Origin of the sequence: Mesorhizobium sp. B2-4-3, from assembly GCF_006442815.1 — a bacterium.
Taxonomy (GTDB): Bacteria; Pseudomonadota; Alphaproteobacteria; order Rhizobiales; family Rhizobiaceae; genus Mesorhizobium.
This window is the reverse complement of record NZ_VFVL01000001.1, coordinates 281,935-337,617: the sequence shown is the minus strand read 5'-3', so window position 1 is coordinate 337,617 and position 55,683 is coordinate 281,935. Positions and strand designations below refer to the sequence as shown.

The 55,683-nt window shown below is 64.1% G+C and carries 54 protein-coding genes (1 of these 54 only partly in view); 20 read left to right on the top strand and 34 right to left on the bottom strand.

What is annotated here, in order from left to right:
• The 3 genes in view from FJ956_RS01605 to FJ956_RS01595 are tightly spaced (at most 52 nt apart) and all read right to left on the bottom strand, a layout consistent with a single transcriptional unit that may run on beyond the window.
• Positions 1-1,100: the 5' portion of an ATP-binding protein gene (locus tag FJ956_RS01605; protein WP_140676150.1), read on the bottom strand. 316 nt of this gene lie to the left of the window's left edge; the window shows 1,100 of its 1,416 coding nt (coding positions 1-1,100); its start codon is at positions 1,098-1,100; the stop codon falls past the left edge of the window.
• A 52-nt stretch (positions 1,101-1,152) separates the two neighbouring features.
• Positions 1,153-1,872: a response regulator transcription factor gene (locus tag FJ956_RS01600; RefSeq protein ID WP_095766537.1), complete on the bottom strand. Its 720-nt coding sequence runs from the start codon at positions 1,870-1,872 to the stop codon at positions 1,153-1,155.
• Complete coding sequence (locus FJ956_RS01595; RefSeq protein ID WP_042647466.1) at positions 1,859-2,386, bottom strand: MarR family transcriptional regulator; 528 nt, start codon at positions 2,384-2,386, stop codon at positions 1,859-1,861. The genes FJ956_RS01600 and FJ956_RS01595 overlap by 14 nt, the downstream gene beginning before the upstream one ends.
• 259 nt (positions 2,387-2,645) lie before the next feature.
• On the opposite strand from FJ956_RS01595, the gene FJ956_RS01590 reads away from it, so the two are divergent.
• From FJ956_RS01590 to FJ956_RS01580, 3 genes are all read left to right on the top strand, one after another.
• Positions 2,646-3,539, top strand: a complete 894-nt coding sequence (locus FJ956_RS01590; protein ID WP_140676146.1) for a branched-chain amino acid aminotransferase — start codon at positions 2,646-2,648, stop codon at positions 3,537-3,539.
• Positions 3,540-3,686: 147 nt separating this feature from the next.
• Positions 3,687-4,004, top strand: coding sequence for a hypothetical protein (locus tag FJ956_RS01585; protein ID WP_140676143.1), 318 nt, complete (start codon positions 3,687-3,689; stop codon positions 4,002-4,004).
• Positions 4,005-4,315: 311 nt separating this feature from the next.
• Positions 4,316-4,957, top strand: a complete 642-nt coding sequence (locus tag FJ956_RS01580; protein ID WP_140676140.1) for an MBL fold metallo-hydrolase — start codon at positions 4,316-4,318, stop codon at positions 4,955-4,957.
• A 77-nt stretch (positions 4,958-5,034) separates the two neighbouring features.
• On the opposite strand, the gene FJ956_RS01575 is transcribed toward FJ956_RS01580, so the two are convergent.
• From FJ956_RS01575 to FJ956_RS01565, 3 genes are all read right to left on the bottom strand, one after another.
• Positions 5,035-5,448 (bottom strand): BA14K family protein, encoded by a 414-nt coding sequence (locus tag FJ956_RS01575; protein WP_140676137.1) that lies wholly within the window; start codon positions 5,446-5,448, stop codon positions 5,035-5,037.
• A 271-nt stretch (positions 5,449-5,719) separates the two neighbouring features.
• Positions 5,720-5,932 (bottom strand): cold-shock protein, encoded by a 213-nt coding sequence (locus tag FJ956_RS01570; RefSeq protein ID WP_006202521.1) that lies wholly within the window; start codon positions 5,930-5,932, stop codon positions 5,720-5,722.
• Between the two features lie 237 nt (positions 5,933-6,169).
• Complete coding sequence (locus FJ956_RS01565) at positions 6,170-6,382, bottom strand: cold-shock protein (RefSeq protein ID WP_006202520.1); 213 nt, start codon at positions 6,380-6,382, stop codon at positions 6,170-6,172.
• A gap of 449 nt (positions 6,383-6,831) precedes the next feature.
• Between FJ956_RS01565 and FJ956_RS01560 the strand changes: the two genes are divergently transcribed.
• Together FJ956_RS01560 and FJ956_RS01555 are read left to right on the top strand one after the other, a co-directional pair.
• Positions 6,832-7,224, top strand: a complete 393-nt coding sequence (locus FJ956_RS01560; protein ID WP_140676134.1) for a Kazal-type serine protease inhibitor domain-containing protein — start codon at positions 6,832-6,834, stop codon at positions 7,222-7,224.
• 192 nt (positions 7,225-7,416) lie between these two features.
• Complete coding sequence (locus FJ956_RS01555; protein ID WP_140676131.1) at positions 7,417-9,051, top strand: tetratricopeptide repeat-containing sulfotransferase family protein; 1,635 nt, start codon at positions 7,417-7,419, stop codon at positions 9,049-9,051.
• A gap of 246 nt (positions 9,052-9,297) precedes the next feature.
• On the opposite strand, the gene FJ956_RS01550 is transcribed toward FJ956_RS01555, so the two are convergent.
• From FJ956_RS01550 to FJ956_RS01520, 7 genes are all read right to left on the bottom strand, one after another.
• The gene (locus FJ956_RS01550; protein WP_140676128.1) at positions 9,298-9,651 is read right to left on the bottom strand and encodes a DUF1428 family protein; all 354 of its coding nucleotides are present in this window, start codon (positions 9,649-9,651) and stop codon (positions 9,298-9,300) included.
• A gap of 99 nt (positions 9,652-9,750) precedes the next feature.
• Positions 9,751-10,167, bottom strand: coding sequence for a glyoxalase/bleomycin resistance/extradiol dioxygenase family protein (locus tag FJ956_RS01545; RefSeq protein ID WP_140676125.1), 417 nt, complete (start codon positions 10,165-10,167; stop codon positions 9,751-9,753).
• Positions 10,168-10,312: 145 nt separating this feature from the next.
• Complete coding sequence (locus tag FJ956_RS01540) at positions 10,313-10,495, bottom strand: hypothetical protein (RefSeq protein ID WP_140676123.1); 183 nt, start codon at positions 10,493-10,495, stop codon at positions 10,313-10,315.
• Positions 10,496-10,587: 92 nt separating this feature from the next.
• A complete protein-coding gene (locus tag FJ956_RS01535) occupies positions 10,588-10,977 on the bottom strand; it encodes a nuclear transport factor 2 family protein (RefSeq protein ID WP_140676120.1) in 390 nt (129 codons plus the stop codon).
• Between the two features lie 111 nt (positions 10,978-11,088).
• Positions 11,089-12,615, bottom strand: a complete 1,527-nt coding sequence (locus FJ956_RS01530; protein ID WP_140676117.1) for an ABC-F family ATP-binding cassette domain-containing protein — start codon at positions 12,613-12,615, stop codon at positions 11,089-11,091.
• 332 nt (positions 12,616-12,947) lie between these two features.
• Positions 12,948-16,082 (bottom strand): excinuclease ABC subunit UvrB, encoded by a 3,135-nt coding sequence (gene uvrB, locus FJ956_RS01525; RefSeq protein WP_140676115.1) that lies wholly within the window; start codon positions 16,080-16,082, stop codon positions 12,948-12,950.
• 510 nt (positions 16,083-16,592) lie between these two features.
• Positions 16,593-17,849 (bottom strand): hypothetical protein, encoded by a 1,257-nt coding sequence (locus tag FJ956_RS01520; protein ID WP_140676112.1) that lies wholly within the window; start codon positions 17,847-17,849, stop codon positions 16,593-16,595.
• Positions 17,850-17,994: 145 nt separating this feature from the next.
• On the opposite strand from FJ956_RS01520, the gene FJ956_RS01515 reads away from it, so the two are divergent.
• Positions 17,995-19,041, top strand: coding sequence for a CapA family protein (locus tag FJ956_RS01515; protein WP_140676110.1), 1,047 nt, complete (start codon positions 17,995-17,997; stop codon positions 19,039-19,041).
• Between the two features lie 465 nt (positions 19,042-19,506).
• Positions 19,507-20,478, top strand: coding sequence for a DUF3137 domain-containing protein (locus tag FJ956_RS01510; RefSeq protein WP_140676107.1), 972 nt, complete (start codon positions 19,507-19,509; stop codon positions 20,476-20,478).
• Between the two features lie 3 nt (positions 20,479-20,481).
• Here the strand turns inward: FJ956_RS01510 and FJ956_RS01505 are convergent, their stop codons facing one another.
• The 3 genes from FJ956_RS01505 to FJ956_RS01495 all read right to left on the bottom strand — a co-directional run bounded on the left by FJ956_RS01505 (position 20,482) and on the right by FJ956_RS01495 (position 22,973).
• Positions 20,482-20,964 (bottom strand): DUF2314 domain-containing protein, encoded by a 483-nt coding sequence (locus tag FJ956_RS01505; protein ID WP_140676104.1) that lies wholly within the window; start codon positions 20,962-20,964, stop codon positions 20,482-20,484.
• A 219-nt stretch (positions 20,965-21,183) separates the two neighbouring features.
• Positions 21,184-21,699, bottom strand: coding sequence for a hypothetical protein (locus FJ956_RS01500; protein ID WP_140647535.1), 516 nt, complete (start codon positions 21,697-21,699; stop codon positions 21,184-21,186).
• 140 nt (positions 21,700-21,839) lie between these two features.
• Positions 21,840-22,973, bottom strand: a complete 1,134-nt coding sequence (locus tag FJ956_RS01495; protein WP_140676102.1) for a hypothetical protein — start codon at positions 22,971-22,973, stop codon at positions 21,840-21,842.
• Positions 22,974-24,025: 1,052 nt separating this feature from the next.
• On the opposite strand from FJ956_RS01495, the gene FJ956_RS01490 reads away from it, so the two are divergent.
• On the top strand, positions 24,026-24,964 hold the full coding sequence (locus FJ956_RS01490) for a diacylglycerol kinase family protein (RefSeq protein ID WP_140676099.1): 939 nt from the start codon (positions 24,026-24,028) through the stop codon (positions 24,962-24,964).
• Between the two features lie 337 nt (positions 24,965-25,301).
• Here FJ956_RS01490 and FJ956_RS01485 read toward each other — a convergent pair whose 3' ends face one another.
• From FJ956_RS01485 to FJ956_RS01475, 3 genes are read right to left on the bottom strand one after another with little or no spacing between them, the layout of a single operon-like run.
• Positions 25,302-26,219 (bottom strand): NAD(P)-dependent oxidoreductase, encoded by a 918-nt coding sequence (locus FJ956_RS01485; RefSeq protein ID WP_140676096.1) that lies wholly within the window; start codon positions 26,217-26,219, stop codon positions 25,302-25,304.
• Complete coding sequence (locus FJ956_RS01480; RefSeq protein WP_140676093.1) at positions 26,216-27,427, bottom strand: mandelate racemase/muconate lactonizing enzyme family protein; 1,212 nt, start codon at positions 27,425-27,427, stop codon at positions 26,216-26,218. The genes FJ956_RS01485 and FJ956_RS01480 overlap by 4 nt, the downstream gene beginning before the upstream one ends.
• Complete coding sequence (locus FJ956_RS01475; RefSeq protein WP_140676090.1) at positions 27,424-29,040, bottom strand: GMC family oxidoreductase N-terminal domain-containing protein; 1,617 nt, start codon at positions 29,038-29,040, stop codon at positions 27,424-27,426. Before FJ956_RS01475 ends, FJ956_RS01480 begins: the two co-directional genes overlap by 4 nt.
• 188 nt (positions 29,041-29,228) lie before the next feature.
• Here FJ956_RS01475 and FJ956_RS01470 point away from each other — a divergent pair, with 188 nt between their 5' ends.
• Positions 29,229-29,624, top strand: coding sequence for an acyl-CoA thioesterase (locus tag FJ956_RS01470; RefSeq protein ID WP_126092416.1), 396 nt, complete (start codon positions 29,229-29,231; stop codon positions 29,622-29,624).
• 480 nt (positions 29,625-30,104) lie between these two features.
• On the opposite strand, the gene FJ956_RS01460 is transcribed toward FJ956_RS01470, so the two are convergent.
• Positions 30,105-30,473: a helix-turn-helix domain-containing protein gene (locus FJ956_RS01460; protein ID WP_140676084.1), complete on the bottom strand. Its 369-nt coding sequence runs from the start codon at positions 30,471-30,473 to the stop codon at positions 30,105-30,107.
• Between the two features lie 90 nt (positions 30,474-30,563).
• On the opposite strand from FJ956_RS01460, the gene FJ956_RS01455 reads away from it, so the two are divergent.
• Both FJ956_RS01455 and FJ956_RS01450 read left to right on the top strand, forming a co-directional pair.
• Entirely contained in the window at positions 30,564-31,169 is a 606-nt protein-coding gene (locus FJ956_RS01455) for an NADPH-dependent FMN reductase (RefSeq protein WP_140676081.1), read from the top strand.
• Positions 31,170-31,366: 197 nt separating this feature from the next.
• Positions 31,367-31,732, top strand: a complete 366-nt coding sequence (locus FJ956_RS01450; RefSeq protein ID WP_140676078.1) for an avidin/streptavidin family protein — start codon at positions 31,367-31,369, stop codon at positions 31,730-31,732.
• Positions 31,733-31,775: 43 nt separating this feature from the next.
• Here FJ956_RS01450 and FJ956_RS01445 read toward each other — a convergent pair whose 3' ends face one another.
• Together FJ956_RS01445 and FJ956_RS01440 are read right to left on the bottom strand one after the other, a co-directional pair.
• Positions 31,776-32,249, bottom strand: a complete 474-nt coding sequence (locus FJ956_RS01445) for an SRPBCC family protein (protein ID WP_140676075.1) — start codon at positions 32,247-32,249, stop codon at positions 31,776-31,778.
• A 47-nt stretch (positions 32,250-32,296) separates the two neighbouring features.
• Positions 32,297-33,166, bottom strand: a complete 870-nt coding sequence (locus FJ956_RS01440; RefSeq protein ID WP_140676072.1) for an NmrA/HSCARG family protein — start codon at positions 33,164-33,166, stop codon at positions 32,297-32,299.
• Between the two features lie 104 nt (positions 33,167-33,270).
• Here FJ956_RS01440 and FJ956_RS01435 point away from each other — a divergent pair, with 104 nt between their 5' ends.
• On the top strand, positions 33,271-34,164 hold the full coding sequence (locus tag FJ956_RS01435) for a LysR family transcriptional regulator (protein WP_140676069.1): 894 nt from the start codon (positions 33,271-33,273) through the stop codon (positions 34,162-34,164).
• A gap of 150 nt (positions 34,165-34,314) precedes the next feature.
• On the opposite strand, the gene FJ956_RS01430 is transcribed toward FJ956_RS01435, so the two are convergent.
• The 5 genes from FJ956_RS01430 to FJ956_RS01410 all read right to left on the bottom strand — a co-directional run bounded on the left by FJ956_RS01430 (position 34,315) and on the right by FJ956_RS01410 (position 39,088).
• A complete protein-coding gene (locus FJ956_RS01430; protein ID WP_140676066.1) occupies positions 34,315-35,625 on the bottom strand; it encodes a hemolysin family protein in 1,311 nt (436 codons plus the stop codon).
• A gap of 172 nt (positions 35,626-35,797) precedes the next feature.
• Positions 35,798-36,505: an LssY C-terminal domain-containing protein gene (locus tag FJ956_RS01425; RefSeq protein WP_140676062.1), complete on the bottom strand. Its 708-nt coding sequence runs from the start codon at positions 36,503-36,505 to the stop codon at positions 35,798-35,800.
• A 68-nt stretch (positions 36,506-36,573) separates the two neighbouring features.
• Entirely contained in the window at positions 36,574-37,404 is an 831-nt protein-coding gene (locus tag FJ956_RS01420; RefSeq protein WP_140676059.1) for an extensin family protein, read from the bottom strand.
• Positions 37,405-37,540: 136 nt separating this feature from the next.
• The gene (locus tag FJ956_RS01415) at positions 37,541-38,542 is read right to left on the bottom strand and encodes an extensin family protein (RefSeq protein WP_348641045.1); all 1,002 of its coding nucleotides are present in this window, start codon (positions 38,540-38,542) and stop codon (positions 37,541-37,543) included.
• Between the two features lie 120 nt (positions 38,543-38,662).
• Positions 38,663-39,088, bottom strand: coding sequence for a DUF3775 domain-containing protein (locus FJ956_RS01410; protein WP_140676053.1), 426 nt, complete (start codon positions 39,086-39,088; stop codon positions 38,663-38,665).
• A 178-nt stretch (positions 39,089-39,266) separates the two neighbouring features.
• Between FJ956_RS01410 and FJ956_RS01405 the strand changes: the two genes are divergently transcribed.
• On the top strand, positions 39,267-39,794 hold the full coding sequence (locus FJ956_RS01405; RefSeq protein WP_140676051.1) for a tetratricopeptide repeat protein: 528 nt from the start codon (positions 39,267-39,269) through the stop codon (positions 39,792-39,794).
• Positions 39,795-40,055: 261 nt separating this feature from the next.
• Entirely contained in the window at positions 40,056-40,529 is a 474-nt protein-coding gene (greA, locus tag FJ956_RS01400; RefSeq protein ID WP_140676048.1) for a transcription elongation factor GreA, read from the top strand.
• 140 nt (positions 40,530-40,669) lie between these two features.
• On the opposite strand, the gene waaC is transcribed toward greA, so the two are convergent.
• From waaC to rfaD, 3 genes are read right to left on the bottom strand one after another with little or no spacing between them, the layout of a single operon-like run.
• Complete coding sequence (waaC, locus tag FJ956_RS01395; RefSeq protein ID WP_140676044.1) at positions 40,670-41,644, bottom strand: lipopolysaccharide heptosyltransferase I; 975 nt, start codon at positions 41,642-41,644, stop codon at positions 40,670-40,672.
• Positions 41,641-42,648, bottom strand: a complete 1,008-nt coding sequence (waaF, locus tag FJ956_RS01390; RefSeq protein ID WP_140676041.1) for a lipopolysaccharide heptosyltransferase II — start codon at positions 42,646-42,648, stop codon at positions 41,641-41,643. Before waaF ends, waaC begins: the two co-directional genes overlap by 4 nt.
• On the bottom strand, positions 42,621-43,571 hold the full coding sequence (gene rfaD / locus FJ956_RS01385; protein WP_140676038.1) for an ADP-glyceromanno-heptose 6-epimerase: 951 nt from the start codon (positions 43,569-43,571) through the stop codon (positions 42,621-42,623). Before rfaD ends, waaF begins: the two co-directional genes overlap by 28 nt.
• Positions 43,572-43,725: 154 nt before the next feature.
• On the opposite strand from rfaD, the gene FJ956_RS01380 reads away from it, so the two are divergent.
• From FJ956_RS01380 to FJ956_RS01365, 4 genes are all read left to right on the top strand, one after another.
• Complete coding sequence (locus FJ956_RS01380) at positions 43,726-44,358, top strand: LysE family translocator (RefSeq protein ID WP_140676035.1); 633 nt, start codon at positions 43,726-43,728, stop codon at positions 44,356-44,358.
• 153 nt (positions 44,359-44,511) lie between these two features.
• On the top strand, positions 44,512-45,996 hold the full coding sequence (gene rfaE1, locus FJ956_RS01375) for a D-glycero-beta-D-manno-heptose-7-phosphate kinase (RefSeq protein WP_140676032.1): 1,485 nt from the start codon (positions 44,512-44,514) through the stop codon (positions 45,994-45,996).
• A 7-nt stretch (positions 45,997-46,003) separates the two neighbouring features.
• Positions 46,004-46,576, top strand: coding sequence for an SIS domain-containing protein (locus FJ956_RS01370; RefSeq protein WP_140676029.1), 573 nt, complete (start codon positions 46,004-46,006; stop codon positions 46,574-46,576).
• Positions 46,569-47,198 (top strand): HAD family hydrolase, encoded by a 630-nt coding sequence (locus tag FJ956_RS01365; RefSeq protein WP_140676026.1) that lies wholly within the window; start codon positions 46,569-46,571, stop codon positions 47,196-47,198. Before FJ956_RS01370 ends, FJ956_RS01365 begins: the two co-directional genes overlap by 8 nt.
• Before the next feature lie 171 nt (positions 47,199-47,369).
• Here FJ956_RS01365 and FJ956_RS01360 read toward each other — a convergent pair whose 3' ends face one another.
• Entirely contained in the window at positions 47,370-47,846 is a 477-nt protein-coding gene (locus FJ956_RS01360) for an Lrp/AsnC family transcriptional regulator (RefSeq protein ID WP_040989590.1), read from the bottom strand.
• A gap of 276 nt (positions 47,847-48,122) precedes the next feature.
• On the opposite strand from FJ956_RS01360, the gene trxB reads away from it, so the two are divergent.
• The gene (trxB, locus tag FJ956_RS01355; protein ID WP_140676023.1) at positions 48,123-49,097 is read left to right on the top strand and encodes a thioredoxin-disulfide reductase; all 975 of its coding nucleotides are present in this window, start codon (positions 48,123-48,125) and stop codon (positions 49,095-49,097) included.
• A 72-nt stretch (positions 49,098-49,169) separates the two neighbouring features.
• A complete protein-coding gene (locus FJ956_RS01350) occupies positions 49,170-50,066 on the top strand; it encodes a LysR family transcriptional regulator (protein WP_027168144.1) in 897 nt (298 codons plus the stop codon).
• Positions 50,067-50,084: 18 nt separating this feature from the next.
• Here FJ956_RS01350 and FJ956_RS01345 read toward each other — a convergent pair whose 3' ends face one another.
• The 3 genes from FJ956_RS01345 to FJ956_RS01335 all read right to left on the bottom strand — a co-directional run bounded on the left by FJ956_RS01345 (position 50,085) and on the right by FJ956_RS01335 (position 55,287).
• Positions 50,085-50,585 carry an isoprenylcysteine carboxylmethyltransferase family protein gene (locus FJ956_RS01345; RefSeq protein ID WP_140676020.1) on the bottom strand — a complete coding sequence of 167 codons (501 nt, stop codon included), beginning with the start codon at positions 50,583-50,585 and terminating at the stop codon, positions 50,085-50,087.
• 900 nt (positions 50,586-51,485) lie between these two features.
• Positions 51,486-53,534 carry an elongation factor G gene (locus FJ956_RS01340; protein ID WP_140676017.1) on the bottom strand — a complete coding sequence of 683 codons (2,049 nt, stop codon included), beginning with the start codon at positions 53,532-53,534 and terminating at the stop codon, positions 51,486-51,488.
• Positions 53,535-53,757: 223 nt separating this feature from the next.
• Positions 53,758-55,287 (bottom strand): EAL domain-containing protein, encoded by a 1,530-nt coding sequence (locus FJ956_RS01335; RefSeq protein ID WP_140676014.1) that lies wholly within the window; start codon positions 55,285-55,287, stop codon positions 53,758-53,760.
• Between the last annotated feature and the right edge of the window lie 396 nt (positions 55,288-55,683).

Genomic DNA, 55,683 nt, shown 5'->3' with positions numbered 1-55,683 from the left:
TTCGGCCGCACATGCACGGTCGGATCGCCGGTCAGCGTCGTCGTGAGCCTGCAGCCGCGCAATTGCGCTTCCTCGCCGAGTTTCTGGAAATAGGTTTCGAGATCGAAACGGCCGGTGTCCTCCGCCCCCTCGCCGCGGGCAAAGGAAAGATAGCCCTCCAGCATCGACTGCATGTCGTCGATGTCCTGGTTCAGCGCCGCCTTGGTCTCGGATTTGCCGCCGGCCAGCGCCAGCTGCAGCTTGAAGCGGGTGAGGATGGTCCTGAGGTCATGGCTGACACCGGTCAGCATGGCGGTGCGCTGCTCGATCTGGCGCTCGATGCGCTCACGCATCTGGATGAAGGCGAAGCCGGCACGACGCACTTCCTCGGCGCCGCGCGGGCGGAAGTCGCGCGGCATCGGCCGCCCCTTGCCGAAACTCTCGGCGGCCTCGGCCAGCGTCAGGATCGGCCTTATCTGGTTGCGCAGGAACGGCACCGCGATCATCAGCAGAACCAGCGAGGTGCCGACCATCCAGATCAGGAAGATGTGGGTGTTCGAGGCATAGGCCTGGCTGCGCCGCACGAAAACGCGCAGCACCTTGCCTTCCAGCTGGACGCGGACCTCGACGATGTTGGAATTGCCGACCGTGTCGATCCAGAAGGGCCGGTTGATCTGCCTGGTGATCTCCGACGACAGCGCCTCGTCGAGGATGGAAAAGAACGGCTTCGGGCCGGGCGGCGGCAGCGGGTCGGGCGGCAGAAGGTCGACCTTCAGCTGCATGCGGTCCTGGGCGACGCGGATGATATTGGCGTAGTCGGCGTCGTGCGGATAGGTCTCCATCATGTCGATGATGGCGGCGATGTCGCGCACAGTCGCTTGCGACAGGCGCTGGGTGACCGTCTGCCAGTGACGCTCCATGAAGACGAAGGCGACCACCGACTGCAGCAGGATCATCGGCGCGATCACGATGATCAGCGAGCGGGCATAGAGCCGCTTCGGCATGTAGAGCGCGACAAGGCGCCAGAACCGGTTCCAGGCGCGCGGCATCGCCCTCAGCGTTCGCAGCGCGAGATCGCCGGGGCCGCCCCCTTCAGGCTGTTCCAGTTGCGTGGTCGCCATTCGCCCTTCCGCTCGTCGATGGCCTGTTCAGCAAAGGGCCTTCGACGGTAACTTATTCGACGCTGAGCCGATACCCAATACCGCGCACCGTCTGCAGCCAGACCGGATTGGACGGATCGCGCTCGATCTTGCGGCGCAGCCGGTTGATCTGCACATCGATGGTCCGCTCGCCGACATCCGATTCATCGCCCACCAGCTCATGGCGCGGTATGGTCTCGCCCGCCCGCGCGGCGAAGATCGCGAGGATCTCCTGCTCGCGGTCGGTCAGCTTAAGCGCCTCGCCGCCGCGCTTCAATTCGCGCTTGGCGATCTGGAACGTGTAGGGCCCGAACACCAGCTGCTCCACCTTCGGCGTCGCCGCCGGTCCGCCACGGCGCAGGATGTTGTTGATGCGCAGGATCAGCTCGCGCGGATCGAACGGTTTCGGCAGGTAATCATCGGCGCCGGCTTCCAGCCCGGTGATGCGGCTGTCGGTCTCGGACAGCGCCGTCAGCATCAGGATCGGCACGTTCTTTTCGGCGCGCAGCGCCTTGGTGAGGTCGACACCGGTCTCGCCCGGCATCATGACATCGAGCACCAGAAGGTCGAAGTCGAGGCCGGCGAGCTTGCGCCTGGCCTCGCCGGAATTGCCGGCCACGGTGACGCGAAAGCCGTTCTCGGACAGATACTGCTTGAGCAGGTTGCGGATACGCGTGTCGTCGTCGACGACCAGAAGATGCGGCGCGTCATCGTCGGGTGCTGACGGATGATCGACCTTCTCAATGGTCTCCATGGTTCTTCCCCGATGTTTGCGCAGGCACAATGTCGATCTGCGCTCTTAGTTCCGGATTGACCATCGCTTCCAGGAAGCGCTCGATCGTGGCGCGTTCGGTGGCTCCGGAGTCCTCCAATGCCGCACGGATGCGGCGCGACTGTGGCCGCGCCAACGCCAAGGCCAGCGCGCGACCCTTGGCGGTCGGGTAGAGTTCGCGCTGCCGCCGGTCGCGCGGACCCTGCACCTGGACGATATGGTCGGTGTCGATCAACTGCTTCAAGACCCGCGCGAGGCTCTGCTTGGTGATCTTGAGCACATCGAGCAGTTCGGCGACGGTGAGGCCCGGCCTGCGGTTGACGAAGTGCAGCACGCGATGATGGGCGCGGCCGAAGCCGTAATCGGCCAGGATCTGGTCCGGATCGGAGGTGAAATCGCGATAGGCGAAGAAAAACAGTTCGATGATGGCGAAATCGATGCCGTCCTCATCGGCGATCGCCGTCCTGATCGGTTTACCGGCTGCGGGGCTCGTCATCATTCCTCCATGCGAGGCGGGAATTATGTCAGTACTATTGACGTAATTTCCGGGCAATGATAATTTTTGACAAGCTTTTCGGCGGATTGCGAACAAAAAGGCAAGAGGAAGCCGTTTTTCCGGAACTTCCTGAGTTTGCCACGGATTGAATATCCGCCTACGTTTCAAGCATTGGCCAGTGTTTCGGATCCTGTGGCGGGGTCGGTTCGAAAGGCCATAAACACAACGATTTGCGGGCACCCGCCCGCGGGAGGTTTCCATGGCATCCGTTCCCTTCGATCAATTGGACGGCTTCATCTGGATGAACGGCGAGTTCGTCAAATGGGCCGACGCCAAGATCCATGTTCTGACCCATGGCCTGCACTATGCCAGCGCCGTCTTCGAGGGCGAGCGCGCCTATGGCGGCCAGATCTTCAAGCTGACCGAGCACAATGAGCGCCTGCATGAATCGGCGCGCCTGCTCGGCTTCAAGATTCCCTATCCGGTCGCCGAGATCGACGAGGCCTGCCGCACGCTGTTGAAGAAACAGGGTTTCCAGGACGCCTATGTGCGCCCGATCGCCTGGCGCGGCAGCGAGCAGATGGGCGTTTCGGCGCAGAACAACCGTATCAACTGCGCCATCGCCATCTGGCAGTGGCCGAGCTATTTCGACCCCGCGCAGAAGCTCAAGGGCATCCGCCTCGATGTCGCCGAATGGCGCCGGCCGGATCCGCGCACCGCGCCGTCCAAGTCGAAGGCCGCGGGCCTCTACATGATCTGCACGCTGTCCAAGCACGCCGCCGAGGCCAAGGGCTACGCCGACGCCATGATGCTCGATTGGCGCGGCCAGGTGGCGGAAGCCACCGGCGCCAACATCTTCTTCGTCAAGGACGGCAAGATCCATACGCCCACGCCCGACTGCTTCCTCGACGGCATAACCCGTCGCACGGTGATCGGCCTGGCGAAGGATCGCGGTTTCGAATTGATCGAGCGCGCCATCATGCCTGAGGACCTCGAAGGTTTCGAGCAGTGCTTCCTCACCGGGACGGCGGCCGAGGTCACGCCGGTTTCGGAGATCGGTCCGTACCGATTCGAGGTTGGCGAGATCGCCAAGACGTTGATGAACGACTATTCCGCCGCGGTGCAGCCAAAGCATGCGATTGCCGCAGAATAGCGTTTAGTCACAGCTTTTTTGTGCAATAGGGGTGGTTTTCGGGCCGCCCCTTTTATTTAAGCACCCGCGCATTTGACTTTCGAACAATTCGGCGTCTCATGATGGCGTCGGCCCGAGGAGGCTGGCGGCTATGGAGGGACTAGATACATGGATACGAACACGCTCGTTGCGATCGTTATTCAGGTGATTACAGGTGTTATCGGCGGTCAGGCAGTCGGCGCGGCGCTGAAGCAGGCGGCGCTGGGTCAGCTTCCTAAAATCCTCGGCGGCGCGATTGGTGGCGTCGGCGGCGCGGCCATCCTGGGCAGCCTGCTCGGTGGCGGTGCGGTCGATCCGGCGGCGGCCGCGGCAACGGCCGGTGGACTGGGTAGCGCGCTGAACATTCAAAACATCGTTGGCGGCGCCGGCGGCGGCGCCATCCTGACCGCCATCATCGGCGCGGTCATGGGTGCCATGAAGAAATAAGGCCCAGGTTTACCCTCGGGCCTCAGCATGGGCGGCTCCGGCCGCCCATTTCTTTTCTGGATCAGGATGACCTTTCGTTGGATCACCATCCTGATCTAACTCTTTGCTGGAGCCGTCGCTTCGCTCGACGGTGGACGCGGCCCGCCATGGCCTCTACATCAGGGCGACACTGGGAGCGGTTCACCGTTTCACGGAAACGGCAAACCGCCCTCTCTCTTTGTCCTTGTCGCAATTCCGGACTGGAGCTACGGCGAAGGCGCCGAGCCTAACCGTGTCGCACTTTTCCTGGACTTGCTCGAGAAAGGAAAGCCATGGGTCAGCTCAATGCCGGCATCGTGCCGGTCACGCCCTTCCAGCAGAACTGCACCATCCTGTTCGACATGGACGACAAGAGCGGCGTCGTCGTCGATCCCGGCGGCGATGTCGACAAGATACTGTCGGTGCTGAAGGACAATGCCATCACCGCCGGCGCGATCTGGATCACGCACGGCCATATCGACCACGCCGGCGGCGCGATGGACCTGAAGGATGCGCTGGGCATCGACATCATCGGCCCGCATGAGGCCGACAAACCACTGCTTGCCAATCTCGAGAACCAGGCCAAGCGCTTCGGCCTCACCGATCCGGTGCGCAATTGCGTGCCGGACCGTTTTCTGACCGAAGGCGAGGTCGTGTCCTTCGGCGGCCATCAGTTCGAGGTGCTGCATTGCCCGGGGCATGCGCCTGGCCATGTCGTCTACTACAACCGGGCGGCCAAGTTCGCGCATGTCGGCGACGTGCTGTTCCGGGGCTCGATCGGGCGCACCGATCTGCCCGGCGGCGACCATGCCGCGCTGATCGCCTCGATCAAGGACAAGCTTCTGCCGCTTGGCGACGACATCGGTTTCATCTGCGGCCATGGCCCGGGCAGCCGCTTTGGCGACGAGCGGCGGACCAATCCGTTTCTGACCTGACCTTCAAAAAGAAAAGCGCCGCTGTGGGCGGCGCTTTTCTTGGGCAGGGAACCCAGGCGATGTTCGACCGAATCCGGTCAGTTGGCGACGCAGAAATGCTGGTCGCCGTCATTGCCGGTGAAGGTGCCGGTCCGGGAATTGAAGCTGCGGTAGCGGTCCGAGCAATACTCGTACCAGGCCCGGGTCCACGGCTCGGCATAGCGGTCGGCATAGACGACGCGCGGTTGCTGCACGTAGTAGCGACGCACCGGCCGGTCGACATAATAGTCGTCACCATACGCCGGTTCGTAATATCTCGGTCCGGGATTGGCGAGCGCGCTGCCGATCAGGGCGCCTGCCGCGAGGCCGACGACACCGGCAGCGAGGGCGTCACCGCCGTGACTACGATGATGGTGCCAGCGCCAGTCGTCGGCATTGGCCGCCGAGAAGGTGGCCAAGGTGGTCGCGGCAATGCCTGCGGTCAGGATGGCGGTCTTGAGAAAGCGGTTCATTTTCGGTCTCCTTCGCGCCGGCCCGGGCATTTTTTCGGGGGATACGGACCGGCTTTAGCAAAGGTTAATAGAAGACCGTGGCTGAACGGAGGCTGAACGGAAGTCGGCGCAAACGATTTTTCGTGGCTTGCCGATTTTCAAGCCCGGGCGACTTTTGGAGCCTGGGCGATTTTTTTGAAGCCGGGGCGACTTTTCCGGACCTGGGCACAATCCACTCAGGGCGGGAGCGGTCCCGCCTGAAAGGCCTCCGTCGGATCCGTCGTGAGCTGGCTTAGCCGATCGACAGATTGACGGCCTTCGGACCCTTGCCGCGCTTGTCCGGCTCGGTGTCGAATGTCACTTTCTGCCCATCCTCAAGACCGGGAAGGCCCGACGCCTGCACAGCCGAGATATGGACGAAGACATCCTTCGCGCCATCATCGGGCGTGATGAAGCCGAAGCCCTTGGCATGGTTGAAGAATTTGACGGTGCCGGTCTGCGGCATGGGAAACTCCTTTGATCCCATCAAGTCAAGTCTCGGGCCGGCAAACTGCCCGAGAGGAAATTTGTCCTTTATTTTAGCGCTATCGGCAAGAGAAAGTTTTCGCCTGCCGATCCAAGCATTTGCGCGCAAAAAAGGCGCGACCGTTTCGGTCGCGCCTTCGCAATTTCAGGCCTGTCCAGAAGCCGGTTCATGATCCTGCCGCACCATTGCGTCCGCAAGGGCAGGCTGTTCCGGCGATCAGGCGGCGCGCAGGTTGACCGCCTTCGGGCCTTTGCCCATGCGGTCCGGCTCGACGTCGAAGGTGACCTTCTGGCCGTCGACCAGCGTGCGCAGGCCAGAGGCCTCGATCGCGGAAATGTGGACGAACACGTCCTTGGCGCCACCATCCGGCGTGATGAAGCCGAAGCCTTTGGTGGCATTGAAGAACTTTACGGTACCGGTCTGGGCCATTGGGGAAACTCCTTCACCCGTGTCAGTCTTGTGGTTCGCCCGCTGCCTCGCGCCTCGGGCAAATCCCGGTGGTTGCTTCGGCGGTCATGCATTCGCGCATGGTCAAACCCCCCGCCGAAAAACGGGGTTGTCAGAGATTCACACTTATCGGGGAAAGGTCGTCCAAAACGTTCCGCTCTCCGGGTCGCAAATGCCCGAACATGATTTTTATTACACGGAAACGTGATGCTTGCAAGACGACGCTCGCGGGCGGCCAGCGGCGCGTCCAACGCTGGGGCCTCGATAGCCCCGGCCTCATCACCGGTCATCGGCCAGGGACGGGCCAAGCATGGGCCAGAATGAGGGTAGCGACCATGGGTCGTGCGCTCCACAAACGATGGTTGCGTTTACCGCGCAGGATGCGAGGATATCGCGAGCCGGCATCACGCGCCGGGATGGAGGAGGGACATATGCGGCTTCTTGCGGTCTCGCGGCAGGGCGTCGTCATTTTCATGCTGTCCGCGCTGCTGGCAGCCTGCACCGTCGTCGTCGACGATGGGCCGCGCCCGCGGCCGCCCCGGCCACATCCGCAGCTCTGCACCATGCAATACGAACCGGTCTGCGCGCGGCGCGGCGGCGACCGCCAGACCTTCGCCAATGCCTGCCTGGCCGAAAGGGAAGGCTACCGCATCGTGCGCGACGGTCCTTGCCGCGACGGCGGCGGCGGTGGCGGGGAGCAGACGTTCTGCACGCGCGAATACGCGCCGGTCTGCGCCAGGCGACATGGGCAAGTGCGCACCTTCCCGAACGCATGCGAGGCCCGCGCGGCGGACTATCGCATCGTCGGCGACGGGCCGTGCTGAGAAGACCGCGGTGTCCATCCGCGCAAATGGACACCGCGACGCGCGCAGACGCTTTGTCTTGAATCTCTTGCCCGCATGGCTTAGGTCCGGCGGACCAACAAATACGGCAGGTTTCCCATTAGCAAAGATCACAGAAGAGCGGCAAACGCCGGCGGCAGGCCAGGTGGCTCGGCCAGCCCGCTCGACCCGTATGTGCAAAAGGCGCTGCAACTGCATCAGGCGGGGCGCCGCCAGGAGGCCGAGGCGTTCTACCGGCAGGTGCTGGGGCAGCAGCCGAACCATGCCGCCGCGCTGCATTTCCTCGGATTGCTTCTGCACCAGACCGGCAGGAGCGAGGAAGGGCTCGATCTCATCGAGCAGTCGGTGACGCTGCAACCCGAGAATGCCGACTTCCTCAACAATATGGGCACGGTCATGCGCGACCTCGGGCGCGTCGCCGCCGCGGTCGATTTCTTCCGCGGCGCGGTCGATATCCGGCCCGACCAACTGGCCGCGCGCGACAATCTCGGTTCGTCGCTGACGCAGCTCGGGCAGTTGGACGCCGCCGAGGAGATCTATCGCGGCACGATCGGCCGCAACCCGTTCCATGTCCGCGCGCGTGTCGGTCTCGCCGAAACGCTGCAGGAAGCCGGGCGGCTGGACGAGGCGATCAAGCTGTTCCGCGAGGCGCTGTCGATCCGGCCGAAGGACGCCGAGCTGCTCTACGGGCTGAGCGTCGCGATGATGGAGAAGGGCAAGCTCGACGAGGCAACCGATCTGGCCCGCCAGGCGCTGGCGATCGCCCCGAACATGGCGAAGGCCTGGCTGCTGCTCACGCAGGTCAAACACCAGACCGAGCGCGACAAGGAGCTTTCCGGCATGGAGGCCGAGCACGCCAAGGCGCCGCAGGGCAGCCTCGCGCGCATGCAACTCTCCTTCGGCCTGGGCAAGGTCAATGACGACCTCAAGGACTATGGCCGCGCTTTCGACTATTTCGCCGAGGGCAATGCCATCCGCCGCAAGGCGATCAACTACGATCCCGCGCGCACACGCGGCGAATTCGAGGCGATGAAGGCGGCCTTCGACACAGCCTTCTTCGAAAAGCACAAGCCAAGCGGCATTTCCGACGACACGCCGATCTTCGTCGTCGGCATGCCGCGTTCCGGCACCACGCTGGTCGAGCAGATCATCGCCAGCCACAGCCAGGTCTTTGGCGCCGGCGAGTTGAACATCCTGAAGACGGCCGTCGGCAAGCAGTTTCCGATGAGCATGCCGGGCGGCTTTCCCGCCGGCATCGCCGACATGCCCGACAAGGCCTTCGCCGAGGCCGGCCAGGCCTATCTCGAGATGCTGCATAGCCGCTATCCGGGCTGCCGTCACGTCACCGACAAGATGCCGGGCAACTTCCTTCTGGTCGGCTTCCTGCACATGATGCTGCCGAAGGCCAAGATCGTCCATTGCGCGCGCGACGCAGCGGCGACGTGCCTGTCGATCTTCAAGGTGCATTTCCGCGGCGACAGCCATCGTTATGGCTATGATCTCGGCGAGCTCGCCGACTTCCATAACCTCTACACCGACATCATGGCGCATTGGCACAAGGTGCTGCCAGGAGTCGTGCACGATGTGCGCTACGAGGATTTCGTCGCCGACCAGGAAGGGCAGACACGGGCGCTGATGGCGCATCTCGGCCTGCCCTGGGACGACAAGGTGCTGTCGTTCCACGAGACGGACCGGCCGGTGCGTACCGCATCGGCGGCGCAGGTGCGCCAGCCGATGTATCAGGGCTCGGTCGATCTGTGGAAGCGTTATGGGGACCGGCTGAAGCCGCTGCTGGATAAGCTGGGCTGATATTGAGGTGAGGCCGGCCTGCGAACGGCCTCTCGGCTTCGTCATCCACGGGCGGAGCGGAAGCGAAGCGGACGCGCAGACCCGAGGATCCATGCCGTGACCTCACGCGAAGGGTAAGGCGGCGCAGAACAGAGATCGTTCTGCGCCGCGGTGACGCTCATAGGTAACGGAATGGATCCTATGGTCTGCGCTGCGTCGCTTCGCTCCTTGCTTCGCCATAGGATGACGAAGCGATAGGCTGTACCCTTACAGCTCCAAGAACGGCTGGAAGCCGCCGAAGATCATGCGCTTGCCGTCGAAGGGCATGGCGGACCAGTCCATCTTGAGACGCTCGTCGGCCATCACCTTGGCCATGACCGCGTCGCGGCTCTGCCTGGACTCGTAGACGACCCAGGCGAAGATGACGACCTCGTCGTCCTTGGCTTGAACGGCGCGCGGGAACGAGGTCAGCTCGCCATAGGGCACGTCATCGCCGACGCATTCGACATAGGAGAGCGCGCCGTGCTCCATCCATATCGGGCCTGCGGTATTGGCCAGCTTCTTGTAGTCATCGAGATTTGCCCTCGGCACGGCAAGCACGAAACCATCGACATAGGACATGATGAGACTCCTTGGTGAAAAACAAGCGCCGGGTCGGCGGGGAACGACCCGGCGCGAGTGAGCGCGTCACCTTCGGGGCGACGCCTGCTCGCTAGGAAATCACTTCACCGGCGCATTCATCGCCCAGGCGATGCCGAAGGGGTCCTTCACCTGGCCCCAGCGGTCGCCCCAGAACATCACCTGCAGCGGGGTGACGACCTCGCAGCCGGCATCGACCGCTCGTTTCCACCAGGCATCGATATCGTCGCTGCCGAGATGGAGCTGCAACGTATAGCCCTGCGCCGCCTGGTGCGGGTGGCCGTGCTCGGGATAGGCATCGCCCAGCATCAGCGTCGAGCCGTTGACATAGAGATGGATGTGCATGGTGCGGCCCTTGTCGTCCGGCGGATAGGCGAAAACTTCCTCCGCGCCGAAAGCCTGCTTGTAGAATTCGGCGGCCTTGATGGCGCCGTCGACCTGCAGGTAGGGGGTCAATCCGCCAAGGACCTTGGCACGGGGCGGGGTCTGGTCGTTCATTCTCGTGTTCCTCTTCACGGGGTTGATCTGGCCACCCAAGGACGGACGAACCGGCGGCGGTCCTACATGCCTCCCGAAAATTTCTTAAAGGGCCGGTTCCCGGCAGTCCGGGCGACCGGAGAACAATCGCATTGGATATGCCACTTTATAGGACCTTCGCCGAGAAGGTAGCGGCACGGCGGCTTTCCCGCGTTTCGAAAATCTCCGGAAAGCCGATGTCCTTGCGCAGCTCGGCGGGCAGCGAAAGCAGGATGCGCTCGCTGCGATGACGGGCGCGCGCCTGGGCATAGCGGTTGGCAAGACGGCCGATGGATGACAGTACCGACATGATGTCTCTCCCTGGTTGATGCCGGCATCATCGTGTCGGCATCCCAAGGACGAGGCGGCAATCGGCGATCCGACAGATCGCCTCGATTTTTTTCAGAACACCGACGCCGCGAGCGCGGTGTCGTAATATTCCACCATCTCGATGATCTCGCCGTCGCGCACCGTCCAGAAATTGGCGGTGCGCATGATGAGCTCCTCGCCGGTGGCGCGGCGCGTCATGTGGATCTCGACTTGTGCCGCGACCTTGTCGCCGCCGTCGATGATCTCGACCGGGACGAAGTGCCGGTATTCGAAGTCATCGTCGAGCGCCAGGAGCCTGGCGAGGAATTCCTGCTTGCCATGCGCGGTGCCGGCATGACGCGATTGCCGGGGATCGGCAATCCAGCGGAACACGACATCCTCGGCGCACCGCGACAAGGCGCCCTCGATGTCGCGGTCCGCATAGGCCTTGTAGAGATTGCTGACGATTTCCACTGCACGCATGGCCCGTTCCCTCCATGGCTGAGCAATTCAAGATGCTCCTTTTTTAGCAGATGGAAAAGTATTGCCGGGCCGGCATTGCTTCGAATGCCGGCCCGGCAGATGTATCGTCTCTCAGTTCGGCGTTTCGGCGACGGAGCGGAAGAACGCTTCCGGGTCGTCGACTTCGGTCAGCCGCCACCTGTCGATCAGCCAGAAGCGGTTGCCGACGGCGCGGATGAAGGAGCGGTCATGCGAGGCAAGCAGGCAGCTCGCCTGATGCTTCAGCAATTCGTCCTCCAACGCTTCCTGACCGTCGATGTCGAGGTGGTTGGTCGGCTCGTCGAGCAGATAGAAATTGGGATGGATGAGCCGCAGTACCAGCATCATCAGTCTCGACTTCTGTCCGCCGGACAGAAGGCCGATCTTGCGCTCCTGCATTTCGATGGCGACGCCGGCCCCAGCGAGCAGCGAACGGGCGCGCTGCTCGCCGACATCGAAGCGGCGCGAGAGCATCGCCAGCGGCGTGTCGTCGCCATCGATGCCCGACAACGCCTGATCGCTGTAGCCGAGCGCGGTCGAGGGCGTCACCTTGACGTTCGCGACCGAACCCAGCTCGGCGACGGCGTCGCGGATCATCGCGATGAAGCGGGTCTTGCCGACGCCGTTGCGGCCAAGCAGCACGATGCGGTCGTCTTGGCAGATATGGCACTGGCCGGTCCTGAACAGCAACGTGCCGTCGGGCGTTTCGACCGCCGCGTCCTCCAGCGTGATCAGCACCTTGGCGTGAGTGCCGCGGTTGGCGAGCCGGATCGCGCCGGCCGAGCGCTCGCGATGCGCTGCTACGGCTGCATCTTCCAGCTTCTCCGCCCGCTCCTTGAGCTGCCTGGTCTTCACCGTCAAAAGGTCGCTGCCGGAGTTGATGCCGATATTGTTCAGCTTAGCGGCCTGCTTGCGCAGCTGCTGGGCGATTTTCATGTCGCGCTCGAACTTCCGTGCCGTTGCCGCATCGACCTCGTCGAGGGCCTGCCTGGCGCGCGAATACGGCAAGGCGAACACCGGTGAGTCCTCCGGACGCAGGAACAGCGTGCGGTTGGTGGCGGCGTCGAGGAAGGCGCGGTCGTGGCTGGCGATGATCACCGGCACCTCGCGGGGCAACGCGTTGAGCCATGTCTCGAGTTGGCTGATCCTGGCAAGGTCGAGATGATTGGTCGGCTCGTCGAGCAGAAGCACGTCGGGATCGGTGACCCAGACACGCGCGATCAGCGCCAGACGCTGCCAGCCGCCGCTCAGAGCGCGCATCGGCCGGCCGCGCATGTCTTCCGGCATCTCGAACGAGTCGAGAACCACGCCGACGCGCCAGAGCTCGCTGTCGCGCTGTTCGGGCGGCAAGGCATCGGCAACGACGTCATGGAAGCTGCGGTCGAGCAGCGCGTCGGGGACGGATTGCTCGACATGGCCGACGCGCAGGCCGCGCGAGCGGGTGATGTCGCCGGTGGTGGCCTCGAATTCGCCGGCCAGGCATTTGAGCAAGGTGGATTTGCCACGGCCATTGGCCGCGACGATGCCGAGCCGGTCGCCGGCGCCGATGATGAGGTCGAGATTGGAAAAAAGCGGCGCATTCATGGTGACGCCGAGGGATTTGAGGCTGATCAGGGCCATGTCGATTTCTCTGGTCTGCCCGTAGGAACTCGGGCTGTGATGCACTTTGACGGTGCGCCGACAGGCCATCAGGCCAAGTTCAGCGGCACCACGAAGGGCAGACCAAAAATCGAAGCGGGAAAACCCGGACCGTCCTGGTCAGCCCTGCAAGCAAGCTCGCAGGGCACAGACAGGGCCGCGCTGACGGTGGTGACAGTAGTTCACGCAGCCCTCCTTTCCAGATGTTCGAGTTGGCATGAGGTACACCGGGGGAGGGGCGGAGGCAAGTGGTCCGCTTCAAGCGGCGACGGTGGAGCGCTTGTCTTCTCCCCTTGTGGGAGAAGGAAAAGGCGCTACTGCCCCGGCCGACCAGTCTTGCCCGGCCGGCGTTTCTGGCGGCGCTCGTCGGCTGGATCCTCGTAGGAACCGATGCCGGCGCGCTGGCGGACGATGGGCTTGTCGTCGCGTTCCTTCGCACCTCCCTCTGTCCTGCCGGATATCTCCCCCACAAGGGGGGAGATCGGCTGCGGCTTCGCCGGCTTCTTGCCTTCGACGGGCTTCTCGGTGCGGCGCACGGTCATCTCGTCAAGCGAGTTCTTGCGGAACAGGGGCTTGGTGCGGTCGCCGGGAATGCCGAAATCGGAACCGTGCGCTTCCTGCGCTGACTGCTTCTTGAACAGCGAACGCGACACCGCGCCGGCCGGGGTCGGCATGTCGGTGCCGGGACCCATGTCGTCGATCGACGGCTTGGCGAAGAGCGGCTTCTTCACCGGCACGGCGCCGTCGGCGCCCATCTCGTCCAGATGCGGCTTGCGGAACAGGTTGGGCCGGGCAGCCTTCGCCGCTTCCTCGGCGGCACGCGCTTCATCGAGCTTGCGGAAACGCTCCTGTTCCTCGGCCGTGCGATGCTTGGCGACGCCCTTGTTGTGCTTGCCCTTCTCGCGGCCCGATGCAGGACTTTGCCCTTCCACCTCGCGCGCCAGCGGATCGTCGGAGATGGCAAGCTCCATCTCGCGCAGCCGCTTGATCTCGTCGCGGACGCGCGCCGCCTTCTCGAAGTCGAGATTGGCGGCGGCGTCGCGCATCTGCTTGTCGAGCGCCTCGAGATGGGTTTTCAGGTTGTTGCCAATCATCGCCCCGGCATTGTCGGTGAACTGCGAGATGTCGGCGCGGACATGGTCCTTCTCGTAGACCGAGTCGAGAATGTCGGCGATGCGCGACTTGACCGATTCCGGCGTGATGCCGTTGGCGGCATTCCACTCCATCTGCTTCTCGCGGCGACGGTTGGTCTCCGCCATCGCCCGCTCCATCGAGCCGGTGATCTGGTCGGCGTAGAGGATGACCTTGCCGTCGACGTTACGGGCAGCGCGGCCGATGGTCTGGATCAGCGAGGTTTCCGAGCGCAGGAAACCTTCCTTGTCGGCATCGAGGATGGCGACGAAGCCGCATTCGGGAATGTCGAGGCCTTCGCGCAACAGGTTGATGCCGACCAGCACGTCGAAGGCGCCGAGGCGCAGGTCGCGCAGGATCTCGATGCGCTCCAGCGTGTCGATGTCGGAATGCATGTAGCGGACGCGGATGCCGTTCTCATGCAGGTATTCGGTGAGGTCCTCGGCCATGCGCTTCGTCAGCACGGTGACCAGCGTGCGGTAGCCGGCCCTCGTCGTGTCGCGGATCTCGCCGACGACGTCATCGACCTGGCTCTTGGCGGGACGCACCTCGACCGGCGGGTCGATCAGGCCGGTCGGGCGGATGACCTGCTCGGCGAACACGCCGCCAGACTGCTCCATTTCCCAGCCGCCCGGCGTCGCCGAAACCGCAACGGAGAGCGGGCGCATGGCGTCCCATTCCTCGAAGCGAAGCGGCCGGTTGTCCATGCAGGAAGGCAGGCGGAAACCGTATTCGGCCAGCGTCGCCTTGCGGCGGAAGTCGCCGCGATACATGCCGCCGATCTGCGGCACGGTGACATGGCTCTCGTCGATGAAGACCAGCGCGTTGTCGGGAATGTATTCGAACAAGGTTGGCGGCGGATCGCCCGGCTGGCGTCCGGTGAGATAGCGCGAGTAATTCTCGATGCCGGCGCAGGAACCGGTCGCCTCAAGCATCTCCAGGTCGAAGCGGGTGCGCTGCTCCAGCCGCTGCGCTTCCAGCAGGCGGCCAGCCTTTTCAAGCTCTTGCAAGCGAAGCTTGAGTTCTTCCTTGATCGACTTGATGGCTTGATTCAAGGTCGGGCGCGGTGTCACATAATGCGAGTTGGCGTAGATCTTGACGCTTTTCAGCTCGCCGGTCTTCTGGCCGGTCAGCGGGTCGAACTCGGTGATGGACTCGATCTCGTCGCCGAACATCGAGATGCGCCAGGCGCGGTCTTCCAGGTGGGCCGGGAAGATCTCGATGGTATCGCCGCGCACGCGGAAGGAGCCACGGACGAAATTGATGTCCTGGCGCTTGTATTGCTGGGCGACGAGGTCGGCGAGCAGCGCGCGCTGGTCGAGCCGGTCGCCGACCTGCATCTGGAAGGTCATCGCCGTATAGGTCTCGACCGAGCCGATACCGTAGATGCAGGACACCGAGGCGACGATGATGACGTCGTCGCGCTCGAGCAGCGAACGCGTCGCCGAATGGCGCATGCGGTCGATCTGCTCGTTGATCGAGGATTCCTTCTCGATGAAGGTGTCGGTCCGGGGCACATAGGCCTCCGGCTGGTAATAGTCGTAGTAGGAGACGAAATACTCGACCGCGTTTTCGGGGAAGAATTTCTTGAACTCGGCATAGAGCTGCGCGGCAAGCGTCTTGTTGGGCGCCAGGATCAGGGCAGGACGCTGCGTTTCCTCGATCACCTTGGCCATGGTGAAGGTCTTGCCGGAGCCGGTGACCCCGAGAAGCACCTGGGTGCGGTCGTTGCTGCCGACGCCTTCGACGAGATCCTTGATTGCGGTCGGCTGGTCGCCGGCCGGCTCGAAATCCGACACCATCTTGATGGCGATGCCGCCTTCGGACTTTTCCGGGCGCTCGGGGCGGTGCGGCGTCCAAAGCACGCCGTCCTTGTGCAGGGGATTGCCGGATTCGATCAGTGCCGACAGTGCTGCCACCGTGGCGGTCACGCCGCTGGACGTCATCGTCTCGGCTTCTTCCAGCGAGACGTCGAGGCCGGCGATCGGATTGAGGCCGGCCGCGGTGCGCTCGCGCGCCGAGGCGGCGCCACCCATCGAGGTGCCGCGCGCCGTGCGGCCGGGGGCCGCGGAACGCTCGGGTATCTTCTTTGCCGATTTTGCCTTCGGCTGCTTTTCCGCCTCGCGCTCGATCTGCCCGGCCCAATCGGAGATCGAGCCGGTCAGCGGCGCGCCGGAAAAGTCGGCTTGCGGCGCCTCGCCAAAACCACCGGGCTTCAGCGGCTCGGCGGCATCGAGGAATTCCGTCAGCGGACTGCGCCGCTTCGGCGCGTCATCTTGCGCCGGCGGAGGCGTCTTCTTGTCGGGATGTCTGGCCATGACCCGAATATGGGAGGACTCGGCCAAAATGGAAAGAGCCGAGTGAAGCGGCGCCGGCCGCGCGCGGACGCTGCTGACAGAAGGCTGTCAGGAGAGGCGTCATGACGTAGTGAGCCGGAGATCGCCGGCGTCCGCTGTCGCGGTCGAGGCAAGCGCCGCGGCGATGGCGGCGGCACGGCGGGCCTTCGGTCCATCCACCGGCCAGACCAGACGGCGCCCGCACCTTGGCGCGGCGCTTCGCGCCAGAGGAGGCGGAAGCGGTGCTTTATCAGGGTGCTATTTTCTGACGATAGCTAGGGGGATGATGTCGACCTCGAAGGTTCGGTTCCTCGCCCCCGCCAGAGGCGGGGAGAGGTGTCCGCGAAGCGGACGGAGAGGGGGTTTCGTAAGGCGTAAGCCCTTCTCTTCGAGGCGCTTTCGCCGCCGGAACCGGCGCCCCCTCTCCGTCTCGGCGTCGCCGAGCCAGCTCTCCCCCATTTCATGGGGGCGAGGAACCCAAGACTGCGTTCCTCAATTGAACCACAGCGCGAAAGTCAAAAAGCCGGCGCCGCCGAACTCGCGCTGGATCTGGTCGAAATCGTCGCTGGTGAGGATCTTTCCGCTTTCGAGATAGGGCGCGATGCCGGGGCCGGTGATCGAAAGGACCAGGTCGAAAGGTTTCGGCTCGTCGAAGAAGCGCTTCATGTTGATGCCCTTGCCGGTGATGCGGAAATGCGGCAGCAGCGCGCGGCCTTCGAGAAGATCCTCGGCCACGGTCAACGTGGCGAGCCAGGCCTGCACCTGTTCCTCGCCGACCTCGAGGCCGGTCAGCGGATTGACGCCTTTCTGCTGCGGTCCCGGCAGCCATTCGCGGTCATTGTCGGTCTCGGCCAGGATCGCTTTCCAGTCCTCGCGCGACAGCCGGATCATCTCCAGCAGGTGGCGCCGCGCGGCCTGCCGGCGTTCCGGCTCGATCACCGGCCAGTTGACGAGATGCACCAGCGAGATGAAGTCGGCGAAGCGCCATTCCGAAGCGAACATGTTGCCGCTCATGCCGCCGTCCAGCGGCACCAGCGCGTCCTGCAGCGGCAGCTTGGCGCGCGGGAACAGCATGTGGAACGAGCCGTCGAAGGCATTGCGGAAATCATGCGCCAGCCAGAAATCGGCCTGCGCCATCAGGAATTCGGCGTAGCCTTGCAGCCAGAAGCCGTCGGCGCGGTCGAAGCGGAAGGTGAGCGAAGGCGCGGCATTGCCGGTGTCGATGCCGCCGCGCGAGAGCGAGGCCATGATCGCGGCGAAGCTTTCGTCCGGCGCAATCGTGCCGTCTTCGTTGAGATCGATGCCGGCGCGGGTGAGGTCGACGACCATGCCGATATCGGCATCGGCCGGCACGGAGCCGAGCGTGGCGGCGGATTTCTCCAGCCGGTCACGGAAGGCGACCAGGATGGCGCGGAAGTCTTCGTAGGTCAGCGGTTGCGGGTTGGGATTGTCCGGCACGGGCAATTGCATCAGCGGCAGCATGAAGGATTTCGGGCTCTCGAAACCGTGGCGATGCAGACCGCCGGCGAGGAGCTCGAGCGCTGTGAAGAATTCGCCGGCGCCGGCCGCATAGGCCGAGGCTGGGTCCTTGGCCGCTGCCGCCTCCAGCGTCGACAGCACCGTGTTGCGGTCGGCCACGCTCTTCGCCTCGAACAGGGACTTGGCCGCGTCCGGCATCTCCGCCCAGGCGACGGACGCAGGCAGGAATACAAACAAGGCTGCTGCAAGGATCGCTCTACACATCGTCATTGCCCTCCACTCATGCCGCGAGCATACACGTATTTGGCTCGAGGCGTCCTCCGGCCCGTGCCGATCTGCGAGCCCGCTTTCGGAACGGCGGCCGGCTTCAACCGGACCGTCAGACAGTCTACACAGGGCGAAACTGGACGTGTCCGTGTCGAATTATCCGCTTTCCTACAAACTGTCGTGGCTGCCGCGCCTGCTGAGACCGTCGCTTGCCGGCGACCGGGACGGTTTCTCGGCGCCGGCGGCGACGGTGATCGATCCGCAGCCCATGCGGAAGGTGCGGCTGGCGTTTATCGGCGACATTTCGGCGGTCGCCAATCGCGATGCGCCGGAATGCGATCCGGCGATCGCCGCGCTGCTTTCATCCGCCGACCTCGTGGTCGGCAATTGCGAAAGCCCGATCGTCGAACGCCCGCGCGCGGTCATGGGCACCTGGCTCGGCACGCATCACGCGATGGGCGAGCGCTTCCTGGCCGATGCGCTTGCAACCGCCGGCATCGCGCGCGACAGGCTCGTGCTGTCGCTGGCCAACAATCATGCGCTCGACCAGGGGATTGCCGGTTTCGAGGAAACGCGCGCGGCGCTGAACCGGCTCGGGATCCGAACCATCGGCACGGTTGCGGGCGGACCGGTCCAGCGTCATGCGGCCGGATCGCTGACGATCGGCTTTGCGGCCTTCACGCTGTGGCGCAACACGAACGCCGCGCCGTTCGAGGAACGCATCTCGATGCGCAGCGATCCCGCCGAATGGCCGCGCGACGCTTCCGGCATCGACTTGCTTTGCGCGGTGCCGCACTGGGACTGGGAGTTCCGGCATTTTCCACGGTCGGCCACGCGGTCGCTGGCGAGGCGACTGGCGGATCGCGGCGCCCGGCTGATCGCAGGGCATCACGCCCATGTCGTGCAGCCCATCGAGCGCATCGGCGACAGCCTCGTCGCCTATGGGCTCGGCGATTTTCTCGGCACCGCCCTTGCCAGACTGCCATGGCCGGCACGCGTCGGCTCGATATTCGTCGTCGATGTCAGCGCCGATCCGGCCACGTGCGGCGCCATCGCCGCCTACAAGATGCATTTCTTCATGCGGCTGCGGGCAGGCAATCATGAGCGGCTTGTGCCGGTCGAGGCGCTCGACGGAGCGCTCAAGCCGCGGGTCGCGGGCCGGCTGGAGGCGATTTTTCCCGCTTCGGGGAACTAGTGCCATTGCACAAGGATTTTGGCCGGTCGGCTCTGTTTGCGTTGGCAGGCGGCATGCCTTGGAGATTGGCCGAAACGCCCTTCGCGATCGTCATTCTAGGGCGGAGCAGGAGCGAAACTTCGTCGCGAAGACCCTGGAATCCATGCCGTTACCTTCGCCAAGGCGCGCAACGGAGCAGAATTCTGCACCGCAGCAATGCTTCGAAGTCACGGCATGGATTCTATGGTCTGCGCCGCGTCGCTTCGCTCCTTGCTCCGCCATAGAATGACGAGGCTGGGGTGGCCTCCACCAATCCCCAGCGTTTGCGCCGATTTCATGCAAATGAATGGAAAATCTTGTACCAAGACAAACGGTAACCTTTCAAAATCCCTGTGTCGGAACTAGCCGCCGATCGCCGCGAGCGCAGGCGACTTTCGCGCAAAAGCAGCTATCATGCCCGCATCTCAGCGGCGGCCGGGGGTGGCCATGGAAGCAATGGATTTCATGCCGAGCGAAGCGGCGATCGCAGGGATCAGGCGCGGCATCGAGGACTATGAGGCGAAACGGGCGTCAGCCCAGAAACAGGTCCGCTGGCGGGTGCCCGTGTTCGTCGGCCTGGTCGTCGTCTTCGTCGCGCTCATTGCCTGGCTGTTCAACGCCGCCGCCGATCCTCACGAACAGTGGTTCTCTACGCCGCATGTCTTTCTCTACCTTGGCGGCATGGCCGCGGCGGTGGTGCTCTATTTCCAGGCGCTGAGGCCGGCGACCCGGCTGCAGCAATCCTTCCGCGACACTCTGCTGCCGATGATCTTCGGCTTCGTGCGCGACGTGCGCTACCAGCACGGAACGCGGCCGAACTCCTTCGACAGGATGCCGCGCGAAACCGTCGGCGCTTTCAACCGCCAGAGCTTCGACGACGTCATTTCCGGGCGCTACGAGGATTTTCCCTTCGAACTCTACGAGGCCAAGCTCTGGGAAGGCTCCGGCAAAAGCGAGACGATCGCCTTCAAGGGCGTCATCGCCGCCTTCGAGACCATCGAGCCGTTCCCGGGCACGCTGGTCGCGGCGCGCAAGGCCGGCAAGGTGGCGCATTTCTTCCGCGGCATGTTCGCCAGCAAGATGCAGGAGCTGACCTGCGGCGTCGAAGACCTCGACGCCGCCTATGAATTCCGTACCGACAATGTCGAGGCGGCGCGGCCGCTGGTCACCGGCCGGATGGCGCAGGCGCTGACCTGGCTGCGCGAGACATGGCCCTACGACCAGGCCCGGGTGGCGCTCGGCGGCAGCGACGGCTTTCTGTTGATGCCGCGGTCGAAGAACTTCTTCGAGCTACCGGATATCTCGCAGCCGATCGACTACAACATTCATGTCGCGCCGATGATCACCGATCTCGGCGCCATGCTGGCGACGGCGGCGCTGGTGCGCAAGATCGGCGCGAAGGACGAAGCGGCCGGGTAGGGTTCAGCAATCGAAGCCGTATGCGGAACGCATGTAATCCGCCTCTTCCTTCGACATCTTCTTGAACATCACGCAGACGGTGAAGCTGCCGACTTGGCGGCCGTTCCTGATGTAGCCCCAGTCGGAGATGTCGTCCCTGGTGAATTCGATGTTCTGGCCGAGGACGACGTTGCGGACGATTTCCGGCTCGTTCGCCAATATGCCGGCGAAGCCGGCGTCGGTCCGCTTGAAGGGGATGACCCAGAAATGCTCCGTCGCATTGCCGTCGACGATCATCACCTTCAACTTGAACTTGTCGGTTCCCGGCGGCGGAGCGTCGGCCAAGGCCAGGAATTCATCCAGGCTGGATCGCGCCTTTGCGATCGCCGCCGCCATCTCGGCGTCGTCGGAGGCGATCATCATGGCCTTGTCGTCGCCTTCCGCCCAGGCATGCAAAGGAGCGAGCGCCAGCAGCAGGCATAGCGCGATACGAACGGCAATTGTCATGACACCCCCGGTCAAGGCCAATATCCCTGTGCACTATCTTCGAGCAATGTGTCGGCTTTATCAATCGGGGAACCGGCCCACGCCAATTGTCATCGGCGAATGATAACGGAGGGGCTTCGGCTGCCGAAACGAGGCACTAGAACTAGGCGCAGAGGACAGGGACATGCGATATTCAGGTGAGGCCGGCCTGCCCTGAATCTCAACACGCCTTGGACTGGCTTACAGACCCGTCAGGCCGGCCAGCCAGTTCGCCGAGCGCTTCGCCGCGTCCACCGTTGCGCCGGCGGCGCGGCTGAGATCGGTCTTGACCACGGCATAGCCGGCCTTGGTGCGGTAAAGCACCGCGCGGCCGCCATCGACCGACCTATCGAAGGCGACCGGCTTTGCCGATTCCGTTTCGCTGGCGGTCACCGTTGCGCCGACCGGAGCGCTCGGGCGATGGTCGAGCTCGGGCGGCAGCGGGGCGATGGTTTCGACGACGCGGTTCCTGGGCTTCAGATCCGGCCTGGAGGCTTTCGCGGCAAGCTCGGAGGAAGAGGCCGAGCCCTTGACGCGGCAGATGCCTGAAACCAGCGGATAGTTGAAATTGCGCTGGTGCAGCATCTGGCTCTTCATCGCCGCCTCGCAGTCGGCGATCGTCGTCCATTTGGCCGGCGTCTCGCCGATATATTCGCACAGCTTGGCATCGCAGTCGCAGCCGACGATGGTCATGGCGACAAGGGCGGTCTTGATCACGGTCCTGTCCCTTCGAAATTGCCTCCCCAACCCTTGCATCAATCCGCGCCGAACAAGGCGGGATTTGGCCGCGATTGTGAAAATGTGGATGACGGGACGTTTCCGAAGGTTGCTCGGCCGGCGCCTGTGGCCGAAATGCCTCAGTCGTCGGCGTAGACATGTTCCAATTTGGCACCGGCCTTGGCCAGAGCCGGCAGGACCAAATGCAGCTTGCGCACCGCGACGGTCAGCGCCGTGCGGCGCGTGTCGGGCGATACAGGGATCGGCTGGCTGAACAGGATGCGCGAGCCGTCGGGGGCGGTGATCTCCGCGCCTGAGGTCACCGTGATCATGATCTCGTCCTTGCCGCCGATCTCGACGAAGGAGATTCCCTTGTCGATGAGGCGCGGGACCATCCCGGCAAAGGCTTGCGAGCGGCTGGTGACGAAGATGGTGCCGTCGCCGCCGAGGTCGCGCTCGAGAAGCGTATCCGGCTCGTTGCGCGCCGCCTCGCCGACCGGGCCCTTGGCCCAGACATGGACGTCGGGCGGGCTCGGATCGCCGGCGCTGGCCAACGCCGATTTGCTGAGATCGGCGCACCATTGCTTGACCGTGTCGGCCAGGCCGAAGGCGAGCTTGCGTTCGCTGGTGCGGATGGAGTCGTCGCCGGCGGCGGGCTCGACCGCAAACAGGCCAGCGCGCTCTTCGGCATAGGGGAAGTCGGACCAGGGTCTGGTGTCGAGAAAGGCGGCATAGTTGCCGGCTGCCTTTGCCTGATAGATATCGGCGGCGACGCGCTTGCCGGCGGTCGCCTCGGTGATGCGGCCGACCGTGTTCTCGTAGGCCCACTGGAAGGCGTAGTCGATCGTCAGGCCGGTGCCGATGAGTGTTGGCGCGACGTAATCGAGGATGTCGATGCCGCGAGCGGACGTCACACGGATAATCGTTGCATAGTCCTGCCAGTAGTGGCCGACATAAGCCCAATAGGGAAAGCCGCTCGGCTGATCCTTGTCGACAAAGGTGGCGTAGTCGTGCGCGGCATGGACGGTTGCCCATTTCAGGTAAGCCAGCCAGGTCGACGGCGCCGGCGACTGATAATGCGGTATGGCTTGCCGGACCTTCGCGGCGAGTTGTGCCGGCGGAGCACCGTCGGTGATGCCGGGCAATGGGGTCTTGTCGAGTGCCGGGGTGGTGAGAAAGCCGTAGGCCAGTCCGACGACCGGGATCAGCACGACGGGAACGATTAGCCAGAGGATTGTCCTGATCAGCCGTCTCAGCCAGCGCAGCAGGAACATGTCAGGCCGCGCCCGGATCGATGGGGCGGTATATCGGCATGCAAAAGTCGGCACGTTCGGCGAAGATGCCGGCGACGGCAAGCTTGCGGATCAGCGGCATGAAGCATCCCCCTTCACGTCACGCTGAACGTTAGAGCAATTCCAGGAAAAGCGCGAGCGGTTAGGCTCGGCGACTTCGCCGTAGCCTTCCGTCCGGAATTGCGTAAGAACAAAGAGATAGGGCATTTTACCGTTTCCGCGAAACGGTAAAACGCCCTATCCGATTTTGACGCGGCGAACAGCCCGGCTCCGCAACAAAGCGCGAAACAGGTTACCGGCGCCGGCGATCTCCGCCGGCAGCATTCACCCGCCGGCGATGCATCGCGCCAAACTGCCTGGAAAGCCGTTCCCAAAAGACAGTTGGCGCTGGGATTTCTCCCAGCGCCTCCCTGTCAGATCAGGAACCGGTTAAGGCAGCAACTTCCGTAAAGTCGTCGCGCCAGGCCAGCCTTGATTTTGACGGTCCTGCCAGTCGCCACCCGAGGGCAGCTCCCGTTCCAGACCACGCCGATCTCCACCCTTGCGGGCTTCGCCCAGCGTGCCATCGAAGGTTTTTACCGGCCTTCATGGCAGCATCGGTCCGCCGTCGGCGTTGGCACGCTTTCCGCGGCACCCGTAGGTCTCGGCATCCGTCCCTCCAACAGGCAAGCCTGCTCTCGTTCTGGGCCGTACGGGCCTCAGGAAATCCGCCTTGCGCTTTTGCCTTTCGGCTGGGGCGTTCAGTGGCCGCCTGAGATGGGTTGAATGTACGCCGGGTAAGGGGTCTAGGGAATGCCGGCGTGCCTGTGGATAGCGGGATTATCGGGGACCAATGGCAAAAGCTTCGGAATCTGCCGGCCGAACCCCTTAGACAGCCTGCCCCGCTTTTTTAGCGACCTTGGATGTTCGAGCCTTGCTCCGCTGCCCGGTCCGCGTTTCAATGTCGGCAAAAGAGTTTGGGCCGGCAAAAGACTTTGGGCGCCGGCGCGGACTCCGCCGCGCATTTTGCGCGACGTGCCTCGGGGGAGGTCGGCTTGAAGGTCGGGGTGGTACTCAATCCGATTGCCGGAGGCGGCAGGCTCAAGCGGCATTGGGCGGAGGCGGCGGCGTCGCTCAAGACGAATTTCGGCGATTTCGACCTGCGCGAGACGCAAGCCTGCGGCGACGCCGAGCGGCTGGCGATCGACCTCGCCGCCGGCGGATGCGACCTGGTGATCGCGGCCGGCGGCGACGGCACCGCCAGCGAGGTGGCCGACGGGCTGCTCCAGGCACAGGATGAGACCGGCCAGGAAACCGCGCTTGGGCTTCTGCCTTGTGGTACCGGCATCGACTTCGCGCGCGGGCTCGGCCTGCCGCGCGGCATCGGCGCCTCGGTCAAGAAAATCGCCGATGCCGAGGGCCGCAAGATCGACGCCGGCCGCGTCTGCTACATCGACGACCACGGCGCGCTGGCCAGCCGCCACTTCATCAACATCGCCAGCCTCGGCCTGTCCGGCGCGACGGATCGCGCCGTCAATGCAGACAAGCGCAAGGGCAGGGTGCCGGCCAAGGCGCTGTTCTTCTGGCGCACGGTGCTCGAGTTCGTCCGCTATCGCTTCCAGGACGTCCGGATCACCATCGACGACGGCGAGCCGGTCGAGGCGCGCATGGCGCTGGTGGCGGTGGCCAACGGCAAATTCTTCGGCGGCGGCATGATGATCGCGCCGGACGCCGATCTCGCCGACGGCCAGTTCGACATCGTCATCCTGCGGGCCGCCGGCAAGCTCGGCTTGATCCGCGACCTCCGCCTGCTCTATGGCGGCCGGCATCGCAACCATCCGGCAATCACCATCCTGCGTGGCCGCAAGGTGCTGGTCGAGCCGCTCGGCGATGCCGAGAAGAACGGCGCGCTGGTCGACATAGACGGCGAGTCGCCAGGCCGAATTCCGGCGACGTTCGAGATCCTGCCCGGCGCGCTGACGCTGCGAGGTTGAATCAAGACGTTGGCCGGGGGTGGAGCGCCCGCGGCGTCGTCATCCCTGGGCGAAGCTCCGTCGCGGAGACCATGGGATCCATGCCGGGACTCCGAGCGCAGCCACGGTGCAGAATTCTTCACCGCTGCACCTTTCGGCTTGGTCGCGGCATGGATACTCGGGTCAAGCCCGAGTATGACGAAGGGAGGGCCGGTTCCGCCAATTGTCGAGGTATGCAGTCTGGTCGAAACTTCTGCCTGAGAACCAACCGAGATGTTGAAGTTCCGATTCAATTCGCTGCGGGGATGATTCCGGAGGCTTACTCAAAGCCCTGATTTCATTCCACGATCCCGCTGTTTCAGATTTCCAGTTTTGCTGGGAAACCGGGCGCGCGCAGATCCGTTCCAACCGCATCCTCGAGCAATTTGACGATCTGGGTCGACCAGGCGCCGCCGCCATAGGCGGCCTTGCCTTGCTCGAAAATTGCGTTGACCCGCGTGGCGAGGTCGAGCGGCACGCCGGACTGTTCGGCCATGGCAAGCGCGAAGCCGAGGTCCTTCAGTGCCAGGTCCATAGTGAAGCCGATGTCGTAGGAGCCGTTGAGCACCAGCTGGCTCTCGGTCTCGTGGACGAAGCTGTTGCCGGAAGAGGCGACGATGGCGTGATAGGCCTGGGCGAGGTCGAGCCCGCCCTGTTTGGCGAGCATCAGCGCCTCGCCGGCGGCGACGAGATGGATGAAGGCGAGCATGTTGGTGATGACCTTGATCACCGCCGCCGAGCCGACTGGTCCCATCAGGAACGACTTCGCGCACATCGCCTCGATGGCCGGGCGATGGTGTTCGTAGAGCGCGGCATCGCCGCCGACCAGCGCGGTGATCCTGCCCGCCGCCGCCAGATGCACGCCGCCGGTGACCGGGCATTCGAGCGTTTCGACGCCCTTCGCCGAGGCGATTGCGGCAAGCCGTAAAATCTCGTCGCGGCCATTGGTGGACATCTCGATCCAGGTGCCGCCCGCGGGCAGGCCCTGGAGCAATCCGTCGGGACCGGCGAGCACTGTTTCGCTGACCTTCGGCGAGGGCAGGCAGGTGACCGCGTTGCCGGCCCGCGCCGCGGCATCGGCCGGGCTCGTCGCCGCCGTGGCGCCGAGCGCGACGAGCCGCTCGACCGCCGCCGGGTCGCGGTCGAAGACGGTGACGGCAAAGCCGTTGCGCAGCAGGCTGGCGGCAAGGTTGCCGCCGAGATGGCCAAGACCGATGAAGGCGTAAGCGAGGGTCACGGCATCAACGGCGTCTGCATCATCTGCAGATGCAGGTCCTTGCCGCTATAGGGATGGGCGTCGCAGACCGCCTCGTCGAGTTCTACGCCGAGGCCAGGCTCCTTCGAGGGGATGACGTTGCCGTCCTGCCATTCGATCTTCTTCTTGAGCAGTGTTGCGTGGAAACCGTCCCACTGCTTCAGCGATTCCAGGATGAGGAAATTGGGCAGCGTGACGGCCAGCTGGATGTTGGCAGCGCCGACGATCGGGCCGCAGTAGCAGTGCGGCGCGACCTGGATGTGGTAGGCCTCGGCCATGGCGGCGATCTTCTTGGTTTCGAGGATGCCGCCGGAGCGGCCGAGATCCGGCTGCAGGATGGTGGCGGCGCGGTTCTCGATGACGCGGGCGAACTCGAACTTCGTCGTCAGCCGCTCGCCGGTGGCGATCGGAATGGACGTGCCGCGGGCGACTTGCGCCATCACCTCGGGCATATCAGGCGGCACCGGCTCCTCGAACCACAGCGGATCGTAAGGCTCGATGGCGCGCGCCATGCGCAGCGCCCCGGAGGCGGTGAACTGGCCATGCGTGCCGAACAGGATGTCGGCCCTGGTTCCTACCGCTTCACGGATCACCTTGATCATGCGCGCCGACAGGTCGATGTCGATCAAGCGCGGCTGATGGCCGTCATAGGCGGTGTAGGGGCCGGCCGGATCGAGCTTCACGGCATTGAAGCCCTGCTCGACATATTCGAGCGCGCAGGCGGCGGCCATGTCGGGGTCGTTGTAAACGTTCTTGCCGCGCGCATCTTCCGAATGGACGCTGCCGGTGTGCGGATAGAGATAGGTGTAGGAGCGCAGGGTCTCGTGCACCTGGCCGCCGAGCAGCTTGTAGACCGGCTTGCCGGCCTCCTTGCCGACGATGTCCCAGCAGGCCATTTCGAGCGCCGAGAAGCAGCCCATGCCGGAAACGTCGGGGCGCTGGGTGAAGCCGGAGGAATAGGCGCGGCGGAAGAAATTCTCGATGTCGTGCGGATCGCGGCCGACGAGATAGCGCTCGGCCATGTCCTCGATCATCCTTGCGGTGACATGCGCGGAGAAGGTGGCGTTGTACGCCTCGCCGTAGCCGGCCACGCCGCCATCGGTGGTGAGCTTGACGAAGATGAAATACTTGCCGCCGATGCCGGGCGGCGGGTTGCCGACAACCCAGGTCTTCACGTCGGTGATTTTCATGTGTGATCCTCCAGAACCAGGTCGGCGCCTTTCCATCCGGTCAAGATCGCGGCGGCGTTGGTGTTGCCGGTGATGTTGTCGGGGAAAATCGAAGCATCGATGACGCGCAGACCGTCCAGCCCATGCACCCGAAGCCGCGGGTCGACGACGGCGCGCGCCGCATCAGGCCCCATGCGGCAGGTCGAGACCGGATGATAGACGGTGCCTGAGCGTTTCCTGAAGTCCTGGATCAGGTCGGCGTCCGATTGGATCGACGGTCCAGGCAGAACCTCTTCCTCGATGATCTCGGCCATGGCCGGCATCGCGGCGATCTTGCGCACGAATTTCACCGCCGCCAGCATCTCGTCGACATCGGCATTGGTCGAATACGCGTTGGGCGTGATCCTGGGATAGTCGCGCGGGTCCGTCGAGCGGATCATGATCTCGCCGCGGCTCGAGGGCCGGCAGTTGGACAGGCCGATCGAGAAGCCCGGCCAGGGGTCGGGCGTCAGGATGGGGCGCTCGCCGCTCTTCGGGATGACGGTCGAGAAGGCCTGGAAATAGAGCTGCATGTTCGGCCGCGTCATCAACGGGTCGGTGCGGAAGAAGCCGCCGGCATTGTTCATCGACAGCGACAGCGGGCCGGAGCGCAAGAGGATGTATTGCATGCCGACGAGCAGCTTGCCCCACCAGGGCCTCAGGATCTGGTTGAGCGTCGGCAGCTTGCCTTTGAAAGTATAGTTGATACCGACATGGTCCTGCAGGTTGGCGCCGACATTGTCGTTGGCATGGACGACCGGGATGCCGAGATTTCCGAGCAGCGCCGCGGGGCCGACGCCCGAGAGCTGCAGCAGTTGCGGCGAGTTGACCGAGCCGCCCGACAGGATCACCTCGCGGCCCGCGCGAGCCGTCTTCTTCTGCCCGTTCTGCTCATATTCGACGCCGATGGCACGCTTGCCTTCGAACAGGATCCTCGTCGCCAGCGCGTTGGTCTCGACACGGACATTGCCGCGCTTCATCGCCGGCCGCAGGAAGGCGCGAGCGGCGGACATGCGGCGCCCGTTCTTCGTCGTGATCTGGTAGACGCCGACGCCTTCCTGGGAAGCGCCGTTGAAGTCCGGATTGAGCGGCAGCCCGGCCTGTTCGGCGGCGGCAAGATAGCGCTTGGTCAGCGGGTGCACCGCGCTCGTGCAGTCGGTGACATGCAGGGGGCCGCCGACGCCGCGCCACCGGTCGGCGCCGGCCGCATTGTCCTCCATCGCCTTGAAGGAAGGCAGAAGATCGTCATAGCCCCAGCCCGGATTGCCGGCCGTCGCCCAGGCGTCGAAATCCTCGCGCGCGCCGCGGATGAAGACCATGGCGTTGATCGAGCTCGAGCCGCCGAGCAGCTTGCCGCGCGGCCAGTGGTCGGCGTTGCCGGCGAGACCGGGATCCGGTTCGGTCTTGTAGTTCCAGTTGACGGCCGGGTCGAAGAAGGTCTTGCCGTAGCCGAGCGGCATCTGGACGTAGAACCGCCGATCGGTTCCGCCGGCCTCCAGCACCAGCACCGAGAAGCGGCCCGAAGCCGACAGCTTCTCCGCAACGACCGAGCCGGCCGAGCCGGAGCCGACGATGACGAAATCGTAAGTCTGCATGATGGTGTGGGCGGGCTCCGCGATATCCGGCTTACCCTAGACATTGCCGGCTCGCGGCGTCGCCGTGGCTTCCGGCATGGCTTGTGAAAAAAGCGACCGGTGAAGCGGCGTGCATTTCGCTTCACCAAAGCTTGCGACATGGCGGTCGCATTGCTACGCAACGGCAACTGACCTCCAAGGATTTCGCCATGGTGCATTACGCGGACGGAAAACCCCTCGGCGATCTCACTTTGAGGACGCTCGCCATGCCCTCCGACGCCAATGCCGCCGGCGACATCTTCGGCGGCTGGGTTATGGCGCAGATGGATCTTGCCTGCGGCATCCGCGCCGCCGAGCGCGCCAAGGGGCGCGTGGTCACCGCCGCGGTCAAGGAGATGTCTTTCGCCAAGCCGATGAAGATCGGCGACACGCTCTGCATCTACACCCATGTCGAGCGCGTCGGCCGCACCTCGATGGTGCTCAAGGTCGAGGCCTGGGCGCAGCGCTACCTTTCCGACCTGATGGAGAAGGTCACCCATGCCGATTTCGTCATGGTGGCGCTCGACGGCGAAGGCAAGCCGAAGCCGGTTCCGGCCGAGGGCTGACGGGATGCCGATTCTTCCCAGGCTTGCCGTTTTGTAACGACGCCTGCGCGGGAAATTCACTTCGCGACATCCAATGGTTGCCTTCACGCCCCACTTTGTGGGCGCGGGGGAAAGACAATGCGTCAACATATGCTGAACGGCTGGCTCGTGGCGGCCCTTATTGCTCTTGTCTGCCTGCTCGGCATAACGGCCTATATGGAGGTCAGAAAAGACCTTCCACGCGTCGCCTGCATGCGAGATCGGACAGCGGTCGGCAAGAGGGCCGCGCAATTCAAGAGCTGCTCGACCGCGTGCTGCGACAGCACTGCCCCAAGCGCCTGATCGGTGGCGGCTAAAGACGGGTCTCCTTGGCGAACCGGTTGCCCGGCGACGCCAGCGGCGGAACCGCGGAGGCTCCGATCAAAACCGAAAGCGCGATGCGACCGACGCTGAGGCCCACGGTTTCATCGGCAGGTTAGAAACCCTTGCATTGCAAGGGTTTCAGGCCTGCACCTCGTCAAATTTCGCGCGCGCTTCGCGGACCCGATTGGTGTTCTTGCGCGCCCATTCGCCGAGCGCGCCGACCGGGACGAGGAGCTCGTGACCGAGTTGGGTGAGCTCGTAGTCGACACGTGGCGGAATGGTCGGAAACACCTCTCGCGTCACGAAGCCGTCGCGCTCCAAACCGCGCAAGGTGGTGGTCAGCATCTTCTGCGAAATGCCGCCGACGGCGGCACGCAATTCGTTGAAGCGCATTGGTCCGCCGCCGAGCTTGCCGACGACGAGCACCGTCCATTTGTCTCCGACCCGTTGCAGGATTTCCGAAACGGCCCGGCAGTCCTCGGTGTTGTGCGGGTGCCTCAGTAACAAAGAAGTGCCTCCTTGCGCGTCGATTTGTCAGTATCACATATAGCGCCGGTATCCAAACGATACCAGAAATTCCCGCAAGGAGAGCCCCTTATGTCCAAGCCCAAAATCGCCATTGTCGTCGGTTCGACGCGCGCCGCCCGCTTCGCCGACGTGCCGACGCAGTGGATTGCCAAGATCGCCAAGTCGCATGCCGATATCGACGTCGAGATCGTCGATCTGCGCGACTGGCCGCTGCCCTTCTTCGACGAGGTCGCTTCCTCCGCCTGGGTGCCGTCGCAGAACGAGGTGGCGCAGCGCTGGCAGAAGAAGGTCGCCGAGTTCGACGGCTTCATCTTCACCGCCGCCGAATACAATCACGCTCCGACCGGTGTGTTGAAGAACGCCATCGACTACGCCGCCAATGAATGGAACAAGAAGCCGGCCGGTTTTGTCGGCTATGGCTCGGTCGGCGGTGCGCGCGCGGTCGAACAGCTCCGCCTGATCGCCGTCGAGCTGCAGATGGCGCCGGTCAAGTCGGCCGTCCATATTGCTTGGGGCGATTTCCTTGCGGTGCGCCAGGGCGAGAAGAAGCTCGAGGACATCGAGCACCTGAATCAGGCTGCCGCCGCGCTGGTCAACGACGTCGCCTGGTGGGCGAAGGTGCTGAAGGCCGCCCGCGCCGCCGACGCCATCGCCGGCGAAGCCCAGGCCGCCTGAGCGGTCGATCGATACTGTCCTCCCAATGAGAAAGGGGCGGCGCCAGCGCCGCCCCTTTCAATTTGCGGAGCTGTCTGTCTTGCCTGGATCCCAGGCTGATCCCTTTGGCCGTCGCGCTGTTGACCGCTCGGAACGGCGCGTTAGATGCAGGCCCGAATCCACCGAAGACAAAGACGGCACAGTCGTGGAGGAGCGGAATGCCTTGGCTTGGCAAATGGCGCAATCAGTATGGGTCCGTCCTCGACATCACCGGCGAGGACGGCGGCCGGATTGAAGGCACGTTTCGCACGGCGCTCGAAGACAGCAGCTTTTATGGACAGATCGTGCCGATATTCGGCACCGCACATGGCGATGTGATTGGAGTGGCGGCCGCCGGGGAGGGTACGGCCGGCCCCGCCGCGGTGAGCTACACCGGCATATTGCGGGACGGCAAGCTGGAGACGATGTGGCTGACAGTGGCAGGCAGCACCATCACCGGCAAGGAGGGCGAAACCGCTTCCCGCGAGCAGGTAGGAACCTGGCGCGCCTTCGGCATCAGCCTCGACACGTTCGTCCGAGAATAGCCAAGCCGACGAGAGATCCCTGGCTGATGTTCATGGGTGATGGTCAGAGCCCGCCCTCCATGAGCAGCTCGCGGGTGCGCTTCAGTGTGGACAGCAGGGCGGCTTTGTAGCCTTGCTCGCCATCGAACTGCGCCTGTTCAGCCTGCTCCTCGGGGCCGTTCGGCTCTTTGCCGCGCAGGCCGAGATAGCAGTAGAAGCGCAGATGGAGCGTGCCGTCGGCGCCCTCCAAGAGTTCGTTGACGATCGCGCCCTCGCGCGGCCCGGTGGCCTGGAAGAATGTGACTTTGCTTTCCGGTTCAAGCGTGATGATCTCGCGCAGATCTGCGCCCGCGATGGTCGCTTCGCGCACGAAATGCGTCGCGCTTTCCTCCACGACATCGCAGCGGGTGCAGAGGCCGGGCGGCAGGAATTCGCGGGCGTCGCGAGCCTTGAGCTCCAGGCCAGCCCAGGCCTGTGCACGGGTCAGCCTGGCCGCGCCTTCCGGGTTCACCGGGACGGTGGCGGTTGAGTAGATCATGATCGTATCCTTGGGATCGATGTTGGGGTGGCAGGCTGCCGCTGGCGTCACGCCGAGGCAGCGATTTCTGCGGCGAAGTCGCGATAGGTGCGCAGCGGACGTCCCAGCAGCTTGGTCAGGCGGTCGACGTCGCCAGCATCGGGAATCATGCCCTCGCTGATGAAGCGCTCGCCCATCAGGCGCATGTCGAGCGCCATCCAACTCGGCATGAACTGCCGCAGGCTCTGTTCGAAGCCTGCCAGGTCTTCGCCGGGGTAGGCGATCTGGCGACCCAGGACCTTGGTCCAAATGCCGGCGACATCCGCGCCGGTCAGCGTGTCGGGACCGACGAGGTTGATCCGGTCGAGCGGGAGGGCAATTTCGGCCTGCTCGCGGCGAAGCAACTCGATTGCCGCGACCTCGGCGATGTCGCGCGCGTCGACCATTGCCAAGCCTTTGCTGCCGATCGGCATCGGATAGACGCCATAGCTGAGGATCACGTCCTTGATCGTGAACTCGTTGTTCATGAAATAGGCCGGACGAAGGATGGTGGCGTTGAGGCCCATCTGCTCGATCATCCGCTCGACCGCGAGCTTGCCGGCGAAGTGCGGCACGTTCACGTAAAGCTCACCGTGGATCACCGACAGGTAGACGATGCGCTCGATGCCTGCCTCGCGGGCCAGGTTGAGCGCGATCAGCGCCTGGGTGAATTCATCGGGCACCACGGCGTTGAGCAGGAACAAGGTGGAGACGCCCGAGAAGGCGCTGCGCAGGGAATCGACGTCGAGCAGGTCGCCCTGCACCACGGCGACGCCCGCCGGGAAGTTCGCCTTCGAAGGATCGCGGACAAGCGCACGGACGTCGGCGCCGCGCTTGACGAGCTGGCTGACGACTTGGCTGCCGACATTGCCGGTCGCGCCGGTAACGAGAATGGTCATGGGGTTCACTCCGGGTTTTGGGTCAAAGACATCCCGTAAATGAGTGATCCACATTCGAACCGATAGGCGCTATATCTGGACACAGCGTCTCAATGGTGGAACAGATGGACCTTCTCGCCCTCGCTGATTTCAATCTGGTTGCCCGGCACGGAGGATTTGGAAAGGCGGCGCGCGCCGCGGGGCGCCCGAAGGCGACCCTGTCTCGCCGGGTCGCGGAACTGGAGGCCGCCCTCGACTTGCGTCTGTTCGAGCGCGGGGCGCGCGCGCTGAAGCTCACCGAGGAAGGACGGGCGCTCTTCGAGCGTACGGGAGCGTTGCTGACCGAACTGGACGAAACCGCGACGGCGATCGCTTCGGGCGGACGCACGCCGCGGGGCAGGCTGCGGATCAGCGCGCCGCTGCTCTTCTCCCAAACTGCGATGGGGAAGCTGGCCGCCGGGTTCGCGCTGAAATATCCGGAAGTCCGGCTCGAGGTCACGACGGAAGACCGGGCCGTCGATATGATCGAGGAGGGATACGATCTGGTGATCCGGGTCGATCCTGAGCCCGATGAAAGTCTTGTCGGACGGGTGTTCCTGCGCGACCGGCTGGTCGTGGTCGCGAGCCCGGGCCTCGCCAGACCGCCCGACGATCTCGCCGCTCCGGCCGTCGTGCGGGAGTCCGGCGAGCGCGTTGCAGCCTGGGACATCGTGACGCCAACCGGGCGATCACGCATCGCGATTGAGCCGGTCCTTCGCCTTTCGTCGCTCCTCATGTTCCGCGATGCCGTCCGGGCGGGCGTCGGCGCCGGACGTTTGCCGATCTCGCTTGTAAGTCACGATCTGGCTGCTGGAACGCTGGTGCATTGGGGCGATATCGACGGCCCAGACATCGCCCTATGGACGCTCTATCCGTCCCGACGCTTGCTCAGCGTCCGCGTATCGGCGTTCCTCGACTATTTGAAGCAGGCCTTTCCCAAGGGAACCCCCGACGAATTGGCGGCCTATATCGGTGGATGAGACGGAATGATCGAAACGCTGTCTGGCGCTTCCGCCCTCTCTATGCGGCGACCCTGTTCGGTTGGGAGCGGCAGCTTGTTGGTGGCCTGCCGGAAAGCAGGCTGGCCATTCAACGCTGACGGCGAGTTGATCACCACATAAATTTCGCCTTCAGCGCGCCACCGGGCGGTGGCCGCCGGGCAGGCGGGTGGCGATCAGCTTGTCGATGCGGCGGCCGTCGAGGTCGACCACCTCGAAGCGCCAGCCTTGTGCGTCGACGCACTCGCCGGTGGTCGGCAGATGATGCAGATGCGACAGCACATAGCCAGCGACGGTTTCGTAGTCGCGGTTTTCGGGCAGGTCGATGCCCAGCACCTCGGCCATCTCGTCGGCCTGCATATAGCCGGCGAGCAGCCACGAGCCGTCATCGCGCTTGACGGCGTTCTCTTCCTCGCCCGCCTCGAGGTCGGAACGGAACACGCCGGTGATGGCTTCGAGGATGTCGGCCGGCGTGACGATGCCTTCGAAATGGCCGTATTCGTCATGAACGAGCGCCATCGGCACGTCCGATTCCCTAAGCTTCTGCAGCACGTCGAGCGCGTCGGCCTGGTCATGCACGATGGGGGCGGCGCGCACATGCTGGCGCGGATCCAGCACCCTGCCGGCGAGAAGGGCGGCCAGCACGTCGCGCGTCTGGATGACGCCGACCATGGCGTCGACATTGCCGTCGCCGACGGGCAGGCGCGAGTGCTGGCTATCCATCAGAAGCTTTTTGACGGCGATCTCGTCGGACTGCAGGTTCAGCCAGTCGACCTCGGTGCGCGGCGTCATGACGGCGCGCACGGCGCGGTCGCCGAGGCGCATGACGCCGGCGATCATGCGGCGCTCGTCGGATTCGATGGTGCCGTGATGCTCTGCCTCGGCGACCAGCATCTTGATCTCCTCGTCGGTGACCTTCTCTTCGGTCTCGCCGGCCTGGCCGAGCAGCCACAGAACGGCGCGGCCGGAAATGTCGAGCAGGAAGACGAGCGGCGCCGAGATGGTGGCGATGATGGTCATTGCGGGCGCCGCGCGGGCGGCGACGCGCTCGGGATCGCGCAGCGCGATCTGCTTCGGCACAAGCTCGCCGACGATTAGCGAGGCATAGGTGATGATGGCGACGACGATGCCGACGCCGACAGGGTCGGCGATGTTTTCGCGTATGCCGGTCGAGGCCAGATACTGCGCCAGCCTTTCGCCGAGGGTCGCGCCCGAGAACGCGCCCGAAAGAACGCCGACGAGCGTGATGCCGATCTGCACCGAGGACAGGAATTTGCCCGGGTTCGAGCCCAGCGCCAGCGCGCGGCCAGCGCCCTTGACGTTGCGGTCGATCATCGCCTTGAGGCGGGCGGGCCGCGACGAGACGATGGCGAGCTCGGACATTGCCAGAAGGCCGTTCACCAGAATGAGGACGGCCACGACGGCGATTTCAAGATATAGCATGGGCGGTCAATAGCATTGCTGCAGTGCGTTCGAAAATAGCCCGCCGGTATTTTTGGAACATGACAGGCGCGCTGTTCAAGCCGCATCCCAGATCGGCGCCGAGAAATGCCCGACAAGCGCGTCGATGACGACGCGCACCTTCGGCGTCAGCGCGCGCGTGAGAGGCGTGCCGTCATTGCGGCGTCTTCAGCACGCCGATCACAGCCATGCCGTCGGTGAAATAGGGATCGCCGCCGCCGTTGCGTCCGGCCTTGGTGGCGCCGATCCCCGGTATCTCGCTGGTGGATGCCAGCTGATCGGCGGCCCTCAGGTCGCCGATCATGAAGTCGCGCTCCGCGTCGATGTCGGGGCCGATATGGTGGGTGATGGCGCCCGTGTCGTGGCTGAGGCCGACGCCGCGATCGAAGCTCGCGGCGCCCAGCCAGAACGGGCGGCCGTCGTCGCCGACCGTGTCCGTCTGCCAGAAGCGGACATGGTGGCGCCGGTCGGCGCTGCCGCCGACCGGCTTTTCGAAGGCGAGGTCCTGGGCACGGCCCTCGAACAAAAGGCGGCTCATCGGCGCATCGGGGTAGGGGCGGGAAAGCAAGACGCTTTCGCCGATGTCGATGGCGGTCCGCAGCGTCACCGCATCGGCCGTGTCCCAGCCGGCGACGGCGAAGGCGTGGACGAGTTCCTTTTCGGTGCCGACCAGGCCGACATTGATCGGGTCGCCTGGAATGCCCTGCGGCGTATGCGTCACCATCTCGAAGGGCCGGGTGCGGAAGCCGCGCTCCCGCCAGATCCAGAATTCCGGCGCGGCGAGATAGGCGAGCGTGACGTAGAAGGCGCAAAAAGCCGCGATCCAGATCACCGCGCGTCGTCTCAAACTTCGTTCACCCACAACCAACCGCTCCCAAATCCACGCGCGGCCAATTTTATGCGGTGTTGGTCGATTTGGGCAGAGCAGCCTCAGCGGCAGGCGCGGTAACCGCTTTTGCGGTTCTTGATGTCGAAATGGAAATGGTTGCGGTGGTCGTAATTGTAGCCGGGGCCCAGCACCGTCGTGAAATATTCGCAACCGTCGGCGCGCACATTGTTGAGAAAGCCGCGCGTGCGGAAGGCGAACAGGCCGGGCTTGCGAACATCGATGTCGTCGCCATTGTTGAGCTCGATGCTCATGACGTCGAGGGCGTTACCCTTGCCGTGCTCGGACAGGACGCCTTCGCCGGCGATGTTGCGGCAGGAGTAGCTGGAGCCCTGGTGGATCGCCTTGACGCCGGAGAAATAGCGCCAACGGGCGGCCGGCTGCAGCTCGTTCTTCGTCCAGGCGGCAAAGGTGGCGGCCATGTTGCAGGTCAGCGTGGCCGCCGGCTTCATGGCGACGCTGCCGATCGCTGAGACCTTCACCGGGAAATCGATGCCGCACTGGCCCTCATGGATCGGCTGGACGTCCTGATAGACGACGCCCATCCGCTTCAACTCGTTGCGGCAGTCGATCTCGCTGGCCGGCATCTGCTCGACCGGCGACATCGGCTCGTCCATGCGCGGATAGGCGGCCTGGGTCATGTAAGGGTTGGACGGAACGAGGCGCTGCATGCCGGCGTATTGCGGCGCGTCGGGTTGCGGCACGGCTGCCGTCTGGCTGCCGACATCGACGGCCGGCTGCAGCGCAAAGACGTCACCGGTCGTGCAGGCCGATATCGTCGCGATGGCGACGCCCGCGGCCAGCCCGGCGATCGTAACGCGCGCACGCTTGTTCCGTTGCGCCAAGCCAAGCATGGCGCCAAGTCTTCGAGCCATCGAAAGGCATCCTTGTCCCCGAATGGCACAAGGTTAACCCTCAACAGTAAAGGAAAGATCAGCACCGGCATTCATGCATAGGGCGGAATTGCGGCGCTGTTCTTGGCTTGGTGCGGGCAAGACTTCCGGAATTCACCTATTGGCAGAACGTGCCGCCGTGGCGGCGCGGCTCCAGATCGAGGTGGAAATGCAGCGCATGGTCGGGGTCGGCGCCTGGTCCGAGCACCGTCTTGAACGGCCCGCAGGCGGCCTTGCGCACCGCGTCGAGGAATTTGGCGTCCTTCTCCGGCGGTGTCGGTCCGACCTCGATCTTCTTGCCGTCCGACAAGGTGAAGCTGGCGATGTCGAGCGCGTTGCCGAAGGCGTGCTCCGACAGTTTGCGCGTGCCATGGCGCGGGCGGCAGACAAAGGCCGAGCCCTGGTCGATCGACTTCAAATCTGCGCCGAGCTCGGTCTTCGCCTTGGGCTGGACGATTTCGGCCATGAAGCGCGCCGCCGCCTCGGCCATCTGGCAGTTGAGCTCGGTGCCGGGACTGATGCCGATGGATTTGCCAAGCGTTTTCAAAATGATTGGATAGGGGATCGAGCAGCCGATTTCCGCGTCGTGCTCGGCCTTGTGCTCCTCGAATTCGACGCCCAGCGCCTTCAGCCTTTCCCGGCATGCGGCTTCCTCCGCCGGCATCTTGTCGGCCGGCATGTCGGCGGAACGCGGATCTGGAAGCATCTTTTCCTCGCCCGGCGGTTCGGGTTTTTCCGATGGTTGCGGCGCAGTTTCCGGCGGCTCCGGCTCCAGTTCGGTGGGCTTCTGCGGGGGCGTGGGCACGACATCCGGCGTCTGCGGTTCGGATTGCGTCCGCGGCCCGGATTGAGCGCCCTTCGAACGTGGCGGGCGGGCATCCCATTTCGGATGCGACTTGTCCTGGTTGAGGAAGTCGTCATTGCTGTCGAGGCGGCTTTTGTCTCGCTCGGACCTATCGGCGCCGTTCTCCATGTCCTGCGGACGCGACCCCGGAACCGGTGTCGCCGCAGGCGTTTGCAGCGCCGGAGCGGCGCTCTGACCGGCCGGCGGCAGGTGCCTCTTATGCCGATGATGATGCTTGGCGGTGGCCGGCGTAACCAGCAGGATCGCAGCCGCCACAGGCAGCGCCAGTCTGCAAAATCGTGAAAGGCTCAGCGTTGCCATCGCCTCGAAACGACGGTCGCGTTGCGAGGTTGCCTGCGCGACCCGCCTTGCCGATCACAATCGGTTACCGGCGCGTTACGCGCCAATGGCTTCAAGGCCTTCCTCCAGCCAGTCGGCAAGCATCGGCAGGCCGAGCAGATACTTGGCCGTGCGCTTCCTGGGACGCTCCCTGGCCGCGGCCACCGCGTCCGCCCATTCGGATGCGTCATAGTCGCCGCGTCCGACCCAGGCGAGCGCGATCAGCTCGGCCGCTTCGTCGATATTGAGATCGTTGATCAGCTCGCGGAATTCTTCCTCGGTGAGGTTTTCGGAGGCTTCCTCGACAAGGCCGTCATGATGGTGGCTGTCATGCGTGCCGCCGTCGAACTCGACCTCGTGCTCGGCGCCGTCGTCATAGTCCTCGTTGACGGCGGCGCTCAGCGCCTTGGCCTTGAGGATGAACAGGCGCACCGTGTCCGGATCGATCGAAAGTTCCCACTCCTTCTCGAGGCGCTGCTGCACGGTCCTTCTCCACGTGATGCGCTTGCCCCCGATGATAGCGGAATTAAAGCGCGCGTCACATCCGCTGGTATCGGCTTCTGTCCGACCGTTCAAAATAGTTCGGCAGTCGTCCGCATTTCGGGATGAAACGGCGCCAAGGCGGCGTTAATCTGGCATTGTCACACTCATGGAGGCTTCGATGCGCAGACGTTTGCTTGTTCAGGTCATGGCTATTGCGGCGCTGCCGCTGTTCGTTGCGCCGGCTTTTGCGGCTGGTGAAGGCGGCAGCGGTCAAACCACCACCTGCAAGAAGGGCGAGGTCTGGGACAAGAAGAAGAACAAATGCGTAAAGCCGCAATATGGCATGCTGGATGACGACAGCATCTACGAGGCCGGTCACGATCTGGCGATGGCCGGACGCTATGACGAAGCGATCTCGGTGCTGACGCTCGCCGCCAACAAGCAGGATCCGCGCATCCTCAACTATCTCGGCTATTCGCATCGCCATTCGGGCCGCGTCACGGTCGGCCTCGGCTATTACGAGGAAGCGCTGCGGATCGACCCGAATTACACGCTGGTCCGCGAATATCTCGGCGAGGCGCATCTGCAGATCGGCGATCTTTCCGGCGCGCAGCAGCAGCTCCAGGAAATCGAAAAGCGGACCGGCAAGGGCTCGCGCGAATACGGCATGTTGTCCGAGCAGATCGATCATTTCCTGAGGAGCTGAAGAGGGTTCGAAGCCTCCCGAACCGGCTGTGAGCAATCGCAGCCGGTTTTTTGTTGCTCGCCGCCAGCGGCGGGCCCGCGAAAGCGGTGATCATTTTGCGGAACTTCAATTTTTGGGCGTGAAAATCACGCAAAGATCGCTATATTCAGGGAAATTGTGGTGAGACGGTTCCGTTAGCCCGAGGCTGCCGGACCGTTTTCTTTTTGTACCCATTGACAAGGTCCCTCCCGAAAACGGGGGTGGCGGCAGAAAGGTCAGGCTATGATCAAGGTCCCGATGACAGGCGAGGGGTTCGCGTCATTGAAGGAAGAACTTCGCTGGCGCCAGCAAGGGGAGCGTCCTCGCATCATCGAGGCGATTTCCGAAGCGCGCTCGCATGGCGACCTGTCCGAAAATGCCGAGTATCACGCGGCGAAGGAGTCGCAGAGCCACAATGAGGGCCGCATCAACGAGCTCGAGGATCTGATCGCGCGGGCCGAGGTTATCGACGTCTCCAAGCTTTCCGGCGACAAGGTGAAGTTCGGCGCGACCGTCGTGCTCGTCGACGAGGACACCGAGGAAAAGAAGACCTACCAGATCGTCGGCGACCAGGAAGCGGACGTGAAGTCCGGCCGCATCTCGATCTCCTCGCCGATCGCGCGCGCTCTCATCGGCAAGGAAGTCGGCGACGCCATCGAGGTCAATGCTCCGGGCGGGGCACGGGGGTACGAGATCGTCCAGGTGCAGTTTATCTAAGGACCTTTTGATAATTCTACTCTGGCGGCCGACTAGCGCGGTTTTCTGCGCTTCCGGTGCTCACGTACTTTAAGTACGCTCCGCTCCGGTTCTCGAAAACCACGCTATTCGACTCACCAGAGCGAATTCTGAAAAGGTCCTCACGCTGGTGCGTTTGATCTGAGCGCCAGCAGGCGCTCAACCTCAGCCATTACCTCAGTCGGCGTCACCCTGCCTCCCGCAGGCGCAAGCAAGGTCGATGCAAACGGCCCGCGCGGGCCGGTGAGACCCGGTTCCGTCGCCAGGAAGATGGCGACCGTCGGCAGGCCGAAAGCGCTGGCGAGGTGGGTGAGGCCGGTGTCGGCGCCGATGACCAGCGCCGAGCGGCCGAGGATCGCGGCGATATCCGCGAGCGGCGATTTCGCTACTAGCACCGTCCTTGGCACTGCGGCGGCAACGGCTTCCGCGACAGATTTTTCCGCCTCATTCGACCAGGTGACCACCGGCGTGAATTGCCGGTCGGCCAGCTGGCGCGCGGTTTCGATCCAATCCTCGACCGGCCATTTCTTGTCCTCGCGGCTGGTGCCATGCAGCAGGAAGGCGGTTCTGCCTTCAACGCCAAGCAGGCCGCCAGCCGGTGGCACGATGCCTGACTGAAGCGTCGACAGGTCGGGCTGGTAACCAAGCGCCAGCCCGAACAGCCGCCGGGTGCGCTCGATGGCATGCAGGTCGCGCGGCACGGCATATTTGCGCTGATAAAACAGCGTCGCCGATGGCTCGCGGGCGCTCGCCCGATCGAAGCCGGCAATCGGCGCGCCGGCCTGTATGGCGACCAGGGCCGACTTCAACAAGCCTTGGGCGTCGATGACAAGATCGTAGCGCGAGGCGCGCAGCGCTTTGCGCAGTCCGGCCATCTCGCGCCATGTGGCGCCGTCGAAAAGCTTTTTGCGCCAGCGCCGGACCGCCACCTTGTGGATCGCTCCAATGGCCGGGTGCAGCGCCACGATGCCGGTGAACGCCTCCTCCACGCACCAGTCGAAATTTATGTCGGGGCGGTTGCGCACCGCGTCCTCGACGGCGGGAAAGGTGTGAATGACATCGCCCATCGACGATGTCTTGACGATCAGCACTTTCATGCGGCCGCCGGAACCTCAAGCAAGCGGTCGGCCGCGGCTGTAACGCGGGCGACATCGAGCGTCTTCAGGCAGTTGAGATGGCCGAGCGGGCAGACCTTCTTGTGGCAGGGCGAGCAGGACAGATGCAGCCAGATCAGCTCGGAGCGGTCGCTGAGCGGCGGCGTGTTTTGCGGCGAGGTCGAACCGTAGACGGCCACGATCGGCGTGCCGACGGCGGCGGCGACATGCATCAGCCCGCTGTCGTTCGACACCGCGAGCTTCGCCGCGGCGATCAGGTCGATGGCGTCCTCCAGCCGCGTCTTGCCGGCAAGGTCGACGGCGCCCGTCGCGAGCGCGGCGATCTCGCCGGTCACATCGGCATCGTTCTTCGAGCCGAGCAGCGCGACGCCCAAACCCTTTGCCATCATGTCTCGGGCAAGCCCGGCATAATGATCGCTCGGCCAGCGTTTTGCCGGGCCGAACTCGGCGCCTGGCATCAAGGCGACGAATTTCTGGCCCGCCAGCCCGAAGCGCGCCAGCAAATCCGCCTGGTTGGCCTTGTCGACGGTAAGCCTCGGCGCGCGAAAGGTGCCGCCGCGCGCGAGGCCGAAATAGGCGCGCGCCGTGCGCCGTTTCAGCGCTTCGGGCAGCGGCACGACATCGGTCAGCAGGCCATAGCGCATCTCGCGCAGATTGCCGACGCGGTGCGGAATGCGGGCGAAGAACGGGATCAGGGCCGACTTCCAGCTTCCTGGCAGCACATAGGCCATGTCGTAGCGGCCGCGCAGCAGGCGGCCGAAGCGCCTGCGGCTGCGGAATTCGAGCGCTCCCGGCATCAGCGGAAAGTCGATCTGGCTGCGTATCTCGGGCATGCGCCTGACCAAAGGTGCGGCCCAGGCCGGCGCCAGCACGTCGATGGCGGCGTGCGGATGCTTTTCCTTCAGCGCCGCAAACAGGCACTGCGCCATGACCATGTCGCCCACCCAGCGTGGGCCGATCACGAGGATCGTTGGGCCTTCAGCCATTCGACATAGTCCCTGACGCCGGTTTCGACTGTACGGAATTGGCCATTGTAGCCGGCCGCGCGCAAGCGGGACATATCAGCCTGCGTGAAACTCTGGTAGCTGCCCTTGAGATGATCAGGGAAGGGGATGAACTCGATCTCGCCCTTGCCCAGTGTGTCGATGACCGTCTCGGCAATCGCCCGGAACGGCTGGGCGCGGCCGGTACCGCAATTGAAGATGCCGCTCGCGCCGCGTTTCCACAGCCACAGATTGACCTCCGCCACGTCGCCGACATGGATGAAGTCGCGGCTCTGCTCGCCGGGGCCGAAATCGCCATAAGCGCCGAACAGCTTCGGGTTTTCGCCGCGTTCGACCTGGTTGAACAGATGGAAAGCGACCGAAGCCATGGCGCCTTTGTGCGCCTCGCGCGGTCCATAGACGTTGAAATAGCGCAGGCCGGCGACCTGCGAATGATCGGTGTCGAAGACATTGCGGCGGACATAGTCATCGAACAGTTTCTTGGAATAGGCGTAGACGTTGAGGGGCCGCTCTAATTCGGGCTCCTCGCGGAACTCGCTGCCGCCGCCATAGACCGACGCCGACGAGGCGTAAAGGAACGGGACACGCAGTCCGAGGCAGGCATGCAGCAGCCGCTTCGAATAGGCGTAGTTCACCTCCATCATGAACTTGCCGTTCCATTCGGTGGTGATCGAGCAAGCGCCTTGATGGAAGACGGCCTCGATGCGGCCGAGCGCGCCGTCCTCGAGCCGGGCGAGAAAATCGTCCTTGTCGAGATAGTCGGCGATGCGCAGGTCGGCGAGATTGGCGATCTTGTGGCCGTCGGTGAGGTCGTCGACGACGACGATGTCGTCATGCCCCTCGGCGTTGAGAGCGGCGACGATGTTGGAGCCGATCATGCCGGCGCCGCCCGTGACAATGATCATGCTTTTCAGCCTTGCTCCGTTGCCGATTCCGGCCCTTATAGGGGAGGTGGACGGGAGTGTCGATAAAGCAGGCGCTCCGGTGCATCACAGTGAAGCCGCAAAAGCTCCCGCTTCAGTAGGCATTCGCTACCCGCAGTACCATGAGGGACCAAGAATGCCGTCGACCGAACTGCTCATCGCGTTCTTCGCCACCACGGCGATCTTCGCCTATATACCCGGCCCCGCCATGCTTTATGCGGCGGCGCAGACCATGGCGCGCGGGCGCTGGTCCGGGCTGACGGCGGCTCTCGGCATCCATCTCGGCGGCTATTTCCATGTCTTTGCGGCCGCCGCTGGCCTGTCCGTGCTGTTCCACGCCGTGCCGCCGCTCTACCTGGCGGTCAAGCTCGTCGGCGCGCTCTATCTGATCTGGCTCGGCGTTTGTCTTTTCCGCAAGCGCGCGGACGGCGAGACGGCGCTGCCCGCGATCGAGCGGAAATCGGCCCGCCGGGCCTTTTTCGAGAGCATCACCGTCGAGGTGCTCAATCCCAAGACGGCGATCTTCTTCATGGCGTTCCTGCCGCAGTTCATCGACGCTTCCGCGGCGTTGCCAGTCTGGCTGCAGTTCGTGGTGCTGGGAACCATCGTCAACCTGATGTTTTCCTCGGCCGACATCGCCTGCGTGTTCCTGGCCGGCGCGATGATCGCCCGGCTGCGGCGTTCAGGACGCGCGCAGCGGCTGATGCAGCGTGCGGGTGGCGCCGTGCTGGTCGGCCTCGGCGTCCACGTCGCCCTTCAGAGGAGCTGATTGCCCAGCCGGCTTCGGCTGCGGTCCGCACCATGCCTGCCGTTGCGCTCGCCCGAATTGCGGTATATCGGCATCGCCTTGAGTAGCCCACGCCACAATTCCGGCGCTGAAACCTAATCAAGTCCGGCCGTCTTCAGGCAGACCTCGAGTGAGATGATCAAGCACCATCCGCCTTCTCCGGAACCTTTGCATCGCACCATCGCCCGGTTCGGCGACGTCACCGTGCTGGTGGTGGGCGATTTCATCCTCGACCGCTTCGTCAGCGGGGTGATCGAGCGCATCTCGCCGGAAGCCCCCATCCCGGTGCTGCATGGAAGGGGCGAGACGTTGAACATGGGCGGCGCCGGCAATGTCGTCTCCAACATCGTCTCGCTGGGTGCTGCCGCCATCCCCGTTTCGGTGATCGGCGCCGACCAGGCCGGCAACAATCTGATGCGGATGCTCGGCGAGATCGGCGTCGACACCGACGGGCTCCTGCAGCGCCGGGACCGCATGACCTCGTCGAAAAGCCGCTTCAGCGCGCTCAACCAGCAGGTGCTGCGTTTCGACGAGGAAGAGATCAAGCCGCTGACGTCCGCCGAGCGGGCGAAGCTCATCGATCATTTCCAGGCAGCGCTTGGCCGCGCCGACATCGTCATCCTCTCCGACTACGGCAAGGGCATCCTGCTCGACGGCGTCGCTGGCGAGCTGATCGCGATCTGCCGCGATGCCGGCAAGCCGGTGCTGGTCGATCCGAAGGGGAGCGACTATGCGCGCTATGCAGGTGCTACGGCAGTGACGCCGAACCGCAAGGAGCTTGGCGAGGCGGTCGGGCGCAAGGTCTTCGGCGACGACGAGATCGTGGCCGCGGCGCGCGACCTGATCGCCACGCATGATTTCGAGTTCATCGTCGCCACGCGCAGCGAGAAGGGGATGAGCGTGGTCTCCGCCGAGGATGCCCGCCACATCTCCACCCAGGCGCGCGAAGTGTTCGACGTTTCCGGTGCCGGCGACACGGTCATCGCCAACTTCGCGCTGTCGCTCGCCGCCGGCGCCGACCGGGTGCATGCCGCCGTCATCGCCAACGCGGCGGGCGGCGTCGTGGTGGGAAAACGCGGCACCGCGCGGCTGAACGTCGAGGAGCTGTCCGGCGCGCTGTTCCGCTCACATGGGCCGACCGGCCACCAGGACGCCATCCTCGATTTCAACGCCGCGGCCAGGATGGTCGCCGCCTGGAAGGAAGAGGGGCTGACCGTCGGCTTCACCAATGGCTGCTTCGACATCCTGCATGCCGGCCATGTCAGCCTGCTGCATGCCGCGCGCAGCCAGTGCGACCGGCTGGTGCTCGGCCTCAACAGCGACGCCTCGGTGCACCGGCTGAAGGGGCCGGGGCGTCCGGTCAACAACCAGCATGACCGCGCCTGCGTGCTGGCAGCGCTTGCCTCTGTCGATGCCGTCGTCGTCTTCGAGGAGGATACCCCGCTCAAGCTGATCGAGGCGCTCCTGCCTGACATACTGGTCAAGGGGGCGGACTACACGGTGGAGACCGTTGTCGGCGCCGATGTCGTCCAGAAGGCGGGCGGGCGTGTGGTGCTGGTCGATCTCGTCGCCGGCAAGAGCACGACGAACACGATCGGCAAGCTGCGTGCCGCAAACTGAGGATCTCATGTCTGAACTGAACGACTATCTGGTCCGCTCCGCGGCGGCGATATCGGCGATGGTCGAGCGCGATCTTACCGGCGAGATGGAGCGCGCGGTGAGCACCGTGGTGACAGCGCTTTCGCAAGGCAAGGCGCTGCTGATCTGCGGCAATGGCGGCTCGGCGAGCGACGCCATCCACATCGCTGGTGAGCTGGTCGGCCGCTTCCTGAAGGAGCGCAAGGCCTATAACGTCATCGCGCTGCCGGCCAACGCCGCGGTGCTGACGGCCTGGGGCAACGACTACGGCTTCGACACGGTGTTCTCGCGCCAGGTCGAGGCGCATGGATCGGAAGGCGCGGTGCTGCTCGCCATCTCGACCAGCGGCAATTCGCCAAGCATCCTTGCCGCCGCCGAGCAGGCGCGGGCGATGGGCATGACGGTGATCAGCCTGACCGGCGAGACCGGCGGCAAGCTCAAGCCGCTGACCGACATTCTGCTCAACGTGCCGTCGACCTCGACGCCGATCATCCAGCAGGGGCATCTGTGCCTCTACCACCATCTGTGCGAGGCGGTCGAAGCGCGTCTCAGCAATGGCTGAGAGCAGGGGCTTTCCGCTAGCCGAGCCCGGCCTGTGGGTCGAGCGGATCGGGGCCAGGATGTTTCCAGCCGGCCGGCCGGCGCTGTTCCTCGACCGTGACGGCACCATCAATGTCGATACCGGCTATCCCGACGATCCGGCGGCCATGGTGCTGCGCGACGGCATCGCGCCGGTCATCGAGGCCGCGAACCAAGGCGGAGTTCCGGTGATTGTCGTCACCAACCAGTCCGGCATCGCGCGTGGCTATTTCGGCTGGGACGCGTTCGCGCGGGTCAATGGGCGGGTGCTCGAGCTGCTGGCTGAGAAAAATGCCTTCGTCGACATGGTGCTTGCCTGCGCCTACCACGAGGCCGGCAGGGGCGCGTTGGCGGTTGCCGATCATCCGATGCGCAAGCCCAATCCGGGCATGCTACTGGAGGCGGGCCGGCGGCTCGACCTCGATCTCAGCCGATCGCTGATCGTCGGCGACAAGCCGGCGGACATGGAAGCCGGCCAGCGTGCCGGCCTTGCGCGTGGCTGGCTGATCGACGGCGAAGGCTCGACGACAGGCGGGCTCTCGGTTTCGCCGTTGCGCGACACTCATGACCTTGAGGCGCTGCTTACCGCGATACGGTCGCTCTGATCCCGGGTTGATTCAAAGCCTGGAGCTAAACCGCTGTTTTTGCAGATGAATTTCCGGAAGCCGGCACATTAAAGCGCGTCGCGATCCTTCAGATTCGCTCCATGCGCTTTAGTTATTGATTCTATGCATGTCTTTGTCCCGAAACAGGTTCCCACTTTCGGGAGACATGCATTAAGTCGGAAAAGCCACCAGGCCCTCATCCTTGACGCGGCGGATGGTCAAGGCGGTGCGCACGGTGTCGACATTCGGCGCCGAAGCCAGCTCCTCGATGACGAAGGTCTGGAAGGTGCCGAGATCGCTCGCCACGCAGTGCAGCAGGAAATCGGATTCGCCCGAAACCATCCAGGCGTCGCGCACGATTGGCCAGCCGCGCGTGCGCTCGGCGAAGGTCTTCAGCTCGGCGTCGGCCTGATGATGCAGGCCGATCAGGCAGAAGGCGACGACATCCATGCCCAGCGCCGGCGCGTTGAGGAGGGCACGGTAGCCGCGGATGATGCCGGCCTCTTCCAGCCGCCTGACGCGGCGCAGGCAAGGCGGCGCCGAGATGCCGACCCGGTTGGACAGTTCGACATTGGTCATGCGGCCGTCGCCCTGCAGTTCGCGCAGGATCTTCCAGTCGATGGCGTCGAGATCGGCTTTCAGCGGCATGAAGGACTTTCGCGCAAGAATCTTTCGCAATTTTGTAATTTGGTTTCGCGCCAGAGGCCATAGCTTTGCGATGATTTTCTCCCTGTTTTGAGGCATGCCGTGATCCCAGAGCCGCGCATATCTCTGGACGACATGCATCGGTGACGGGCGGCGATATGGCCCGATAGGCGGGGAACGAAGCTTTCCGGGGACGAAAGCCAACCTGCCTTGCTGGTCTCACGGGCAACACTTACATTACGCGCGACAAACCACGGCTGCGCGCCGCAGGGGACTTTCATGAACACCAAACATGCGCCCGTTCTTATCATCGGTTCCGGCCCGGCCGGCTACACGGCGGCGGTCTATGCCGCCCGCGCCATGCTGAAGCCGATGCTGGTCGCCGGCCTGCAGCAGGGCGGCCAATTGATGATCACTACCGACGTCGAGAATTATCCCGGCTTCGCCGATCCGATCCAGGGCCCCTGGCTGATGGAGCAGATGCTCAAGCAGGCCGAGCATGTCGGCACCGACATCATCAACGACATCATCACCGAGGTCGACCTCAACGTGCGGCCGTTCCGCGCCACAGGCGATTCCGGCACCGTCTATACCGCGGACGCGCTGATCATCGCCACCGGCGCGCAGGCCAAGTGGCTGGGCATCCCGTCGGAGCAGACCTTCATGGGCTTCGGCGTTTCGGCCTGCGCCACCTGCGACGGCTTCTTCTATCGCGGCAAGGACGTCGCGGTGGTGGGCGGCGGCAATTCCGCGGTCGAGGAGGCGCTCTATCTGTCGAACCTCGCCAAGAGCGTCACCGTCATCCACCGGCGCGGCGATTTCCGCGCCGAGCGCATCCTGCGTGAGCGGCTGCTCAAGAAGGACAATGTCCGCGTCATCTGGGACACGGTCGTCGACGAGATCACCGGACGGCCGGGCAAGGCGCCGCTGCCGCCCTCGGTCGAGGGCCTGACGCTGCGGAACGTGGCGACCGGCCAGGAATCGAAGCTGCCGGTCGACGGCGTGTTCGTCGCCATCGGCCATGCGCCGGCGGTGGAACTCTTCGCCGGCAAGTTGAAGCAGAAGCCGAACGGCTATCTGTGGACGGCGCCCGATTCCACCCGCACCGATGTGCCCGGCGTCTTCGCCGCCGGCGACGTCACCGACGACGTGTACCGCCAGGCGGTGACGGCGGCTGGGCTTGGCTGCATGGCGGCGCTCGAGGCGGAAAAATATCTGGCGGGCATCGAGGTTCACCGCGAAGCGGCGGAATGACAGATCGGCTGAAAGAAGCCGTTTAAAAGCCTGATTTTTCATTCAGACGCCGAAGGCAACGCGAGGGGAATCATGGCGCTGGACTGGGACAAATTACGCGTATTTCACGCAGCGGCGGAGGCTGGGTCGTTCACCCATGCCGCGGAGACGCTGCATCTGTCGCAATCGGCCATTTCGCGGCAGGTCAGCGCGCTGGAGCATGATGTCGGCGTCGCGCTGTTCCACCGCCATGCGCGCGGCCTGGTGCTGACCGAGCAGGGCGAGATGCTGTTCCGCACGGCGCATGACGTGCTGATGAAGCTGGAGACGATCAAGACGCGGCTGACCGAGACCAAGGACCGGCCGTCGGGCGTGCTCAGGGTAACGACCACGGTGGGCCTGGGCGCCGGCTGGCTGACCGAGCGGGTGCAGGAATTCATCGAGCTCTATCCCGAGATCAGCCTGCAGCTGATCCTCGCCAATGAGGAGCTCGACCTCACCATGCGCCAGGCCGATTGCGCGATCCGGCTGCGCCAGCCGCAGCAGCCCGACCTTATCCAGCGCCGGCTGTTCACGGTGCATTTCCACCTCTACGCGGCGCCGTCCTATATCGCCAAGTTCGGCAGGCCGGCCTCGATCGCCGAGCTCAGGAACCACCGCATCGTCACCTTCGGCGTGCCGGTGCCATCGCATCTGTCGGAGCTGAACTGGCTGGAGACCGTCGGCGATTTCGAGGGCGCGCAGCGGGTGCCGACGCTGCAGATCAACGACATCCTGTCGATCAAGCGGGCCGTGCAGGGCGGCGCCGGCATCGCCATGCTGCCGGACTATGTGATCAACAAGGACTCGAACCTGGTGCAGCTGCTGCCGGAGACCGAGGTGCCGTCCTTCGATACCTATTTCGCCTATCCCGACGCGATGAAGAATCAGGCGAAGCTGCACGTTTTTCGCGACTTTATCATCGCCAAGGCGCGCAGCTGGTCTTACTAAAAGCGCTCGGCCGAGAAACTACTGCCCGCGCCACGGTGTCAGCCGTGGCAGCCAGCCGGGGACGGCGCGGCGGTAGGTTTCGTATTCCGCGCCATAGCGGTTGGCGAGCGTCGGCTCTTCATAGACCTTGACGAAGGAGACCATCGCCGCGGCGGCGATCAGGCCGTAGACCAGCACCGCCCAGCTCGAAAAGATCAGCGCCTGGCCAAGGATGATCGCCAGCACCGCCACGTACATGGGGTTGCGCACATGGCGGTAGATGCCGCCGACGACCAGTTTCTCGGTCGGCGCCACTGGAGCGGGCGTGCCCAGGCCCTCGAGGGCAAAACGGGCAAAGGCATGAAGCAGGATGGCGGCGGCTCCGACCACGAGAAGCGAGCCTGCAGGCACGAAGCCCGGCAGAGCCGACAGAGGTTTGCGATAGTGGTCGGTCAAGAGCCACGGCGCCAGGCCGGCGACGACGCCGGGCGCAACGACAAGAAACAGCGCGCTGCCGGCGATTGCTGAAAAAGTTCGCATCATCGGTCTCCTGCCGTAAAAATAAACTCGGCTTGCCGAAATCGACATCATTTCGCCGACTCGCATATTTCCGAGCAAATTCGGCTCGATTTTGCATTTAAGCGGTCGCTTTAGGGCCGGAAACGCACCGGAATCGGCGATTTTTCTGGTCCTATGGGTTCCGGGAACAGGTTGGACCACAGCCTGCGTCTTTTTGCATGCGTGTGTTGCAAAATAGATGCTTGTTTCTTGGGCATGATGAGCACATATATAGTCACATCTCCAGGGCGCGTTCTCCTCCCATTAGCGCCCTCGAGTGTTCCCCTCTGGAGGTTAGCCCTAATCGGCACTTCCAATCAACTCAGCCGGATCTTTATTGATCCGGCTTTTTTGTTGCCCGCGTGCCTTCGAGCCGGGACAAAAACGACTGGATCCACCACGTAACAGTGACATGTAACATCGGGTAACATGTCGCGGACGCAGTCTATGGTTTAAGTAGACGATAGGACGCGGTTGGTCGGTTCGGGAGATGGGGGCATCACTCGGAAGACCGGGCTCAGGCAAGCACCGCGTCCGAACCATTTTTCCGGATGCGGCGGACCAGCCGTTGCCTCCCAGGAAAACGGTCCGCAATAGGAACGGCGTCCGGATCATCCGGACGCCGTTTTCATATCTTCAACAGAAGTCTGTCAGGCAGGCCGACCTGCTAGAGCATGATGCCGAAAAGTGTGGAGCGGTTTTCGGGCGACATCATGCTCTATCTCTCGGATTTAGAGACGGATTCAGATTTCAGGTCGGTTCGACCTGAAACCATCCGGCTCTAGTGCGTTTCACCGTTTCACGGAAACGGCGAACCGCACTATCTCCTTGTTCTTACGCAATTCCAGACGGAAAACCGCTCACACTTTTCCTGGAATTGCTCTAGGCGGCTTTGCCGTTGGCGTTCATCGCCTCGTCGGCGAGCCGGCCGGTGAGTTCGGCCATGTGGTCGAAAGCGGCCTTGTAGCTGGCGACGCCGGCGGTCGCCGAGCGCAGCTCGATGATCAGGTCACCGATCTCGGCCTGCGGCATGGTCGCCTCGACGACGTCCCAGCCAGGCCAGTCGGGCCTTGCATCATAGCCGAGGATCTGGCCGCGCCGCTGCGGGATCAGCGCGATGATCTTCGAGGTCGCGTCCGAAGGCGTGACGATCTCGACCTTCATCACCGGCTCCAGCAGGACCGGCGAACAGGCGGTCATGCCTTCCTTCATCGCGAGCTTCGCCGCCATCTGGAAGGCCATGTCGGAGGAATCGACCGCGTGGTAGGAACCATCCGACAGGTTGACGGCGACGTCGACGACCGGAAAGCCGAGCGGGCCCGTCTTCAGATAGTCGCGAATGCCGGTCTCCACCGACTGGATATAGGTTTTCGGCACCACGCCGCCGGTGATGGTGTCGGAGAACTGGAAGCCGGACCCGCGCGGCAGCGGCTTGATCTCGATCACCACGTCGCCGAACTGGCCGTGGCCGCCGGACTGCTTCTTGTGGCGGCCACGCTGCTGCACCGGTTTGCGGATCGTCTCCCGGTAAGGCACCGCCGGGGCATGGCCCTCGATCGGGATCTGGTTCTTGCCCTCGAGGCGCTCGCGCACCACGCGCAGATGCATCTCGCCGTGGCCCGACAGGACGGTTTCGGCGGAATCCTGGTTGTGGCGCAGGCTGAGCGATGGATCCTCTTCGGCAAGGCGCTGGATCGCCGCCGACATCTTGACCTCGTCCTTGCGCTCCTTGGGGCGAAGCGCGAAGGCGAAGACCGGCTGCGGCGGTTCCAGCGTGACCAATGGCCGGATGCCGCCCTTGGCCGAACTCAGCGTCTGGCCGGTCTTGACGTCGTCGAGCTTGCCGAGCGCGACTGTGTCGCCCGCCTTGGCGGATGTCAGCTTCGTCTGATCCTTGCCGAGCATCTTGTAGATGCCGGAAACCTTCGCCGTGTCGCCGTTGGAAAGGAAGAGCTCGGCCGCGTCGGCCAATTGGCCGGAAAGCACGCGCGACACCGAAAGCTTGCCGCCATGCGCGGTGTGGATGGTCTTCATCACCTGCACCACCGTCTGGCCGTCCGGCGCGCCAAGGCGCTTCCTGGTTGCCTCGACATCGGGCGCGTCGTGGCGAATGGCCTTCAACAGGCGCAGCACGCCATTACCCTTCTCGGCCGTGCCGATCAGCACCGGCGTCACCGCGCCGGCGCGCAGGTCGGCCGAGAGATCGTCGAAGACCGCATCCTTCGGCGGCTCGATCTCCTCCAGCAACTGCTCCATCAGGTGATCGTCATGGTCGGCGAGCGTCTCCAGCATGGAGAACCGCGCCTCCAGCTCGCGCGCCTTGTCGTCGTTCGCGATGTCGGCGACCTGGCTCTCGGCATATTCGCGGTAGATGTAGGCGCGTTCCAGCGCCAGATCGATCGAGCCGATGACGACGCCGTCCTTGCGCACCGGAATCTGGCGCAGCAGCAGCGGCACAGAGCTTGCCGGCTGCAGCATCTTCAGCGTGTCGCGCACGCCCGTGATCGCCTTGTCGACCTTGTTGAGGAACAGGATGCGCGGAATGGCGAGATCATCGAGCTTGCGCATGATGAGCTGGAGCGCCGGGATCTTCTTCTCGTCGGCCTCGGCGACGACGACAGCGAGGTCGCAAGCGGCAAGCACGGGTTCGGCCTCGAAGGCGAATTCGATGGAGCCGGGGCAGTCGACGAAGGTGATCTGCTCGCCCATGAAATCGGTTGTGGCGAAGGTCGCCTCGACGCTCATAGCGTGGGCGCGCGCCTCGGGCGAATGATCGGAAACAGTGTTGCCCGATGAAACGGGCGACTGGCGGGGAATGGCGCCCGTGCGGGCGAGTATGGCTTCGAGAAGTGTCGTCTTACCGCTTGCGAAGGGACCGATTATGGCGATGCATTTCGGTCCCGTGCGTCGTCCTCCGGCGCGAGTACCCATGGCTGACCTCCACTCAGGCGTTTCCCAAGAGAGCGATCAGCAAAAGTGGAAACCGGTTTTGCGTCCGATCGCACCCTATGCAGAGCGGCGGCCGGCCTGTTCGGCCGTCGCGGGCGGGGTTTATCCACCCCTTCCCAAAGCCATCGTCACACGGGTTCGCCGGGAGGGCAAGAAAAATAGGATGTTCGCCGGCTTGGGGCCGTCAGGCCATCATTTCCTATTGTCAGGCCGTGAGGGCAAGCGGTTCGCGGGCGGCGGCACACAACGCGCTTGCCTTGTCGCGCGGCGCGGGCCTGCCGAAGAAATAGCCCTGGAAGCGGCTGCAGCCGGCGGTCCTGGCGAGGGTGAATTCCTCAGCGGTTTCGACGCCTTCCGCGACGATGGCGATGTCCTGGATGCGGGCGATCTGGGCAAGTGCGGAAACGAAGATCTGCGCCACCTGGTCATGGGCGAGGCTGCGGATGTAAGAGCGGTCGATCTTGACGCTGTCGATGGGCAGCGACTTCAGATAGTTGAAGCCGCAATGGCCGGTGCCGAAGTCGTCCAGCGCAATGTGGAAGCCGAGGCCGCGCAGCGCCTCCAGGCGCCTCAGAACCTCGGGCGTCGCGGCCGTCGCCACCGTCTCGGTGATCTCGATGATGAACTGCGATGCGGACCGGCCGGTTTCGCGCAGGATCCGGTCGCACATCGTCACGATCTCATCGCGCTTCAACTGCTCGCCCGAGACGTTGATCGAGATGCGACGTCCGGGAAAATGCCCGACATCGGCACAGGCGCGCTTGAAGACCCACTCGCCGATCATGTCGATCAGCGTCGAGCGCTCGGCGATCGGGATGAATTCCGCCGGCGAGATCAAACCGCGCACCGGGTGACGCCAGCGGATCAAGCCTTCCAGCGCGTCGACCGAGCCGTCGGGATCGACGATCGGCTGATAGTGCAGCTCCAACTCGCCGAGATAGACCGCGGCGCGCAGCTCGCGTTCCACCAGCCGGCGATAACGCTTGTCCGACAGCATCTCCTCATCGAAAACGGTGATGCGGCCGCGACCGGCGGCCTTGCTTTCGTAGAGCGCGAGATCGGCCAGCAGCATCAATTCAGCGCCGTTCGAAGCATGCGACGGCGCGAGCGCGACGCCTACCGAGATCGAGAGGGGAATGATCTTGCCTTCATGTCTCTTGCCGGCACGCATCGCATCCAGCAGCCGACGCGCGTCCTTGCCGATAATGGCGACGTCGCCATGCGGAACCATGATGCCGAACTCGTCGCCGCCGAGCCGGCCGATGACGCCGTCCTCGAAGATGCGTTGCGCTTCCGCGACCAGATGCGCCAGCGCCAGATCGCCGAACTGATGGCCGAACGTGTCGTTGAGCTGCTTGAAATGATCGAGGTCGATCAAAAGCAGGCTTGCCTGGCGACGGTTGCGCGAGCCACCCAGCCAGTCGCCCAACGCTTCAATGAAATAGCGCCGGGTCATGGCCCCGGTCATGGCATCGCCGGTGAGAAAGCGATGCTTCTCGGCCTCGGCATCCGCGGCCGACTGCAGGCGCTGGACGACGCTCGAGCGCATATACATCAACACCAGAAGCGCCATTAAGGTCGATGCCACCGATACCGCCAGCGCGCCTGCGCGGGAAGCGTTCTCCGTCAGCGCGAAAGCCGCAAGCCCGGTGGCGGCGATGCTCATCACGAGCAAAGCCTGGATGCCGCGATAGATACGGCCGCTGTGATCCTTGATTGTCGCCAAGATACTCATGTCCGCGCCCCCACAGCACGCGACATGGCTAGGGCGTCAGCCGTTAACAAACGCTGAGTTCGGCGACCGATCCGTAGCATTAATCAGCGCTGGATTGGGCGGTGGCATTTTATGGTTAAAAAGCAACGATTTATGACAGTTTATTGACCGGCTAACGAGCCTCTATCGCCGGACCTTGACGCGGTCGTCAGGCGGCTGAAAAAGGCCGGTTGCGTCAACAGCGCATCGGGATGAAACTGCTTCGCAAGACGAGGCTGGAGCGGTTCACCGTCTCACGGAAACGGCGAAACGCTTCATCTCCTTGTTTTTACGCAATTCCGGACGGAAGGTTACGGCGAAGGCGCCGAACTTAACCGCTCACACTTTTCCTGGAATTGCCCCAGCGAAGCATTATTC

Coding starts and splice junctions, on each gene's coding strand:
- FJ956_RS01405 (WP_140676051.1), top strand. CDS start 39,267: ATGCGCAGACGTTTGCTTGTTCAGGTCATGGCTATTGCGGCGCTGCCG.
- FJ956_RS01585 (WP_140676143.1), top strand. CDS start 3,687: ATGGATACGAACACGCTCGTTGCGATCGTTATTCAGGTGATTACAGGT.
- FJ956_RS01535 (WP_140676120.1), bottom strand. CDS start 10,977: ATGCGTGCAGTGGAAATCGTCAGCAATCTCTACAAGGCCTATGCGGAC.
- rfaD (WP_140676038.1), bottom strand. CDS start 43,571: ATGATCATTGTCACGGGCGGCGCCGGCATGATCGGCTCCAACATCGTC.
- FJ956_RS01470 (WP_126092416.1), top strand. CDS start 29,229: ATGGTGCATTACGCGGACGGAAAACCCCTCGGCGATCTCACTTTGAGG.
- FJ956_RS01505 (WP_140676104.1), bottom strand. CDS start 20,964: ATGACAATTGCCGTTCGTATCGCGCTATGCCTGCTGCTGGCGCTCGCT.
- FJ956_RS01365 (WP_140676026.1), top strand. CDS start 46,569: ATGGCTGAGAGCAGGGGCTTTCCGCTAGCCGAGCCCGGCCTGTGGGTC.
- FJ956_RS01450 (WP_140676078.1), top strand. CDS start 31,367: ATGCCTTGGCTTGGCAAATGGCGCAATCAGTATGGGTCCGTCCTCGAC.
- trxB (WP_140676023.1), top strand. CDS start 48,123: ATGAACACCAAACATGCGCCCGTTCTTATCATCGGTTCCGGCCCGGCC.
- FJ956_RS01570 (WP_006202521.1), bottom strand. CDS start 5,932: ATGCCGCAGACCGGCACCGTCAAATTCTTCAACCATGCCAAGGGCTTC.
- waaF (WP_140676041.1), bottom strand. CDS start 42,648: ATGGCTGAAGGCCCAACGATCCTCGTGATCGGCCCACGCTGGGTGGGC.
- FJ956_RS01350 (WP_027168144.1), top strand. CDS start 49,170: ATGGCGCTGGACTGGGACAAATTACGCGTATTTCACGCAGCGGCGGAG.
- FJ956_RS01520 (WP_140676112.1), bottom strand. CDS start 17,849: ATGACGATGTGTAGAGCGATCCTTGCAGCAGCCTTGTTTGTATTCCTG.
- FJ956_RS01495 (WP_140676102.1), bottom strand. CDS start 22,973: ATGTTCCTGCTGCGCTGGCTGAGACGGCTGATCAGGACAATCCTCTGG.
- FJ956_RS01335 (WP_140676014.1), bottom strand. CDS start 55,287: ATGAGTATCTTGGCGACAATCAAGGATCACAGCGGCCGTATCTATCGC.
- FJ956_RS01440 (WP_140676072.1), bottom strand. CDS start 33,166: ATGACCATTCTCGTTACCGGCGCGACCGGCAATGTCGGCAGCCAAGTC.
- FJ956_RS01540 (WP_140676123.1), bottom strand. CDS start 10,495: ATGTCGGTACTGTCATCCATCGGCCGTCTTGCCAACCGCTATGCCCAG.
- FJ956_RS01550 (WP_140676128.1), bottom strand. CDS start 9,651: ATGTCCTATGTCGATGGTTTCGTGCTTGCCGTGCCGAGGGCAAATCTC.
- waaC (WP_140676044.1), bottom strand. CDS start 41,644: ATGAAAGTGCTGATCGTCAAGACATCGTCGATGGGCGATGTCATTCAC.
- FJ956_RS01480 (WP_140676093.1), bottom strand. CDS start 27,427: ATGAAAATCACCGACGTGAAGACCTGGGTTGTCGGCAACCCGCCGCCC.
- FJ956_RS01445 (WP_140676075.1), bottom strand. CDS start 32,249: ATGATCTACTCAACCGCCACCGTCCCGGTGAACCCGGAAGGCGCGGCC.
- FJ956_RS01575 (WP_140676137.1), bottom strand. CDS start 5,448: ATGAACCGCTTTCTCAAGACCGCCATCCTGACCGCAGGCATTGCCGCG.
- FJ956_RS01600 (WP_095766537.1), bottom strand. CDS start 1,872: ATGGAGACCATTGAGAAGGTCGATCATCCGTCAGCACCCGACGATGAC.
- FJ956_RS01510 (WP_140676107.1), top strand. CDS start 19,507: ATGGAAGCAATGGATTTCATGCCGAGCGAAGCGGCGATCGCAGGGATC.
- FJ956_RS01595 (WP_042647466.1), bottom strand. CDS start 2,386: ATGACGAGCCCCGCAGCCGGTAAACCGATCAGGACGGCGATCGCCGAT.
- FJ956_RS01370 (WP_140676029.1), top strand. CDS start 46,004: ATGTCTGAACTGAACGACTATCTGGTCCGCTCCGCGGCGGCGATATCG.
- uvrB (WP_140676115.1), bottom strand. CDS start 16,082: ATGGCCAGACATCCCGACAAGAAGACGCCTCCGCCGGCGCAAGATGAC.
- FJ956_RS01545 (WP_140676125.1), bottom strand. CDS start 10,167: ATGAACGACCAGACCCCGCCCCGTGCCAAGGTCCTTGGCGGATTGACC.
- FJ956_RS01420 (WP_140676059.1), bottom strand. CDS start 37,404: ATGGCTCGAAGACTTGGCGCCATGCTTGGCTTGGCGCAACGGAACAAG.
- FJ956_RS01565 (WP_006202520.1), bottom strand. CDS start 6,382: ATGGCCCAGACCGGTACCGTAAAGTTCTTCAATGCCACCAAAGGCTTC.
- FJ956_RS01345 (WP_140676020.1), bottom strand. CDS start 50,585: ATGCGAACTTTTTCAGCAATCGCCGGCAGCGCGCTGTTTCTTGTCGTT.
- rfaE1 (WP_140676032.1), top strand. CDS start 44,512: ATGATCAAGCACCATCCGCCTTCTCCGGAACCTTTGCATCGCACCATC.
- FJ956_RS01380 (WP_140676035.1), top strand. CDS start 43,726: ATGCCGTCGACCGAACTGCTCATCGCGTTCTTCGCCACCACGGCGATC.
- FJ956_RS01590 (WP_140676146.1), top strand. CDS start 2,646: ATGGCATCCGTTCCCTTCGATCAATTGGACGGCTTCATCTGGATGAAC.
- FJ956_RS01530 (WP_140676117.1), bottom strand. CDS start 12,615: ATGGCCCTGATCAGCCTCAAATCCCTCGGCGTCACCATGAATGCGCCG.
- FJ956_RS01435 (WP_140676069.1), top strand. CDS start 33,271: ATGGACCTTCTCGCCCTCGCTGATTTCAATCTGGTTGCCCGGCACGGA.
- FJ956_RS01340 (WP_140676017.1), bottom strand. CDS start 53,534: ATGGGTACTCGCGCCGGAGGACGACGCACGGGACCGAAATGCATCGCC.
- FJ956_RS01580 (WP_140676140.1), top strand. CDS start 4,316: ATGGGTCAGCTCAATGCCGGCATCGTGCCGGTCACGCCCTTCCAGCAG.
- FJ956_RS01475 (WP_140676090.1), bottom strand. CDS start 29,040: ATGCAGACTTACGATTTCGTCATCGTCGGCTCCGGCTCGGCCGGCTCG.
- greA (WP_140676048.1), top strand. CDS start 40,056: ATGATCAAGGTCCCGATGACAGGCGAGGGGTTCGCGTCATTGAAGGAA.
- FJ956_RS01360 (WP_040989590.1), bottom strand. CDS start 47,846: ATGCCGCTGAAAGCCGATCTCGACGCCATCGACTGGAAGATCCTGCGC.
- FJ956_RS01560 (WP_140676134.1), top strand. CDS start 6,832: ATGCGGCTTCTTGCGGTCTCGCGGCAGGGCGTCGTCATTTTCATGCTG.
- FJ956_RS01430 (WP_140676066.1), bottom strand. CDS start 35,625: ATGCTATATCTTGAAATCGCCGTCGTGGCCGTCCTCATTCTGGTGAAC.
- FJ956_RS01455 (WP_140676081.1), top strand. CDS start 30,564: ATGTCCAAGCCCAAAATCGCCATTGTCGTCGGTTCGACGCGCGCCGCC.